The sequence below is a fragment of the Buttiauxella noackiae ATCC 51607 genome (genome assembly GCF_001654865.1).
GTDB lineage: Bacteria > Pseudomonadota > Gammaproteobacteria > Enterobacterales > Enterobacteriaceae > Buttiauxella > Buttiauxella noackiae.
Genome location: NZ_LXEO01000038.1, coordinates 1 through 57,671 on the forward strand (window position 1 = coordinate 1; position 57,671 = coordinate 57,671).

General features: G+C 48.6%; 57 protein-coding genes and 5 tRNA genes (1 of these 62 running past the window's edge). 26 read left to right on the plus strand and 36 right to left on the minus strand.

What is annotated here, in order from left to right:
* The 8 genes from M979_RS12705 to M979_RS12740 all read right to left on the minus strand — a co-directional run.
* A partial coding sequence (locus M979_RS12705; protein ID WP_157093244.1) for a glycosyltransferase family 2 protein occupies nucleotides 1-1,165 on the minus strand: 1,165 nt, incomplete at its 3' end.
* Nucleotides 1,166-1,168: 3 nt separating this feature from the next.
* On the minus strand, nucleotides 1,169-1,603 hold the full coding sequence (fliJ, locus tag M979_RS12710) for a flagellar export protein FliJ (RefSeq protein WP_064555150.1): 435 nt from the start codon (nucleotides 1,601-1,603) through the stop codon (nucleotides 1,169-1,171).
* A 23-nt stretch (nucleotides 1,604-1,626) separates the two neighbouring features.
* Nucleotides 1,627-2,943 carry a flagellar protein export ATPase FliI gene (fliI, locus tag M979_RS12715; protein ID WP_034457371.1) on the minus strand — a complete coding sequence of 439 codons (1,317 nt, stop codon included), beginning with the start codon at nucleotides 2,941-2,943 and terminating at the stop codon, nucleotides 1,627-1,629.
* The gene (gene fliH, locus M979_RS12720; RefSeq protein ID WP_064555151.1) at nucleotides 2,936-3,691 is read right to left on the minus strand and encodes a flagellar assembly protein FliH; all 756 of its coding nucleotides are present in this window, start codon (nucleotides 3,689-3,691) and stop codon (nucleotides 2,936-2,938) included. The genes fliI and fliH overlap by 8 nt, the downstream gene beginning before the upstream one ends.
* 3 nt (nucleotides 3,692-3,694) lie before the next feature.
* A complete protein-coding gene (locus M979_RS12725) occupies nucleotides 3,695-4,753 on the minus strand; it encodes a flagellar motor switch protein FliG (protein WP_034457374.1) in 1,059 nt (352 codons plus the stop codon).
* On the minus strand, nucleotides 4,710-6,404 hold the full coding sequence (gene fliF, locus M979_RS12730) for a flagellar basal-body MS-ring/collar protein FliF (protein WP_064555152.1): 1,695 nt from the start codon (nucleotides 6,402-6,404) through the stop codon (nucleotides 4,710-4,712). The genes M979_RS12725 and fliF overlap by 44 nt, the downstream gene beginning before the upstream one ends.
* A gap of 9 nt (nucleotides 6,405-6,413) precedes the next feature.
* The gene (fliE, locus tag M979_RS12735) at nucleotides 6,414-6,788 is read right to left on the minus strand and encodes a flagellar hook-basal body complex protein FliE (protein ID WP_064555153.1); all 375 of its coding nucleotides are present in this window, start codon (nucleotides 6,786-6,788) and stop codon (nucleotides 6,414-6,416) included.
* A gap of 111 nt (nucleotides 6,789-6,899) precedes the next feature.
* Entirely contained in the window at nucleotides 6,900-7,919 is a 1,020-nt protein-coding gene (locus tag M979_RS12740; RefSeq protein ID WP_064555154.1) for a sigma-54 interaction domain-containing protein, read from the minus strand.
* A 469-nt stretch (nucleotides 7,920-8,388) separates the two neighbouring features.
* On the opposite strand from M979_RS12740, the gene M979_RS12745 reads away from it, so the two are divergent.
* The 7 genes from M979_RS12745 to M979_RS12775 are packed head-to-tail and all read left to right on the plus strand — an operon-like array spanning nucleotide 8,389 to nucleotide 14,675.
* Entirely contained in the window at nucleotides 8,389-9,267 is an 879-nt protein-coding gene (locus tag M979_RS12745; RefSeq protein ID WP_064555155.1) for a FliM/FliN family flagellar motor switch protein, read from the plus strand.
* Nucleotides 9,260-9,652 (plus strand): FliM/FliN family flagellar motor switch protein, encoded by a 393-nt coding sequence (locus tag M979_RS12750; protein ID WP_034457383.1) that lies wholly within the window; start codon nucleotides 9,260-9,262, stop codon nucleotides 9,650-9,652. Before M979_RS12745 ends, M979_RS12750 begins: the two co-directional genes overlap by 8 nt.
* Nucleotides 9,649-10,410 carry a flagellar type III secretion system pore protein FliP gene (fliP, locus tag M979_RS12755; RefSeq protein ID WP_064555156.1) on the plus strand — a complete coding sequence of 254 codons (762 nt, stop codon included), beginning with the start codon at nucleotides 9,649-9,651 and terminating at the stop codon, nucleotides 10,408-10,410. The genes M979_RS12750 and fliP overlap by 4 nt, the downstream gene beginning before the upstream one ends.
* Nucleotides 10,407-10,679, plus strand: a complete 273-nt coding sequence (gene fliQ / locus M979_RS12760) for a flagellar biosynthesis protein FliQ (protein ID WP_034457387.1) — start codon at nucleotides 10,407-10,409, stop codon at nucleotides 10,677-10,679. Before fliP ends, fliQ begins: the two co-directional genes overlap by 4 nt.
* A gap of 6 nt (nucleotides 10,680-10,685) precedes the next feature.
* Nucleotides 10,686-11,459 carry a flagellar biosynthetic protein FliR gene (gene fliR / locus M979_RS12765; protein ID WP_064555157.1) on the plus strand — a complete coding sequence of 258 codons (774 nt, stop codon included), beginning with the start codon at nucleotides 10,686-10,688 and terminating at the stop codon, nucleotides 11,457-11,459.
* Complete coding sequence (flhB, locus tag M979_RS12770; protein ID WP_064555158.1) at nucleotides 11,456-12,592, plus strand: flagellar biosynthesis protein FlhB; 1,137 nt, start codon at nucleotides 11,456-11,458, stop codon at nucleotides 12,590-12,592. The genes fliR and flhB overlap by 4 nt, the downstream gene beginning before the upstream one ends.
* Complete coding sequence (locus tag M979_RS12775) at nucleotides 12,579-14,675, plus strand: flagellar biosynthesis protein FlhA (protein WP_034457393.1); 2,097 nt, start codon at nucleotides 12,579-12,581, stop codon at nucleotides 14,673-14,675. Before flhB ends, M979_RS12775 begins: the two co-directional genes overlap by 14 nt.
* Before the next feature lie 40 nt (nucleotides 14,676-14,715).
* On the opposite strand, the gene M979_RS12780 is transcribed toward M979_RS12775, so the two are convergent.
* The 3 genes from M979_RS12780 to M979_RS12790 form a co-directional block, all read right to left on the minus strand.
* Nucleotides 14,716-15,477: an EAL domain-containing protein gene (locus M979_RS12780; protein WP_064555159.1), complete on the minus strand. Its 762-nt coding sequence runs from the start codon at nucleotides 15,475-15,477 to the stop codon at nucleotides 14,716-14,718.
* 68 nt (nucleotides 15,478-15,545) lie between these two features.
* Complete coding sequence (locus tag M979_RS12785) at nucleotides 15,546-16,310, minus strand: EAL domain-containing protein (protein WP_064555160.1); 765 nt, start codon at nucleotides 16,308-16,310, stop codon at nucleotides 15,546-15,548.
* Nucleotides 16,311-16,377: 67 nt separating this feature from the next.
* Nucleotides 16,378-17,913 carry a sensor domain-containing diguanylate cyclase gene (locus M979_RS12790; protein WP_064555161.1) on the minus strand — a complete coding sequence of 512 codons (1,536 nt, stop codon included), beginning with the start codon at nucleotides 17,911-17,913 and terminating at the stop codon, nucleotides 16,378-16,380.
* A gap of 201 nt (nucleotides 17,914-18,114) precedes the next feature.
* Here M979_RS12790 and M979_RS12795 point away from each other — a divergent pair, with 201 nt between their 5' ends.
* The gene (locus tag M979_RS12795) at nucleotides 18,115-18,639 is read left to right on the plus strand and encodes a rhodanese family protein (RefSeq protein ID WP_064555162.1); all 525 of its coding nucleotides are present in this window, start codon (nucleotides 18,115-18,117) and stop codon (nucleotides 18,637-18,639) included.
* Nucleotides 18,640-18,722: 83 nt separating this feature from the next.
* Nucleotides 18,723-18,902, plus strand: coding sequence for a hypothetical protein (locus tag M979_RS12800; RefSeq protein ID WP_034457404.1), 180 nt, complete (start codon nucleotides 18,723-18,725; stop codon nucleotides 18,900-18,902).
* A 45-nt stretch (nucleotides 18,903-18,947) separates the two neighbouring features.
* On the opposite strand, the gene M979_RS12805 is transcribed toward M979_RS12800, so the two are convergent.
* Nucleotides 18,948-19,235 (minus strand): DUF2623 family protein, encoded by a 288-nt coding sequence (locus tag M979_RS12805; RefSeq protein ID WP_034457406.1) that lies wholly within the window; start codon nucleotides 19,233-19,235, stop codon nucleotides 18,948-18,950.
* 334 nt (nucleotides 19,236-19,569) lie between these two features.
* Between M979_RS12805 and alaE the strand changes: the two genes are divergently transcribed.
* Entirely contained in the window at nucleotides 19,570-20,025 is a 456-nt protein-coding gene (gene alaE / locus M979_RS12810; RefSeq protein ID WP_034457408.1) for an L-alanine exporter AlaE, read from the plus strand.
* A gap of 38 nt (nucleotides 20,026-20,063) precedes the next feature.
* On the opposite strand, the gene M979_RS12815 is transcribed toward alaE, so the two are convergent.
* Complete coding sequence (locus M979_RS12815) at nucleotides 20,064-20,405, minus strand: DUF2002 family protein (protein WP_034457410.1); 342 nt, start codon at nucleotides 20,403-20,405, stop codon at nucleotides 20,064-20,066.
* A gap of 160 nt (nucleotides 20,406-20,565) precedes the next feature.
* On the opposite strand from M979_RS12815, the gene M979_RS12820 reads away from it, so the two are divergent.
* Nucleotides 20,566-20,892: an ElaB/YgaM/YqjD family protein gene (locus tag M979_RS12820; RefSeq protein ID WP_034457412.1), complete on the plus strand. Its 327-nt coding sequence runs from the start codon at nucleotides 20,566-20,568 to the stop codon at nucleotides 20,890-20,892.
* Between the two features lie 64 nt (nucleotides 20,893-20,956).
* Here M979_RS12820 and pdxR read toward each other — a convergent pair whose 3' ends face one another.
* Entirely contained in the window at nucleotides 20,957-22,288 is a 1,332-nt protein-coding gene (gene pdxR / locus M979_RS12825) for a MocR-like pyridoxine biosynthesis transcription factor PdxR (RefSeq protein ID WP_064555200.1), read from the minus strand.
* Nucleotides 22,289-22,419: 131 nt separating this feature from the next.
* On the opposite strand from pdxR, the gene M979_RS12830 reads away from it, so the two are divergent.
* The 14 genes from M979_RS12830 (at nucleotide 22,420) to emrB (ending at nucleotide 37,224) form a co-directional block, all read left to right on the plus strand.
* Nucleotides 22,420-22,851 (plus strand): carboxymuconolactone decarboxylase family protein, encoded by a 432-nt coding sequence (locus tag M979_RS12830; RefSeq protein ID WP_064555163.1) that lies wholly within the window; start codon nucleotides 22,420-22,422, stop codon nucleotides 22,849-22,851.
* Between the two features lie 746 nt (nucleotides 22,852-23,597).
* Nucleotides 23,598-23,834: a glutaredoxin-like protein NrdH gene (gene nrdH, locus M979_RS12835; RefSeq protein ID WP_034457417.1), complete on the plus strand. Its 237-nt coding sequence runs from the start codon at nucleotides 23,598-23,600 to the stop codon at nucleotides 23,832-23,834.
* Nucleotides 23,831-24,241, plus strand: coding sequence for a class Ib ribonucleoside-diphosphate reductase assembly flavoprotein NrdI (nrdI, locus tag M979_RS12840; RefSeq protein WP_034457419.1), 411 nt, complete (start codon nucleotides 23,831-23,833; stop codon nucleotides 24,239-24,241). Before nrdH ends, nrdI begins: the two co-directional genes overlap by 4 nt.
* Nucleotides 24,214-26,361 carry a class 1b ribonucleoside-diphosphate reductase subunit alpha gene (gene nrdE, locus M979_RS12845; protein WP_064555164.1) on the plus strand — a complete coding sequence of 716 codons (2,148 nt, stop codon included), beginning with the start codon at nucleotides 24,214-24,216 and terminating at the stop codon, nucleotides 26,359-26,361. Before nrdI ends, nrdE begins: the two co-directional genes overlap by 28 nt.
* Before the next feature lie 9 nt (nucleotides 26,362-26,370).
* Nucleotides 26,371-27,333, plus strand: coding sequence for a class 1b ribonucleoside-diphosphate reductase subunit beta (gene nrdF, locus M979_RS12850; RefSeq protein WP_064555165.1), 963 nt, complete (start codon nucleotides 26,371-26,373; stop codon nucleotides 27,331-27,333).
* A gap of 330 nt (nucleotides 27,334-27,663) precedes the next feature.
* A complete protein-coding gene (gene proV / locus M979_RS12855) occupies nucleotides 27,664-28,863 on the plus strand; it encodes a glycine betaine/L-proline ABC transporter ATP-binding protein ProV (RefSeq protein ID WP_034457424.1) in 1,200 nt (399 codons plus the stop codon).
* The gene (gene proW, locus M979_RS12860) at nucleotides 28,860-29,939 is read left to right on the plus strand and encodes a glycine betaine/L-proline ABC transporter permease ProW (protein ID WP_064555166.1); all 1,080 of its coding nucleotides are present in this window, start codon (nucleotides 28,860-28,862) and stop codon (nucleotides 29,937-29,939) included. Before proV ends, proW begins: the two co-directional genes overlap by 4 nt.
* A gap of 54 nt (nucleotides 29,940-29,993) precedes the next feature.
* Complete coding sequence (gene proX, locus M979_RS12865) at nucleotides 29,994-30,986, plus strand: glycine betaine/L-proline ABC transporter substrate-binding protein ProX (RefSeq protein ID WP_064555167.1); 993 nt, start codon at nucleotides 29,994-29,996, stop codon at nucleotides 30,984-30,986.
* A 373-nt stretch (nucleotides 30,987-31,359) separates the two neighbouring features.
* A complete protein-coding gene (locus M979_RS12870; RefSeq protein ID WP_064555168.1) occupies nucleotides 31,360-32,535 on the plus strand; it encodes an MFS transporter in 1,176 nt (391 codons plus the stop codon).
* A 124-nt stretch (nucleotides 32,536-32,659) separates the two neighbouring features.
* Entirely contained in the window at nucleotides 32,660-33,400 is a 741-nt protein-coding gene (locus tag M979_RS12875; RefSeq protein ID WP_064555169.1) for an AzlC family ABC transporter permease, read from the plus strand.
* Nucleotides 33,397-33,738: an L-valine transporter subunit YgaH gene (ygaH, locus tag M979_RS12880; RefSeq protein WP_064555170.1), complete on the plus strand. Its 342-nt coding sequence runs from the start codon at nucleotides 33,397-33,399 to the stop codon at nucleotides 33,736-33,738. The genes M979_RS12875 and ygaH overlap by 4 nt, the downstream gene beginning before the upstream one ends.
* Before the next feature lie 85 nt (nucleotides 33,739-33,823).
* On the plus strand, nucleotides 33,824-34,354 hold the full coding sequence (gene mprA / locus M979_RS12885; RefSeq protein WP_034457432.1) for a transcriptional repressor MprA: 531 nt from the start codon (nucleotides 33,824-33,826) through the stop codon (nucleotides 34,352-34,354).
* A gap of 134 nt (nucleotides 34,355-34,488) precedes the next feature.
* On the plus strand, nucleotides 34,489-35,661 hold the full coding sequence (emrA, locus tag M979_RS12890; RefSeq protein ID WP_034457433.1) for a multidrug efflux MFS transporter periplasmic adaptor subunit EmrA: 1,173 nt from the start codon (nucleotides 34,489-34,491) through the stop codon (nucleotides 35,659-35,661).
* A 27-nt stretch (nucleotides 35,662-35,688) separates the two neighbouring features.
* Entirely contained in the window at nucleotides 35,689-37,224 is a 1,536-nt protein-coding gene (emrB, locus tag M979_RS12895; protein WP_064555201.1) for a multidrug efflux MFS transporter permease subunit EmrB, read from the plus strand.
* A 75-nt stretch (nucleotides 37,225-37,299) separates the two neighbouring features.
* Here emrB and luxS read toward each other — a convergent pair whose 3' ends face one another.
* The 18 genes from luxS to mltB form a co-directional block, all read right to left on the minus strand.
* A complete protein-coding gene (gene luxS, locus M979_RS12900; RefSeq protein WP_034457434.1) occupies nucleotides 37,300-37,815 on the minus strand; it encodes an S-ribosylhomocysteine lyase in 516 nt (171 codons plus the stop codon).
* Nucleotides 37,816-37,970: 155 nt separating this feature from the next.
* A complete protein-coding gene (gene gshA, locus M979_RS12905) occupies nucleotides 37,971-39,527 on the minus strand; it encodes a glutamate--cysteine ligase (protein WP_034459919.1) in 1,557 nt (518 codons plus the stop codon).
* A gap of 181 nt (nucleotides 39,528-39,708) precedes the next feature.
* Nucleotides 39,709-40,137: a YqaA family protein gene (locus M979_RS12910; RefSeq protein ID WP_034457435.1), complete on the minus strand. Its 429-nt coding sequence runs from the start codon at nucleotides 40,135-40,137 to the stop codon at nucleotides 39,709-39,711.
* Nucleotides 40,134-40,700: a fructose-1-phosphate/6-phosphogluconate phosphatase gene (gene yqaB / locus M979_RS12915; protein WP_064555171.1), complete on the minus strand. Its 567-nt coding sequence runs from the start codon at nucleotides 40,698-40,700 to the stop codon at nucleotides 40,134-40,136. The genes M979_RS12910 and yqaB overlap by 4 nt, the downstream gene beginning before the upstream one ends.
* Nucleotides 40,701-41,001: 301 nt before the next feature.
* Nucleotides 41,002-41,078 (minus strand) — tRNA-Arg (locus M979_RS12920).
* Nucleotides 41,079-41,142: 64 nt separating this feature from the next.
* Nucleotides 41,143-41,219, minus strand: a tRNA-Arg gene (locus M979_RS12925).
* A 63-nt stretch (nucleotides 41,220-41,282) separates the two neighbouring features.
* A tRNA-Arg gene (locus M979_RS12930) sits at nucleotides 41,283-41,359 on the minus strand.
* Nucleotides 41,360-41,556: 197 nt separating this feature from the next.
* Nucleotides 41,557-41,633: transfer RNA gene (locus M979_RS12935), tRNA-Arg, on the minus strand.
* A gap of 4 nt (nucleotides 41,634-41,637) precedes the next feature.
* Nucleotides 41,638-41,730 (minus strand) — tRNA-Ser (locus M979_RS12940).
* A 325-nt stretch (nucleotides 41,731-42,055) separates the two neighbouring features.
* Nucleotides 42,056-42,241, minus strand: a complete 186-nt coding sequence (gene csrA, locus M979_RS12945; RefSeq protein WP_013574027.1) for a carbon storage regulator CsrA — start codon at nucleotides 42,239-42,241, stop codon at nucleotides 42,056-42,058.
* 249 nt (nucleotides 42,242-42,490) lie between these two features.
* Complete coding sequence (gene alaS, locus M979_RS12950; protein ID WP_064555172.1) at nucleotides 42,491-45,118, minus strand: alanine--tRNA ligase; 2,628 nt, start codon at nucleotides 45,116-45,118, stop codon at nucleotides 42,491-42,493.
* Between the two features lie 159 nt (nucleotides 45,119-45,277).
* The gene (locus M979_RS12955) at nucleotides 45,278-45,778 is read right to left on the minus strand and encodes a regulatory protein RecX (protein WP_064555173.1); all 501 of its coding nucleotides are present in this window, start codon (nucleotides 45,776-45,778) and stop codon (nucleotides 45,278-45,280) included.
* A 75-nt stretch (nucleotides 45,779-45,853) separates the two neighbouring features.
* Nucleotides 45,854-46,918 carry a recombinase RecA gene (gene recA, locus M979_RS12960; RefSeq protein ID WP_034457439.1) on the minus strand — a complete coding sequence of 355 codons (1,065 nt, stop codon included), beginning with the start codon at nucleotides 46,916-46,918 and terminating at the stop codon, nucleotides 45,854-45,856.
* A gap of 83 nt (nucleotides 46,919-47,001) precedes the next feature.
* Nucleotides 47,002-47,511 carry a nicotinamide-nucleotide amidase gene (gene pncC / locus M979_RS12965; RefSeq protein WP_034457440.1) on the minus strand — a complete coding sequence of 170 codons (510 nt, stop codon included), beginning with the start codon at nucleotides 47,509-47,511 and terminating at the stop codon, nucleotides 47,002-47,004.
* 128 nt (nucleotides 47,512-47,639) lie between these two features.
* Nucleotides 47,640-48,518: a metal ABC transporter substrate-binding protein gene (locus tag M979_RS12970; protein ID WP_034457442.1), complete on the minus strand. Its 879-nt coding sequence runs from the start codon at nucleotides 48,516-48,518 to the stop codon at nucleotides 47,640-47,642.
* Nucleotides 48,515-49,399: a metal ABC transporter permease gene (locus M979_RS12975; RefSeq protein ID WP_064555174.1), complete on the minus strand. Its 885-nt coding sequence runs from the start codon at nucleotides 49,397-49,399 to the stop codon at nucleotides 48,515-48,517. Before M979_RS12975 ends, M979_RS12970 begins: the two co-directional genes overlap by 4 nt.
* Entirely contained in the window at nucleotides 49,396-50,088 is a 693-nt protein-coding gene (locus tag M979_RS12980) for a metal ABC transporter ATP-binding protein (protein WP_064555202.1), read from the minus strand. Before M979_RS12980 ends, M979_RS12975 begins: the two co-directional genes overlap by 4 nt.
* Nucleotides 50,089-50,341: 253 nt before the next feature.
* Nucleotides 50,342-51,415, minus strand: a complete 1,074-nt coding sequence (gene mltB, locus M979_RS12985) for a lytic murein transglycosylase B (protein ID WP_034457444.1) — start codon at nucleotides 51,413-51,415, stop codon at nucleotides 50,342-50,344.
* Between the two features lie 249 nt (nucleotides 51,416-51,664).
* On the opposite strand from mltB, the gene mutS reads away from it, so the two are divergent.
* Nucleotides 51,665-54,226 (plus strand): DNA mismatch repair protein MutS, encoded by a 2,562-nt coding sequence (gene mutS, locus M979_RS12990; protein WP_064555175.1) that lies wholly within the window; start codon nucleotides 51,665-51,667, stop codon nucleotides 54,224-54,226.
* A 121-nt stretch (nucleotides 54,227-54,347) separates the two neighbouring features.
* Here the strand turns inward: mutS and rpoS are convergent, their stop codons facing one another.
* The 4 genes from rpoS to surE all read right to left on the minus strand — a co-directional run.
* Nucleotides 54,348-55,340, minus strand: coding sequence for an RNA polymerase sigma factor RpoS (gene rpoS / locus M979_RS12995; protein ID WP_034457446.1), 993 nt, complete (start codon nucleotides 55,338-55,340; stop codon nucleotides 54,348-54,350).
* Nucleotides 55,341-55,460: 120 nt separating this feature from the next.
* A complete protein-coding gene (gene nlpD, locus M979_RS13000; RefSeq protein ID WP_245164749.1) occupies nucleotides 55,461-56,540 on the minus strand; it encodes a murein hydrolase activator NlpD in 1,080 nt (359 codons plus the stop codon).
* 305 nt (nucleotides 56,541-56,845) lie between these two features.
* Nucleotides 56,846-57,472: a protein-L-isoaspartate(D-aspartate) O-methyltransferase gene (locus tag M979_RS13005; protein ID WP_064555177.1), complete on the minus strand. Its 627-nt coding sequence runs from the start codon at nucleotides 57,470-57,472 to the stop codon at nucleotides 56,846-56,848.
* Nucleotides 57,466-57,671, minus strand: partial view of a 5'/3'-nucleotidase SurE gene (gene surE, locus M979_RS13010; RefSeq protein WP_034457449.1) — the 3' portion only. Its footprint extends 556 nt past the window's final position; the window shows 206 of its 762 coding nt (coding positions 557-762); its start codon lies off the right edge, out of view; it ends in the stop codon at nucleotides 57,466-57,468. The genes M979_RS13005 and surE overlap by 7 nt, the downstream gene beginning before the upstream one ends.

A 57,671-nucleotide genomic window follows, 5' to 3' on the forward strand; every position in this document is an offset into this window, starting at 1 on the left:
CCGCGCCTAAAATACGAGCCACCCCCGGTAGTGTTTGCATTGTTCGTATAGAATCATGCTGTGCCCCCAGCAAGATGACTTTCCAGTCAATTGACTCAATATTATTTAATAGGCCATTGACATTCTTAACAAAATTTTCTTTTTTTACAAATTGAATGGTGGAGTCAATAATAAGAACACTTTTCCACCTTTGTTCTTTAGCAAGTTCCAGTACCGTAAGATGAGTATCTAACTCATCTTCATTCTTATTTTGAAAAATTAATTGCTGCGGTGCCATACCAAAATCCACCAGGCTACGTGTGGTGATTTCAGTGTTCATCTCAACGCTATTTTCCAGAACAATTATCTTCTCAAATACTGGCCAGTTAACCGGTTGAGTAACAGGTGCATGACTCAAGCGGCGATAATGAGTGAGCAAATTTGAGTCAGTGACAAAATCCTCAAGCGTTAAATCGACAGATTCGCAAGTCCCGAGAACAAAGTCTTTATCGTAAGTATTCGCACTATGGGAAACACAAAGAATCGCATTTCTTGGTTCAACTTGCAGCACGGGTGCTGTAAATCCGTTCAAGAATGGCCCTTCCTCTGCCAGCATATCGGAATCACGGTAGCGATGTTTTTTTAGATAGTTCCTGTGGTAGCCAAAAGTGCCATTTAAAGCATGATTCTTACCTAAAGAGGTCGTGCGATAAATTTTATCCAAATGGCTATACCAGATATAAATTTGATCACAACCTGAAAAGACCGCTTTATGATGAATCATTTGCTCGACCTGATAGCTGACTTTATTGGCAGGATAGTAATCATCATCGTCAAAACAAATGATATATTCACCCGTAGCCAGATCGTTGAGCATATTTCTTTTTTCACCCAACTGTAAGCGGCGTGGGCTATGAATATAACGCACATTGGTGTCATTATTCATTGCAAGCATATTGACCAGATCTTCATTACTTTCAGCAGAATCATCCAGAATAATCAGTTCACGGCGGTCTGCTGGATAGTCCTGGTAATGAAATTGATAAATCAAATATGGCAAAAACTCTCTCCGGTTGAAACTTGGAGAAATAACACTTACAAATGGTTTTCGTTCCTGAGTCTGTTTTAATAATTGTTTATTCAGCAAAGACCCCATCAAATTAGGTCTATTTTTTGTCGTCTTCATTCGTTATCCCTGACGTATGCGCCGCATCCAGCTCTGAGTAGACATCGCATCGGTGGTTTTCTGATCTTTACGCGTTTCTTCACTGGCAAACTTGTCCTGCCGTTGCTCAAGCACCAGCTGATACCCGCGCTCACGGCGCGCTTCATGCAGTAAATTCTGTTGGATCTCCTGCATTTTCATATCCGCAAGCACCTGTTCTTGCTTTTGCCAGTTAATAATTCGCTGGATGTTTTTCTTATAATGCGCCTGATTAGTCATCATGGCGGCATGGGTATTTCCTGCACCCGCAGGCGAAACCGCCAGGTTATTCAACGCCTGTATATTGTTTTCATAACGCTGGCACAGCTGCTGTTGGGACGATAATTTTCCGCTGAGATCTTTCACCGTCCGGGCACGCATTTGAACCAGGTGTTCAAGCGTTCTGATGGTTCTTGGCATCCTTTACCTCTTTATCAGTCGGTTTAACGCTGAACCAACGACTGTAAGTCCTCGATGGTATTTTCAAGCGTCGCACCAAAGCCAACTTCCTGTTGTAAATAATGGTGGATAGCAGGAGCCATCCCCACCGCACGATCCACCAGCGGATCGCTACCGGCTACGTAGCCCCCAAGCGGCAGCATGGGTTTGATATTCATGTATTCGCCATACAGTTGCTTTAAAGTCCGCGCGGCGCGCTGATGGTCGGTTGTGACGATCTGCGACATGCAGCGGCTGATCGACTGAGAGATGTCGATTGCCGGGTAGTGCCCGGCTTCCGCCAGGTGCCTTGAAAGCACAATGTGCCCATCCAGTACCGCACGAGCGCAGTCGACTATCGGATCTTGTTGATCGTCACCTTCAGCCAGTACGGTATAGATTGCCGTCATCGTGCCCTGCCCCTCGCTGTTTCCGGCACTTTCCACCAGTTTTGGGATCAGGCCAAAAGCAGACGGCGGGTAGCCTTTTGTTGCCGGAGGTTCACCAAGGGAGAGCGCAATTTCACGCTGCGCCATCGCATAACGAGTCAGAGAATCGACCAGCAATAAAACATCCAGACCACGATCGCGATAGTAGGTGGCAATGGCGTGGCACAGTTCCGTTGCTTTCAGGCGCATCAGCGGGGATTCATCCGCCGGTGCGGCGACAATCACTGACTTTGCCAGCCCGGTTTCGCCTAGCGAATGTTCGATAAACTCTTTAACTTCGCGGCCACGCTCGCCAATCAACCCCACCACCACCACATCTGCGCGGGTATAGCGGGTGATCATGCCCAGCAGCACACTTTTGCCAACGCCGCTGCCAGCCATCAGGCCAACACGCTGCCCTTTACCAATGGTCAGCAGCCCGTTGATAGCGCGAACGCCCACATCCAGCGGTTCATCAACCGAGCGGCGGGTAAGCGGGTGAATTTGCGCGATATGGCGGGGTAACGGGGTTTCCCCCTGCAATTTACCTTTTTGATCCAGAGGTTCACCCAGGCCGTTGACTACGCGCCCGAGCCATTGCATCCCCACCATCACTGATTCTTCTTTTTCGGCTGGGTAAACTTTAGCGCCAGCAATCAGCCCGACCGGGTGCTTAAACGGCATCAGGTGAGTGATTTCTCGGTCAAAACCCACGACCTGAGCATCCATCATGTTGCCATCAACGCTTTCAATACGACAATGCTGACCAATAGCCAGCACACAGCCGACGCACTCCAGCAGCATGCCATTGACTCGAACAAGGCGCCCCGCTACACGGGCGAGGTTAATATTCTCGATCGATTTGAGCGCCTGTTCGAAATCAATCTTATGCATCCTGCGCCTCCGGCAGGAGGGTATCTTTTAGCACGTCCATGCATTGTTCCAGGCGATGCTCACAACCGATGTCCATTTCAGTGGTTTCGGTTACTACCCGGCATTCCCCCGGCTGCATTTGCGGATCGGCACACAGCCCCCACTCTTTCGAGCGTTCAGGTTCCGCTTCGCTAATGCGGCGATACTCTTCCGCATTCAGGCAAACTTTCAGCTGTTCCGGCGTTTTCGCGAGACTACCGATAGCTTCTTCCACCAGCGTAAGCAGTTGCGTTGGATGCAAAGTCAGTTCACAGCGGATCACTTGGCGGGTGACTTTTTCCACCAGTTGCAGCAACTCATTGCGCCGCCGGGTTTCATAATCGGCCAGATACTGCTTAAGCTGCTCGGTTACGCCATCGAGTGGTTGCGATGCATCAATAAACAGTTGGTGCCCGGCAGCTTTACCTTCGTCATGACCTTTACGCATGCCTTCGTCAAAGCCCAGACGCACACCTTCCTGGTAACCTTCACCACGCCCCTCTTCCAGACCCTGTTCAAACCCTTGCTTCATGCCTTCCTGAAAACCATCCGCAAGCTGTTGTTGTAGGCTGGCGTTATCCAGAAACGGTGCATTAAACCCGGCATCACCCATCGCGCCATCCAACAGTTGGCGGCTGCGATGCAGCGGCGGGAATTTATGCACTCTTGGCCTTGCAGTTGCCGGTTGGGCAAGAGGTTTGGCAAATCGCGATTTCGTCTCCTGGCTCATCCGTTACTCCATCGTCACTTCAGAGAAGAGACGAACCTGAATCTCGCCTTCTTCTGCCAGTTCACGTACGGTCGCCATAATCTCTTTGCGTACCTGTTCAACACGGCTTGCCGGAACCGGCCCTAAACGGGTACCGGTACTTTGTAATAGTTGAACCTGACGTTTTGGCATCGCACTATAAATCGCCTGACGCAGAACCGGCTCGGTGCCTTTGAGCGCCACAGCCCACTCTTCAATCGGGATTTCATCCATCAGGCGTTGCAGCACCGCAGGGGTCTGGCGGCTGAGAATAAAGAATTCATACATCTGATCTTTGAGCTCGTTAACCACATCCTCGTCACGTATACGCAGTTGTTCTAACAGTTCCTGCTGGTTAGATGGAATGCGATTGACGATGTCGGCCGCATGTTTAATCCCCACCAGTTTTGAACCGTGTTCAGACAACACCGCCACACCGCGTTCGATAATGCGATCCAGCTCGTCAATCACATCACGGTTTATGTCATCGAGCCGAGCAATACGATAGATAATTTCATCACGGCGCGATTCTTCAAGGCAGCTCAATACGTTAGCCGCCACATCCGGTGGCAAGAATGCGAGGAAAACGGCCTGAAGTTGTAAGTGTTCCTGATCAATAAGGCTTGCAAGCTGCGGGGTATCAACCCATTGCAACCGCGCCATGCGGTAACGCATTTCATCACCGTAGATGCCATTAATCACGCTGCGAGAAATCTCACTGCCCAGCGCTTTATCAAGAATATTCTTCAGATAGGTACGGGAAGCGCCATTAATGCCGCTCTGCTCCCGGTAATCCTGGAAGAAATTATTCATCGCATTTCGGGCATGGGTGACTTTGATGCCGTGCAAACGCGCCATTGTTTCACTCACGCGCACCACTTCTTCACGGCTCAATTTAGCCATGACTGTCGCGGCGGCTTCTTCGCCAATGCTAAGCAGCAAAATTGCTGCTTGCTCCAGTCGGCTGCGCCCATTATTGGCAGCGCTTGCCGCAGTGCGGTTAGTCTTGTTTGCTTGCGGTTGCGGCTGCGCTAGTTCGCTCATTGCTATTTATCCATTGTTTTAACACTTCAGCCACGCGCTCGGTTTCACCCTGCGCCAGCGTCTGTAAGAATTCCACTTTCGTCTCAAGCCCTGAACTTTGCGGCGGCAGATTATCCTCAACCTGGAAGGAGGACTTAGGCAAAGCCTGTACCAGTGAATCTTCTTCGCTTGAGGTTTCGCCTTCCAACAGCACACCGCTGTTTTCATCCTGCAAGTTGGCAATCTGTTGCGGCGAATTTGTCGTGAAGCGACGTGCCAGTGGGCGAACCCCAAGCAGCAGGAGCAGCAAAGCCAGGAAGCCAATACCGCCCATCTGCCCCCAATCGCGAATATCCGGGTCCTGCCACCATTTCATTGATGGGATATCCAGAGAATCCGCAGGTGTAAAGACCAGGCGATCGAGAGTCAGTGAATCTCCTCGTTGCTTGTCCACACCAGCCGCATCTTCTATCAACTTATTCAGAGCGGTGAATTGTTCCGGTGTCCACTTCTCCAGTGCCGGTGCCGACTGGTTCAACACCACGGCAATAGACATTTTTTCGAGCTTATAGAGCGGATGCTTGATATGCCGTACATCTCGGTCATAGGCATATTTACGCTGAGTCTGACTACGGCTGGAGAGCGCTTGCGGTGTGGTCGAAGGCGCTCCAGGAGTTGTGGTTGCCGCAGGAGTAGCTGCTGGTTGGGCCGGAGCCGCCGTTGGTGCGCGGTTACTCAACGAACCAGGAATGCCCATCGCTAACTCATCGGTGGAGTTTTCCTGGTTAACGCTTTCGTCGCTGACGCGCGGGTCACCCGCATAACGTTCTTGCGTCTCTTCAACAGCGCTGAAATCCACTTGCGGTACGACGCTGGTACGGAAATTACCCTGTCCAACGATAGAATTTAGCAAGTTAGCGATGTTCTTTTCGGTTTCGCTTTTGATCTGCTGGCTGATGTCGCGAACTTTGGTGATACCCGCCATCTGGCCGTTATCTGTTTCGATACCTTCAGAAAGAAGATTGCCGGTTTGATCAACAACCCGCACCTGGCCTGCATTCAAACCAGGAACGCTGCCAGCCACCAGTTGCACAATTGATGCCACCTGCTGGTCGTTGAGATGCTGCCCTGCCCGTAAGCGCACCATTACAGAAGCACTGCTTTCTGGTTGGTTAGTGAGTACAAACGAACTGGACTCCATAAGCCCCAGATGTACTCGGGCGGCTTCCACAGGATCAAGCCCCATTATGCTTTGCGCCAGTTCACCTTCGATACTGCGCTTATAACGGACATTCTGAATAAACTGGCTGCTGCCGAGCAATTCGTCTTTATCCATTAATTCGTAGCCGCCAGGCATAATGGCCGTGACACCTTGTTCCGCCAGCGCCATGCGTGCTTTCGGCAATTTACTGCTGTCGACCATGATGATGCCGCTGGCAGGATCGATACGGTAATCAATGGCCTGGCTACCCAGAACATCAACAACCTGCTTCACGGGTACATTTTCCTGGGAGCCAAACAGCGCCACATAATTGTGATTGGTCATCCACAAAGACGTGACGATAGCGCTGGCAAGTACCAGGCCTGCAGCGCCCAGCAACATATTTTTCTTGTTTCCCGTTAACCCATGCTCAAAGGTCATAGGGAATCGTTGTTTTATTTTATCAATCACATCAAAACCTTACACAGCCATATTCATGACTTCGTCGAGGGCAGAAGTGAGCTTGTTGCGCACCTGTACCATCGCCGAAAACGCGACACTGGCTTTCTGACTTTCCACCATTGCCCCCGTCAAATCATCGCTGATCCCTGTTTCCACGGCGGTCTGTTTAGCTGCCGCACTGTGCTGCATGGCATCTACGCGATGCACGGCTTCATTCATCATCTGGCTGAACGAGCCCGCGGATGAGCCTGAAAGGGAAGAGGCAGAAATTTCACCGCCGATTTGCTGTGCTGGGGCAATAATGCTTTGTGAAGAAGTGAGCATGTTTTGCTGCATCCGTTGCAGCATTGCATGCTGCGCGGAAGAGAAAGCAACCAACTGAATTTTATCCATTTATTATTTCTTCCTGTGAAACTTAGAGCCTGTTCCAGTCGGTGCTATTGAGGCAGCCAGATGGGTCACGGGCAGTGCGTACAAATCAGAACGTGAGCGTACTGAGCACTGTCAGGCGTAAATACCGTCGCCACGCATGGTTGCCAGGCGATAACGTAATGCACGCGGAGTAATACCTAGTGACTGCGCTGTTCGCGATTTATTACCGTTGTGTTGTTTAAGTAAATCAATGATGTACTGATATTCCGCCAGTCGTCCGTGGACTTTCACTCCACGAATCGCATCACACACTGGAGTGACCAGAGTCTGGATACCACTACCCCATGTGCTATTTGCACTGACGTTTTCGTGAGCAACAGGCAATGACAAATCCTGCGCCTGAATCACGTCACTGCTGCTCAGAATCAATCCACGTTGAATAACATTTTCTAATTCTCGAATATTCCCTGGCCATGAATATTTTAATAATGCAAAACGTGCATCATCACTGAGCTTTTTATTTTGTAGATGTTTCGATTGATATTTCTTTATGAAATTCAATGCTAATGGAATGATATCTTCTGGTCTTTCACGCAGAGGGGCAACATGAATAGGAACCACAGCCAGACGATAATATAAATCCTGGCGAAAGCGTCCTTCTGCAATTTCAGTAGGTAAATCTTTATTGGTAGAAGCGATAACACGAATATCGAGAGGGATTTTTTTATGGCTTCCCAGGCGCTCAACTTCCTGCTCCTGTAAAACTCGTAATAATTTAGCTTGTAAACTTAATGGCATATCACCGATTTCATCAAGCAATAAAACACCATTATTTGCCAGCTCAAATTTCCCCGGCATGCTACTAAGTGCCCCCGTAAAAGCACCTTTGACGTGACCAAATAAAATGGATTCAAGCATAGTTTCAGGAATTGCTGCACAGTTTACCGCAACATACGGAGCATTCTCACCCACACTATAATGATGGATGGTACGTGCAATACACTCTTTACCGGTTCCTGTTTCACCCGTAATAATAGTAGCGACATTAAATTCGGCTACTCTTCTGGCCAGATTGAAAGCATTCACACTAGCAGCTGCGTGAGCAATAAATCCGTGGCTGGTTGAAATGCAATCCTGAGTTAAACTATCCATATCTAAATCCACAAGTATCTCGTCGCATTAATGGGCGTCTAAATGACTAACTGACCATCCCGGTCAATAATGCTTAGGCTATCAATAAAATTGGGTTTCAAACCCTAATAGGAATTTTCCCAAGAGAAGTATACCTAAGTGATTATACTTGTCCTCTCATTAATCCCCTTTAAAGAACAATTAACAAAAAACACAATTAAAACCATATAAATCAATGAATTAACAATAAATTAATGCAGATTAATTAACCAAAAACTTAAATAATTAATACATTAATGAGCCACCAATACTTGAACTAAACATAACCAAAAGACATACTTTACGCCTGTAACATAATGCTGCATACGTAACCTGCAACACGTCAAAACAAAGTAATCATACTGTATTAGGATTACTTATTTCTCGTCAGCATAAAGTCGCATCTTAAAGAAGCGCTTACGTAAGCACACTGAATGATAATGGACACATCATGCAGAATGCATCGCATAGAATTCGTGTTTATCAGGCTTCTGATTGTCCTGAACTCACGCGACTGGATGTCAGTAAACTAGGCAGGGCTTATCACAAGATACCCAAAATAATCAGCACTAAATTTGACAGTATTGAAGCCAGGTTAGGTATTTTCTTTTTAAAGAAATACCGTCTCAATGCTCTATTGAGCAATCTGACATTTGATATTGATTATCATTGCAAGAATGCACAAATATTCTCCACACCTTATGGAAGTATTGGCTTCGATATTAATCGAAAGTTTTTACTGAGTATTTTGCATACCTATTATGGACTGAGCAAAGAAGGGAATACCGTCTCTTTAGATCTCACCCAATCGGTAACAAAAACTGAAGACCGGTTAAAAATAAAACTTGGCCAGGAGCTTTTACAGCTGACTATGGTCAAGGAAGTATTAAATGAAACGCTTGAACTGAAGAATGATTACACCTCTATTATTCATCAATGGCCTTATTCTGTTCGGTTCTGGCTCGAAGGTTATGATGAATATTGCTTTTCTATTTTGCTGGATGCGCATCATGTTGATTTGCTTCTGGCCACTTCACGTGTCGATAGCGAGAGCGACGAGCCAAAAGCTAAAAATCTCTCTTCTGAACAAATTGAGCATATGTTTAACAATATGCCGCTGACTCTCACAGGCCGTCTGGTATCCATTAATCTCACCGTCGCCCAACTATTAAATATTGGACCAGGTGACATCATTCCCGTTTCGTTGAATGAACCGTTACCGGTTTTTATTGAAAATGAACAGATTTTTAGCTCAGTCGTCGCTGAAGAACGAGGACGGTTATATCTTTCTGAATTTAATGATAAAACTCCAGAGATGAAGTATGAGTGATCAAAATGACCTGTCCATTGATTTTAATCTGGACGAAATAGACCTGCCGGAAACTGCCGGGCATGAAGCTGACATTTCCGCCGCTAAATCTGTGGAGAAGAGTGCAACTGAAAGCCGTAGTGAACAATTGCGCAAAATGGCCCTGTTTAGCCGCATTCCGGTAAACCTGACGCTGGAAGTTGCTTCGGTAAGCATTTCTTTGGCTGAGCTGATGACTATTAGCAACGACAGCGTGATTGAGCTGGACAAAATGGCGGGTGAACCGCTGGATTTAAAGGTGAATGGCATTCAGTTCGGTAAAGCTGAAGTGGTAGTGCTTAACGAAAAGTATGGCCTGCGTATCATCGAATTTAGCAACCACGATTTAGGCAAACTGACGCAATGAGTCGCAATTTTCGCAGCACTGGTCTGGGGTTATTGCTGCTAACAGGGCTGCTTATTTCGCCTCACTTGCTGGCTGCGAACGGGGATATTACCCTACTCAGCACCACCAGCAACGGCAGCGGCCAGGATTACAGCGTTAAGGTTGAGATTCTGATTCTGATGACCCTGCTCGGCATTTTGCCGATCATGGTGCTGATGATGACCTGCTTCACGCGCTTCATTATTGTGCTGGCTATTTTGCGCCAGGCACTTGGCTTACAGCAAAGTCCACCGAATAAAATCCTGACGGGAATTGCGCTCGCATTGACCATGCTGGTTATGCGCCCGGTATGGACCACGGTTTATGACCAGGCCATTGTTCCCTATCAGAATGATGCTATTTCGCTTAAGCAAGCCCTGACGACCGCTGAGCAACCGCTTAAGAAGTACATGCTGGCGCAAACCAGTAAAACCTCGATGGCGCAAATCATGTCTATCGCGGGTGAGAAAGGCGATCCGATGGAAATGGATCTGAGTATCGTGGTACCGGCTTTTGTGCTCAGTGAGCTGAAAACGGCGTTCCAGATTGGCTTTATGATTTACATCCCGTTCCTGATTATTGACCTGATTGTCGCCAGTATTTTGATGGCAATGGGGATGATGATGCTGTCACCGCTGATTGTTTCTTTGCCATTTAAGCTAATGCTGTTTGTACTTTGCGATGGCTGGAATCTGATTGTCAGTACCCTGACCACCAGCGTACAAGGGGTCTCGGGATGATGACCATGGACACCGCCGGAGAGATTATGTCCGGCGCCATCATGCTGGTTCTGATTATTTCTGTGGTCGCAATTGTTCCAAGCCTGCTCGTCGGCCTGGTGGTCAGTATCTTCCAGGCAACGACGCAAATTAACGAACAAACACTCAGCTTTTTGCCGCGCCTTGTCGTTACGTTACTGGTTCTGGTGGTGGCTGGAAAATGGATGCTGATTAAACTGTCTGATTTCACCATTGAAATTTTCCACCAGGCTGCACGGTTGGTTGGCTAAATCATTATGGGCTTTGACATCCAGACACTGATCGCCCCATTGATGGCTGCTTTTCTGCCGTTCGTGCGCATACTGTCGTTTATCCATTTCAGCCCAGTATTTGATCAACGCTCTATTTCTCGGCGCATCAAAATTGGCCTCGCCATTGCGCTCACGGCGGTCATCTCCCCGATGCTGCACCAGGCTGTGGTGCTAACAGAATTGCTGTCAATGCGCAGTATTGTGCTGATTGGCGAGCAGATCCTGTGGGGTTTTCTATTTGGTGCCATGTTGCAGTTGGTTTTTGTGGTTCTCCAGACCGCGGGACATATTCTTTCAATGAATATGGGCCTCGGTATGGCAGTCATGAATGACCCCAGTAACGGCAACTCCACCACGGTGATATCCCAGATTATCTTTGTTTACAGCGTGCTGCTTTTTTTCACCATGGACGGACATCTGCTACTTGTGACCATCATCTATAAAAGCTTTACCTATTGGCCACCGGGACAGGCAATTACTTCGCTTTCGCTACAAACCTTTGTACAAAGCCTTGGCTGGCTGATTTCGTCAGCCGTGTTAATCGCGCTACCTACCGGTTTTGTGATGTTAATGGTGCAAGGCTCGTTCGGTTTACTGAACCGTATCTCACCCACGCTGAACCTGTTTTCGTTAGGTTTTCCTATCAGCATGCTGTTTGGCCTGCTGTGCCTTGCATTGATGGTCAGTAACATTCCTGAACACTATCTCAGTCTGACGAATTACATACTGGGCAAACTTGATTCGATACGGGTTTACTGATGTCAGGCTCGGGAGATAAAAGCGAAAAGGCCACCCACGGCAAGCTTCGTAAAGCGCGCGAAAAAGGGGATATTGCGCGTTCAAAAGATCTCACTATGGCCGCAGGCCTGGTCACATCGCTGATCACTTTGATGATCTTTTTCCCGTTCTACCGCCAGTTGGTTCAGGACTCCTTTTTTTCCGTGGCGACCATGGCAGGTAAGCTAAACGACGATGCGGCCCTCGAACAGTTCCTGATGCATCATGTCTGGTTGCTGCTGAAATTCGTCCTGACGCTGGTGCCGATTCCATTTGTTTGCGTGATATCTACGCTCATCCCCGGCGGATGGATTTTTACACCTAACAAGCTGCTTCCTGACTTCAAAAAAATAAGCCCTATCAGTGGCCTGAAACGTATGTTTTCTGCAAGCCACTATGTTGACGTCCTGAAAATGCTGCTGAAATGCAGCGTGCTAATGGCCGTCTTATGGTCTTTGATTCAGGATAATTTGCCGGAATTACTCGGCTTGCAGCGCATATGGTTACGCCAGGGCATTGAGGAAGGTTTGCTGATTTTACGTCAGTCATTCTGGTGGTTACTTGGCGTGATTATCATCTTCGCCTTCATTGATGTGCCGTTATCCATTTTTATGTTTATGAAAAAGATGCGCATGACCAAGCAAGAAGTGCGCGATGAACATAAAAATAATGATGGAAACCCACAAGTAAAAGGGCGAATCCGCCAGTTGCAACGGCAAATGGCACAGGGGCAGATTAACAAAGTCGTTCCGACGGCTGACGTGATTTTAACCAACCCGACTCACTATGCCGTCGCGTTGAAATACGACCCAAATAAAGCACAAGCTCCCTATATTCTCGCCAAAGGAATGGACGATATCGCTCTGTATATTCGCGAAGTCGCCACTCAGAACCAGGTTGAAATCGTTGAGTTTCCGCCGCTCGCTCGTGCCATTTACTACAGCACGCGCGTGAATCAACAAATTCCTTCCCAGCTATTTCGCGCCATCGCACATGTACTGACTTACGTGATGCAAATTAAAGAGTGGCGCAATGGACGCAGTGATATAAAGCCGCAATTGAACAAGCATATGGATATCCCAAAAGAGGTAATGAAAACAGATGGCAAACGGTAAATTTACAGGTTACTTCAACCTGATTCGGCAAAGTAATCTGGGGATTCCTCTCCTGATACTCTGCGTGCTGGCAATGATCATGCTGCCGCTGTCGCCGTTAATCCTCGATATTTTGTTTACCTTCAATATCGTGCTGGCCGTCATTGTGTTGCTGGTTTCGGTTAACAGTAAACGCCCGCTCGATTTTGCGATTTTCCCGACCATTTTGCTGATAACCACGTTAATGCGTCTGACCCTGAACGTCGCATCGACCCGCGTGGTGTTATTGCATGGCCACGAGGGCGAAGGTGCCGCCGGTAAAGTCATTGAAGCCTTTGGCCAGGTCGTTATTGGCGGTAATTTTGTCGTCGGCTTTGTGGTGTTTGTGATCCTGATGATCATCAACTTTGTGGTGGTCACCAAAGGTGCGGAGCGTATTTCCGAAGTCTCGGCACGATTTACGCTTGATGCGCTTCCAGGCAAGCAAATGGCGATTGATGCCGACCTGAATGCGGGGTTGATTAATCAGGAACAGGCACGGCTGCGCCGTCAGGATGTCTCCGGTGAAGCAGATTTCTTCGGTGCAATGGATGGCGCATCGAAGTTTGTGCGCGGCGATGCCATTGCCGGGATTATGATCCTGATAATCAACATTATCGGCGGTATCTGTATTGGTGTATTTGCCCATAATCTCGATGTGGGTCACTCTTTCCAGCAATATGTTTTGTTGTCCATCGGTGATGGCCTGGTCGCGCAAATACCTTCTCTGCTGCTTTCTACTGCTGCGGCAATTATCGTGACCCGCGTTGGTGATGGTAACGACATCAGCACCGAAATTAATACGCAGTTACTGGCGCGCCCTTCTATCCTCTATACAGCTGCACTTGTCATGTTCGTACTGGCTATTGTGCCAGGTATGCCACACATCGCCTTCCTGAGTTTTACCGCGCTACTGATTTTTGCTGCGTGGAAACAGAGCAAGCGAGTGGCTGCACCACAGCCGGTGATAGAAATTGAAGCCATCAATGAGGCTATTTCCCACGACAATCCGCCCGTTATTGATTGGGACAGCATTCCACAGGTAGAGCCGATTGGCCTGAATCTGGGATATAAGCTGGTGACTTTGGTGGATACCACGCGGGGAAGCCCACTGTCTCAACGAATTCGCGGTGTGCGTCAGGTGATTTCTGAAACATGCGGCGTACTGTTGCCTGAAATACGGATTCGGGAAAACTTCCGCCTGAAGCCTTCTCAATACGCCGTTCATATCAACGGTATTCGCATTGCGACCGGAGAAGTCCATGCCGACAAATTAATGGCAATTCCAGGGGCTGAACTGTACGGGGAAATCGATGGGGTGCTGGATACCGATCCTGCTTATGGAATGGCGATTACCTGGATTTTACCCGAGCAAAAAGCGAAAGCGTTGAATTTAGGTTATCAGGTGGTGGATTGCGCGAGTGTCGTCGCAACTCACGTTAATAAAATTGCGCGTAATTATTTACCTGAATTGTTTAACTATGACGATATCACTCACCTGCATCATCGTTTGAGCCAGCAGGCGCCAAAACTGGCAGAGGATTTAATTACCCAACTTAACTACAGCCTGCTGCTACGCGTTTATCGCCAGTTGTTGCTGGAGCAGATTTCACTAAAAGACATTAATACGATTGCCGCTACGCTGCTTGAAAGTGCTGCATTAACGAAAGATCCAGTGCTATTAACCTCCGATGTGCGCTTCGCGCTGCGCCGCGCCATTATCCATAATATCAATGGCGATAAGCGCACCCTTCAGGCTTATACGTTGGATAATGAACTGGAAAACATTCTGCTCAACGCGCTCAACCACGCGCAGCAAAGTGGAAAAGTTGGGCTGGATAACTTCCCGGTTGACCCGAATATTCTGACGCAGTTACAAAATACGATGCCAATGATTCAGGAACATATGAAAGCGCAGGGAATGGCGCCATTGCTGCTGGTAACACCGCAATTACGCCCACTCATTTCTCGCTATGGTCGCCTGTTTGCATCCGGCCTGCATGTGTTGTCTTACAACGAAGTACCTGATGAAGCAGATCTGAATATTGTGGGGACGCTGGCCTAATGAATAGCCCAGCGCTATAGATAACAAGGCGTTGGGCTATTTATGATTTGCGAATATAAGTAGTGACAAAATCTATTTTTTTCAATGGACGGGAAAATAGATACCCCTGAGCCAGTTCAACATCATGTTTTAACAACATTGACGTTTGCGCCATTGTTTCTACCCCTTCAGCAATAATGGAGGCATTATTTTTATGTGCCTCCATAATGAGTTCAGGGGTTTTCTCACTATGACCATTCTTAAGGCAGTCGCGATCCAGTTTAATATAATCACACGCCGACTGAGCGAGCTTGTTTTGAACGTCATCAATACTGCCTACATCATCCCAGGCAAAAGCAAACCCAGCATTTTGCAATCGCTGAATATTTTCCTCGCCGCTTTCTGCTAATTCTTCTGTGGACTGCGTTATCTCAAAAATCACTGATTTTGGCGATATAGCATACTCAGCCTGTAGCGAAATAATGCTTTCAGCAAAGCCTTCATCATTGAGTTGATGCGGTGCCAGATTGATACTGAGAAAGAAATCAGGTTTCTGCGGTAAAACCGATTGTTGTAGAAACTCAAAAGCTTTACTAATGATATATTTTCCAACATTAATAATGCCGTCATTTTCTTCAAGTTGCTGTAGAAATTTTGCAGGCTGGACAATATTTTGACGGTGCATACCACGTAATAATACTTCGGCACCGACACACTGAAAAGATGATAAATTAAAAATTGGTTGGACGTAAAAATCCACCACATTAGAAAAATCACTATGGGATATTTTTTTAATAATGAAATTTGAGCCAATATCGCTCATGTTATGACCTCTTTATAATATGGAGTGGAGATACACTACGCAGGTGGACTCGCACTAACAAAATGGGTTTACGCACAGATATATTTCTGTGCAAAAACCTGAGTATTTACGGGAGGGGAATAATAGTATCCCTGGCAAGCAGTAACGCCTTGTTCAAGCAACCAGTCTCGCTGCCAGGCATATTCCACACCTTCGGCAACCAGCTGTAATTTTTTCATCTTACATAACAAGATGATTTCACGAGCTAATGGCAAACACTCTTCATTCAAAAGGCTGCGATCAAGTTTAATCACATTGCTACAAAATTCACGGCTATTTTTACTCAAATCATCGAGATGACTAATATCATCCCAGGCAATGACAAAACCTTGCTGCTGCAGCCATTTGGCATTCTGCCTTCCTTGTGGGCTGAGTGAGATATTTGTTTCGGTAATTTCAATTGTCACTTTATGGGTTGGGAAGTCTGCGGCATCCGTTATACGTTTAATTTTTTCAACAACACTACGGTCATTGATTTCAATAGGGGAAAAATTGCTGCTAAGATTAAAGTCATTCTGCCGATGAAGACCATATTCTTTGCTGAACTCAATTGCATGCTGCAGTACAAAAACACCCAGCTTACGAATATCTTTATTTTTCTCCAGCAGGCTAATGAAGCGGTCCGGGAACACAAGCTTGCTATCAACTCGTCCTCGAACTAATGCTTCAGCTCCCAGACAACGGCCATCGACCATATTAATAATCGGCTGTAAATAAACGGTGAGGGACTGCTCAGGATTTCCCTCTGAGATATTGGTAAGTATTTTTCTAATATCATCATTATCAACCGTCATATGACTTTCCTTTCACGATAAAAACAAAATAAATTGTGGTCTGCTTCAGAATAATTCACCTCATTATTTAATCATTTGCAGAGTGAATCGCATTTTTCCCTGAGTGTTTTGCCTTATATAGTGCTTTATCTGCTTTGGTTATAATATCCTGCGCACTTTCACCTGGTTTCCAGCATGCAATACCACAGCTAAAGGATACATGTAATGCCGTTTCTCGCCATTGACGTTGACATATAGTCATGCGCCAGGTTTCCATCAATTCAAAATAGAGATCATATTCACCACCATGAAATAACACGACCAACTCTTCACCACCAAAACGATAAACACCATAATCAGGTTCAATAATCGCTTTACCAACTTTACTGACATATTTCAGTACTGAGTCACCTACCGCATGACCAAACGTATCGTTGATGTTTTTAAAATTATCGAGATCCAGTATTGCCAGATAGAATGGTGTATTGCTATCAATTAGCTCAGCCATTCGGTCATCAAATTTTCGCCGGGTGCCAATTCCCGTCAATGCATCTTCACAATTAACACGGCGCACTTCTTTAAGTTCAATCTGGCTATTTTTTATTTTAGTATAAATTTTTTCCAGATCCTGCGTTTGACCATCATAGCTAATACCATTGACACCCATATAAAGACGACTAATTATCTCTCTGATATATACACGACATAAGCAAATCAAAATAATATAAATGATTAAGCAGACTACAATGATGTAGATCAGCGCTTGCGGAGCATCATTAATAAAATCATTATATTTTTCATCATCAACAATAGTAAACGCGACCCAATATGGTTCGGAAAACGAGCGATAGAAAATATGTTTTTTTGTTTCTTTGTCGTAGAAGTGCCCTTCTAAATCAACAGAGTTTTCAATCCATCTTAATGGAACCTTTTGATGGAAAATATCTTTAATATTTGCATTCATAACGACACTGCCATCGTTTGCGGCGACTAAAAATTTCCCCTCAAAAGGCACAACTATATTTTTTAAGGCCGCGCTCATGGTATCCAAATCCAGGTCAAAACCTATGTTGCCATATTTTTGCAGCTCTTCATCGAAGAGATTCATACTCACGGTAATAGTACGATCCTCAGGGTCATTATTCTCTGAAAGAAGATCTGAATAAGGTTCAGAATAATGTATTCCTTTCTGATTTTTAACATTTGGATACCAGGGGCGTTTGCTGGGTATATAATCATCTCGTCTAACTTCTGGATATGTACGATAATTATCCTCAATATTAGAAATAATCGCGGCATCAAAAAAAGATAATGTATTGACAATAGAGGCTATAATTGAATGAAGAATCCCCTTCTCTTCATTAATAAAAAAACGAGTTCCATGATATGTCATGCGGCTATTCAGAATCTGGAAAACAATATCAATCTCTTCCAACTGTCGATTTACACTTTCCATTGCAGTATTATGTGTAAATCGCGTCAGATTTTTATTAAAAGCCTGTATATTATCTTTGTGAATATTGTCAAATGACCAGATCGAAACCATCATAAAAGGAATTAGCATCACTACGAATAATACCGTCAATAAACGATTAACTGTGCCTGACTTTTTACTCACTTCCATGTCTGAAATCCATTTAACAATGTCATAACGTGATGCTGATGCCTTAACGCCAGATCTTCACACTTCATCAGAACAAAACGACTCATGAACTGAAATTCTTAAATTTACCGGAAAAAAAACCTGCCAAAAATCTCGTGCATTCCTCTTTCTTTTATCGTCTCCTTAGTTGAGTAAAAGCACGCTATTGCCAATAGGAACAACATGACTATCGAGACTATTTCCCCCGCTCAAGCCAAAATTCTGGTCGCGCAAGGCGCTGCGCTAATTGATATCCGCGAGCGTGACGAGTACGCCCGGGAAAATATTGCCGAAGCGCACTTGCTGTCACTTTCGTCCATCGAAAATGGTGATCGACTTGGCCCATTTGATCCTTTCGATACGGTGATTTTTCATTGCCAGTCAGGTATGCGTACTGCGCAAAATGCGCAAAAGTTGGCGGATGCTGTAGCACCGGCAAAAGTATTGCTGCTTGAAGGTGGATTAAATGCCTGGAAGAAAGAGGGGCTGGAAATTCTTACTGATAAATCACAACCATTACCTTTGATGCGTCAGGTACAAATTGCAGTTGGAACGCTGGTGCTTGCAGGTGTAGTGCTGGGCTACATGGTACATCCAGGGTTCTTCTTACTCTCCGGTTTTGTAGGGGCAGGATTGCTCTTTGCAGGCATAAGCGGTTTCTGTGGCATGGCGCGCCTACTCGAAAAAATGCCGTGGAATAAACCTTAGGTTAAATCGACATGTATTCTGCCGCTTTGGGCTATGGTTAACATTAGACGTTGTTGATTTATCTTCAATGAATGAGGCTAATTATGTTCAAACCAGGCGATCTGGTGCAGCCCAAAAAAGGCGGCCCAAAATATGAAGTTCTGGATGTTCAGGGGGATACTCTGTTCTGTACGCCCAGAAGCATTTTGACCGGTGAAACCGTCACCTTAAAGGCAGAAGACGTTGTGCTATATAAAGAAGATGACGATTTTGGCGTGTGCTAAGGTTTATCTCAGGCGGGTCTTGTTTTGCCCGCCAAACGATTGTTCTCAGTAACCTCTTTCATAACCCGCAAAAAAACATCTCACTGCGGTATCTGCATTCACTTCTTTGAAAAAATCAGCCACGAGTTCTTTGTCGAGGTTGTAGCGACGAGTTAATACCCCTGCTTCCCATGCTGCCCGTTGGCGGTCGCCAGTTTGTTCTGAAATACGATGACTAAACCCCAGCACAAACCCACGTTTATAGTCCGAGCAAAAGCGAGTCACCCTGGTGACACTGTCAGCTTCACGGGCTTTCAGCCCTGCCATCAATCCCTTCCCAAAATGATTATCCACGTGAATGCTCCTGTTGATTAAATCGCTATATAACAAATCATATAACGTTTTTTCCAGCACTGGGTAGCCTTAAAACTGAGGCAATGAATGAAAAAATTAACCATATGATTTTAAATAGAAAATCTATAACCGAACGACAAAATCAGGAAACTCTGCCTGATATGTCTCATTTAGCGGATTTTATTGAGGAAATGCCTTTAAATAAAAATTTATCACTAATTGTCCAATTTAACGCAGGCATATAATCTATCACTCACAAACAAGTCATCTATTAGCACTACTATTACCCCTTAAGAGTAGTGTATATCGCTAATTATCATGTGGAGTTGGAATAATGTTTTCTCCTGAGTCACGCCTGCGCCATGCAGTCGCAGATACTTTTGCGATGGTAGTGTATTGCTCGGTTGTGAACATGATGATTGAAGTTTTTCTCTCAGGCATGAGCTTTGAGCAGTCACTCTCTTCGCGCCTGGTCGCCATTCCCGTAAACATCCTGATTGCCTGGCCATACGGTTTTTACCGTGATGCGTTTATGCGGTTTACCAAACGCTACAGCCAGGCCAGTTGGGCGAAAAATCTCGCCGATATACTGGCTTACGTGACTTTCCAGTCACCTGTATACGTCGCGATTCTGTGGTCGGTTGGAGCAGACTGGAATCAAATAGTTGCTGCGGTAAGTTCAAATATCATCGTCTCGATGCTTATGGGGGCTGCGTATGGCTATTTTCTTGATTATTGCCGTCGTTTATTCCGTATCAGCGGTTATCGAAACGCAAAAGCAGAGGTGTGATAGCGTTGAGGCATTAACCTAACAACGCCTCATTCGAATTAGTGCTCGCCAAATAAGCCAGACAAGTAACGTTCCAGGGCAATGCGTGAACTAAATCCATGCGGAATACCGTAATGCTGATGAGTTTCACCAGCCAGATAAAGTGGAAATTGCTGATAATGATCGCAGGTTTTTACATCTGTCGCAGGCTCTGCCAGAGTCTGGCTTCGTTCTTTTAACGTGGGGTGAATGATCAAGGCTGTTCGCCCCATTCGCGCCTCACGATTCACATAAACGTAGTTTTCCCCACGTCGGTATCCGTAGGTTTTCGGTGTCACTATATCCATGGTAAAACCGGCTTTTTCAAGAACGCGGGCCACCTCATCAGGTCGTAAATACATATTTTTTCCTCGTCATCTTCTATTGCAGCGCAACCTTACAATAACCAGCATTAGCAACGCTTTCAGATTAGTCCATAAAGACGGTGAAAGAGAGTGAACTGACTCATTACTAAAAATTATGGTCTACACTGAGTAGTACATCGCAAAAAGGGAGAAACAAATGTTTAACCGCGTAAATCGAAATGATGTAGACGAAGGCGTTGATGATATTAACCGTGACGTGAACCAACTGGCTGACACGCTGGAAGAGGTTCTTAAATCGTTCGGTAGCGATGTTAAAGAAGAAGGGGAAGCTGCCCGCAAAAAAGCGGAATCTCTGCTTAAAGAGACAAGAGCCCGCCTTCATGGTCGCACCCGTGTAAAACAGGCCGCTTGTGATGCGGTAGGTTGTGCCGATACCTATGTGCGCGATAAACCATGGCAGAGCGTGGGTATCAGCGCTGCTGTAGGTATTTTCATCGGGGCTTTATTAGCTTCCCGTCGATAATTCCGAAGGTGTAGTGATAATAAATATGCGTCTAACCCCGGAGCCACTTCCGGGGTTTTTTATTTCAGGAAATAGCCTCCCGTAATTGTTTCACGGCCTGATGGGCCATCGCCTGGGAAGTTAAATTTGTAAAACACATCAAAATCCCCCCTTCCCCTTGTGAAACCATGCGCCAGTCACTTAATGCCTGCACGGCAAGCCCGGCATTGCGAGCCTTCGCCACCAGCGCGCGGTCATCACCACTCACGCGCATCACCAGCTGAATCCCCCCCGCCTGCGGTACAACATCAAAACCCTGCTGTTGCAACGCCTGTTCCAGCCATAACCGCCGCTCGCTATAGCACAGGCGCATCTTTTTCAGATGCCGCCAGAAATGCCCTTCGCGAAGGAAATCGGCGATGGTTTGCTGAATCAGTAACGGGGCGGTGCATGGTAAGTAATGCGTATGCTGAGCGAAATCTTTAACGTGCTGTTGTGGAACCACTAGCCAGGCAACGCGCAACGCTGGAAAGAGTGATTTACTGAATGTTCCGGCGTAGATAACGCGCTGCGGGCCATCAAGACTTTTTATCGGCGGCAGTGGTTTCCCGTGGTAGCGAAATTCGCTGTCATAATCATCTTCAATAACCCAGCTTTCATTAGTGGCCGCCCAGTCCAGCAACTGGCGGCGGCGATTGAGTGATAACGCCACGCCAAGCGGGCTTTGGTGTGCCGGAGTCAGTAGCGCAAAACGCGCGTCAGGGAAATGATTGATACCGTAATCAATTTGCATCCCCTCGTTATCGACCGGTACTGGGTGCAGCACCATTCCGGCTTCAGCAAAAACCGGGCGAACATAACGATAACCAGGGTCTTCCAGCCAGATGCCATCGCCGGATTTCGCCAGCGTGTGCGTCACCAGGCGCATCGCAGCCTGAAAACCGGCAGTGATAAAAACCTGCTCCGGCTGGCAGTCGATGCTGCGTGAAAAGCGCAGATAGTCGGCAATTGCCTGGCGCAATGTGGATTCGCCGTTGGCTTCCGGTAGCACTAAATCATAACGTGTTTGCAGACGAAGACGCCGCCCCATAATCCGCGCCCACAATGCGCGTGGGAAAGCATCCAGCGCGGGTAACCCCGCCTGAAAAGGCAACGGCACGCCTTGCGGTTGGCTACTCGAAAACGTTGGGTTATTTGCCCCGGTGGTGACTGACGGACTGACAAAAGTTCCCGCCTGCCCACGCCTCTCCAGCCAGCCCTGGGCGACCAATTCTCCATAAGCGTTTTCCACCGTCGCCCTCGCCACACCCAACTCAAGCGCCATGGTACGGCTCGATGGCAATCGGCTCCCGGCGCTTAGTTCGCCGTCGCTGATGGCTTGTTTAAGTTGCCTTGCGATTTGCTGATAACGCGGTATTGAATGGTGAGCACTTACTACGGGTTCAATTGACCTTGCCATTATGGCCTGCTTTATTAGTTAATTTATGGCTCTCTTTAGTAGTCCATCATAGTGCTAAATTGCCCTCACACCAATACGAGGATTACACCATGATCGAAATACGCCAACCTTACTTTGACCTCTCTCCAGCAGTCTTTAAACCTATGCTTCAGGCGCTAAAAGGTCTGGAGTCAAGCTCGCTCGGTTCGACACTGATTGAACTTGTTTTCCTGCGCGTTTCGCAAATTAACGGCTGCGCCTATTGCCTCGAGATGCACTCAAAAGCACTGCGCAAAGATGGCGTAGACCAGACCAAGCTTGATGCATTAGCAGGCTGGAAAGTGAGTAATCACTTCAGTGACAAAGAGCGAGCCGCGCTAGCCTGGGCTGAAGCAATAACCTTAATTACCGAAGGTGGTGCAGAAAATGCGGTCTACCAACCGTTGCTGCAATTTTTCACCGCGCAAGAGATTAGCGATCTGACGTTCACCGCAAGTCTGATGAATGCGTTCAACCGCCTGGCGATCAGTATGCGTATGTAGTTTTTCGCCGGGTAGGCTCTTATACAGATTGCTAGTCCGGAGAAGGCTCCGTTCACTAAACGTTCGGTGTTCCCTGAATTTACCGAAACTGTGAACGTGCCAAGGGTGCTACCGCAGCACCCTTGGCAATCCCGGCTCCCGGCGTTTAAATCGCCGCTTCGCGGTAAACCTCCGTTTTTCCTTTCAGTCCCAGGGTCGGTTGTGACTCGCTCCCGGCGATCACAACCTCTCGCCGTTCCCGACGGCTCGACCCGGCCTTACAGTCAAAACGGAGGCGATTTATGCCGGACTCAAAGGTCAACGTCAAAAGCTAAGGTCAAAAGCCGAACCGGTTTTGACCTTGTTCCCGGTATAAATTGCCCCGGCGTTACCCATAAGTCAGGGTTGAGCTGCCGTCCGCCGTGAAAGAGAGCGATCGTCAGGAACGAATCGCGAACGACCCTGAACATTGGGGATAAGCTGGGGTTTACCGCGCAGCGGCAATTTAATGACCGGGCGCCAGGATTACCAAGGAGAGGACGTTCTCTGCTTGGCACGTTCGCCGTTAACAGCGGTTACAGAGATAAGCAGGCATTCGGGTGAACGGAAAAACATCTCATCTTACATATATCGCCCTAATAAGATTACCTGGGCCATGGTGATCAACTCATCCCCCCCATATCGAAAAATACTATATCTTGTATGGTTGATTATTTTACTGCCCACATCTAGTATTCATATTCTCAACCACAGAGAGAATAAGAATCATGCGCATTACCATATACACTCGAAATGACTGTGTCCAATGCCACGCAACCAAACGCGCAATTGAAAGCCGCGGGTTTGCTTTCGACCTGATTAATCTTGATTCAAACCCGGAAGCCGCCGACGAATTACGCGCGCTGGGTTATCGCCAGTTGCCCGTTGTGGTTACAGAACAAGAAAGCTGGAGCGGATTCCGCCCGGATATGATTAATCGCCTGCACATACGAGCCAGTGCATGAGCAACCTCGTCTACTTCTCCAGCACCTCGGAAAATACCCTGCGTTTTGTCGAACGCCTGGCATTGCCCGCGCTGCGTATTCCACTGGATTTCAAACAGCGGATTGAAGTGACGGAACCCTACATTTTGATTGTGCCAAGCTACGGCGGTGGCGGAATTGCCGGGGCCGTTCCCGCGCAGGTGATTCGTTTTTTAAATAACCCGGTTAACCGGGGGCTGCTACGCGGCGTGATCGCCAGCGGGAATCGTAACTTCGGCGAAGGGTTTTGCCGGGCGGGCGACGTGATAGCCCAGAAATGCCAGGTGCCGTATCTCTATCGTTTTGAGTTACTCGGCACCGGGCAAGACATTGAAAACGTGCGTAAGGGAGTCAAAGAATTTTGGCAACGACAGAAGCTATCAGCGTAATGGCGACGGAAAGCGCGGATTATCACGCACTCAACGCCATGTTGAATCTTTATGATTCCGAAGGCCGTATCCAGTTTGAGAAAGATAAGCTGGCGGTAGAGCAATTCCATCAACAACATGTGCTACCCCGCTCACGCCAGTTTCCCCACCAGCAAGCCCGCCTCGACTACCTGGTGGCCGAAGGTTATTACGACAATGCCGTCCTGCAACGCTATGACAACCGTTTTGTCGTCGCATTGTTTGAAAAGGCTCTCAACAGCGGTTTCCAGTTCAAGACATTTCTCGGCGCATGGAAGTATTACACCAGCTACACGTTGAAATCTTACGACGGTAAAGAGTACCTGGAACATTTCCCGGACCGTGTGTGCATGGTGGCGTTAACGCTGGCGCAGGGTGACGAAAACCTCGCCATGCAATTGATGGATGAGATGCTCAGCGGCCGATTCCAGCCTGCCACCCCCACTTTCCTGAACTGCGGCAAAATGCAGCGCGGTGAACTGGTGTCCTGCTTCTTGCTGCGTATTGAAGACAATATGGAGTCGATTGGCCGCGCGGTAAATTCAGCGCTACAGCTTTCTAAGCGTGGCGGTGGCGTAGCTTTCCTGCTCTCCAATTTGCGTGAAGTTGGCGCACCGATTAAACGCATCGAAAACCAGTCATCTGGCGTAATACCTGTTATGAAAATGCTGGAAGATGCATTTTCTTACGCCAACCAGCTTGGCGCACGCCAGGGTGCTGGCGCGGTTTATCTGCACGCGCACCATCCCGATATTTTGCGTTTCCTCGATACCAAACGCGAAAATGCCGATGAGAAGATCCGTATTAAGTCACTTTCCCTTGGCGTGGTGATCCCGGATATCACGTTCCAGTTGGCGAAAGATAACCAGCCGATGGCGTTGTTCTCGCCTTATGATGTCGAGCGTATATACGGCAAGCCGTTTGGTGATATTGCCGTCAGCGAACTTTACGAAGAAATGCTGGCGGATGCGCGTATTCGCAAAACCTTTATTAATGCGCGTGATTTCTTTCAGACGTTGGCCGAGATCCAGTTTGAGTCCGGTTACCCGTATATCATGTTTGAAGATACGGTAAATCGCGCAAACCCAATTGCCGGGCGTATTAATATGAGCAACCTGTGTTCAGAGATCTTGCAGGTTAACAGCGCCTCGACTTATGACGAAAACCTCGATTACCAGCAAACAGGTAAAGATATTTCCTGCAATCTCGGCTCACTGAATATCGCCCATACCATGGATTCCCCCCATTTTGGCCAGACTATCGAAGTTGCAATTCGCGGTCTGACGGCAGTTTCCGATATGAGCCACATTCGCTCAGTGCCGTCGATTGAAGCAGGAAACGCCGCGTCACACGCCATCGGGCTTGGCCAGATGAATTTACATGGTTATCTGGCCCGCGAAGGCATTGCCTATGGCTCGCCAGAAGGTCTGGATTTTACCAATTTCTATTTTTATACCGTGACCTGGCATGCAATACGCACGTCAAACTTACTGGCACGAGAACGTAAACAGCGCTTCGCAGGTTTCGAGCAATCACGTTATGCGAATGGCGAATATTTCCGCCAATATCTGGAAGAAAGCTGGCAGCCAAAAACCGAGAAAGTGCGCGCGTTATTTGCCAAAGCTGGCGTCGCTATTCCCACCCGTGAACAGTGGCAACAGTTGCGTGACGACGTAATGGAATACGGGCTATATAACCAGAATTTGCAGGCTATCCCGCCGACAGGTTCAATCTCTTATATCAACCATGCAACATCAAGCATCCACCCGATTGTGTCACGTATTGAGATTCGCAAAGAAGGCAAAATCGGGCGTGTTTATTATCCGGCTCCGTTTATGACTAACGACAATCTGGAGTATTACGAGGATGCCTACGATATCGGCCCTGAAAAAATTATCGACACTTATGCGCAAGCCACTCGCCACGTTGATCAAGGTTTATCGCTGACGCTATTTTTCCGCGACACAGCCACTACTCGTGACATTAATAAAGCGCAGATTTATGCCTGGAAAAAAGGCATTAAAACTTTGTACTACATTCGCTTGCGCCAGATGGCACTGGATGGAACGGAGGTGCAGGGCTGTGTGTCCTGTGCTTTATAAGGAGAAAATATGACTCAGTTAACCCGCGTAAGTGCCATCAACTGGAACAATATCGAGGATGAGAAAGATCTCGAAGTGTGGAATCGCCTGACCAGCAACTTCTGGTTGCCCGAGAAAATCCCACTGTCGAACGATATTCCGGCCTGGCAATCGCTTAGCGACGAAGAACAGCAACTGACTATCCGCGTGTTTACCGGATTGACGCTACTGGACACCATTCAGAATACGGTGGGCGCACCGGTATTAATGAATGATGCGATTACGCCGCATGAAGAAGCCGTTTTGTCGAACGTGAGCTTTATGGAAGCGGTGCACGCCCGCTCTTATAGCTCGATTTTCTCAACGCTTTGCCAGAGCAAAGATGTGGATGCGGCCTATGCGTGGAGCGAAGAAAACCCGCCACTACAACGTAAGGCGCAAATTATCCTCGCTCATTACCACGCTAATGATCCGTTGAAGAAGAAAATCGCCAGCGTATTTCTGGAGTCTTTCCTTTTCTATTCCGGCTTTTATTTACCGATGTATTGGTCGAGCCGCGGCAAGTTAACCAATACTGCAGATCTGATTCGCCTGATTATTCGTGATGAAGCCGTTCACGGTTATTACATCGGTTACAAATTCCAGAAAGCCCTGGCCCAGCAATCCCCGGAGAAACAAAGTGAGCTGCAAAACTTTGCCTTCGATTTGCTGATGGATTTGTACGATAACGAAGTGGCTTATACCGAAGCGCTGTACGCCGGCGTTGGCTGGCAAGAAGAGGTGAAAGCCTTCCTTTGCTATAACGCGAATAAAGCGCTGATGAACCTTGGTTACAACGCGCTATTCCCGCCAGAAATGGCAGAGGTGAACCCGGCGATACTGGCCGCACTGTCGCCTAACGCGGATGAAAACCATGACTTTTTCTCGGGTTCTGGCTCATCGTATGTGATGGGGAAAGCGGTGGAAACGCAGGATGAAGATTGGGATTTCTAATCCACTATTAAACCGTAAATTAATCCAAATATTTCACCCATTTTTTTCGGTGATATTTCCCGTAAATCAGACAAAATAGCTGCTTACATTATTGCCTGAATATTACCCTGTTCAGGCAAATTTGAACTTACCTTTACAAAAATATCATCTTTCTCTGATTTGCTCTCAGCCCTTTACTCATGGGAAATTCCGGCCATCCTCACCCCACTGATATTGGATATATCGGAAATCGAGGGTTGTCTCAGATTCTGAGTATGTTAGGGTATATGCAGTGAATATTTCCATCAGGAATTGTGTATAAATATATAAACACAGGAATAACTTTATTGCATGGCAATTAAACTAGAAGTAAAGAATTTATATAAGGTATTTGGTGAGCACCCACAGCGCGCATTTAAATATATTGAAAAGGGTATTTCGAAAGCTGAATTACTGGAAAAAACAGGGCTGTCGCTTGGCGTGAAAGACGCCAGTCTGGCAATTGAAGAAGGCGAGATTTTTGTCATCATGGGGCTATCCGGTTCGGGTAAATCTACCATGGTTCGCCTTCTCAATCGCCTGATTGAACCAACCCGTGGGCAGGTACTGATTGATGGTGTTGACATCGCCAAAATATCAGACGCACAACTGCGTGAAGTGCGTAAAAATAAGATCTCAATGGTATTCCAGTCATTTGCTCTGATGCCCCATATGACGGTGTTAAATAACACTGCCTTCGGTATGGAGTTAGCAGGAATTCCATTAAAAGAACGTCAGGAGAAAGCACTTGATGCATTGCGTCAGGTTGGGCTTGAAAATTATTCTCACGCTTATCCTGATGAGCTTTCTGGTGGTATGCGTCAACGTGTTGGTTTAGCCCGCGCATTGGCAATTAATCCCGATATATTATTGATGGATGAAGCCTTCTCCGCACTCGATCCATTAATTCGTACTGAAATGCAGGACGAATTAATTAAATTGCAGGCTAAACACCAGCGCACCATTGTATTTATTTCCCACGATTTAGATGAAGCAATGCGTATTGGCGATCGAATTGCCATTATGCAAGGTGGTGAAGTAATACAGGTAGGCACACCGGACGAAATTCTCAATAATCCGGCGAATGATTATGTACGCACCTTCTTCCGCGGTGTGGACATTAGTCAGGTATTTAGCGCCAAAGATATTGCTCGCCGAAGCCCTGCTGGCCTACTGCGTAAAACCGCCGGTTTTGGCCCAAGATCCGCACTTAAGCTGCTGCAAGATGAAGACCGTGAATTTGGTTATGTCATCGAACGCGGGCAAAAATTCCTCGGTATTGTCTCGACAGACTCCCTGAAAGCAGCTCTGGCTGCAGGCGAGGGTCTGGACACCGCTTACCTCGAATCTCCAGCGGCAGTTTCCGCTGAGACGTCACTGAGCGATCTGCTCACCCATGTAGGCCAGGCACCGTGCGCGGTTCCGGTCATAGGTGAAGAGAGTCAGTACGTGGGCATCATCTCAAAAGGGGTGCTGCTTCAGGCGTTAGATCGTGAGGGGGTAAGTCAATGAGTGCATCAAATCCATGGGATACCGGCAGTGCGGCTGCCGACGCCACAACCAATCAGGCCGCAACAACTGCTGATGCCTGGGGAAGCCAGGCGGCATCCACACCAGCGTCAAGTGGCAGTGCAGACTGGCTGAATTCAGCACCTGCGCCACAGGTTGAACATTTTAATATTCTTGATCCTTTCCATAAGACACTGATCCCACTTGATAGCTGGGTAACTCACGGTATCGACTGGGTGGTGACGCACTTTCGCCCGGTGTTCCAGGGGATTCGCGTGCCGGTGGATTATATCCTCAGTGGCTTCCAGCATTTCTTGTTGGGAATGCCAGCGCCGGTTGCGATCATTTTGTTCGCACTGATTGCCTGGCAGATGTCGAGCTTCGGTATGGGCGTTGCAACGCTGATTTCACTGGTGGCGATTGGCGCGATTGGTGCCTGGTCACAAGCTATGGTGACTCTGGCACTGGTTCTGACCGCCCTGCTGTTCTGCATGATAATCGGTTTACCGCTCGGCATTTGGCTCGCCCGCAGTGAACGTGCCGCGAAGATAATTCGCCCGCTGCTCGATGCGATGCAAACCACTCCGGCGTTTGTTTACCTGGTGCCAATCGTGATGTTGTTTGGTATCGGTAACGTACCGGGGGTAGTCGTGACGATTATCTTTGCCCTGCCGCCGATTGTGCGTCTGACGATTCTGGGGATTAAGCAGGTACCGGAAGATCTGATTGAAGCATCACGGTCGTTTGGCGCAAGCCCACGTCAGATGCTGTTCAAAGTTCAACTGCCGCTGGCAATGCCGACCATTATGGCGGGCGTTAACCAGACACTGATGCTGGCGCTTTCGATGGTGGTTATCGCCTCGATGATTGCCGTTGGTGGTCTGGGCCAGATGGTTCTGCGTGGTATTGGTCGCCTCGATATGGGTCTTGCGACCGTCGGCGGCGTCGGCATTGTGATTCTTGCTATTATTCTTGACCGTTTAACTCAGTCCATTGGCCGCGATTCGCGCAGCCGTGGCAACCGCCGCTGGTTCAATACCGGCCCAATTGGTCTTTTGACCCGTCCCTTCATCAAATAAACATGATGGCGGCATTCGTGCCGCCTCACGCCCCATCACCAATAAGGAAGCATGATGCGACACACAACTATTCTCGCCGCAACTCTTGCCACACTGGTCACCACCAGCGCTTTCGCCGCTGATCTACCGGGTAAAGGCATTACCGTTCAGCCCGCGCAAAGCACCATTTCAGAAGAATCATTTCAGACATTATTAGTTGGCCGAGCCCTTGAAAAGCTGGGTTATACCGTCAGCAAGCCAAGTGAAGTGGATTACAACGTAGCGTATACCTCAATGGCCGCAGGTGACATTACGTTTATCGCCACCAACTGGAAGCCATTGCACGACGATATGTATGAAGCTGCTGGCGGTGATAAGAAATTTTACCGTGAAGGGACCTTCGTTCAGGGTGCCGCTCAGGGCTATTTGATCGATAAGAAAACTGCCGAGCAGTACAAAATTACCAATATTGAACAGTTTAAAGATCCGAAAATAGCCAGGCTGTTTGATACCAATGGCGACGGCAAAGCTGACCTGACCGGTTGTACGCCGGGCTGGGGTTGCGAAGCGGTTATCAACCACCAGATTGGTGCGTTTGGCCTGAGCAATACCGTGGAACATAACCAGGGTAACTACTCGGCGATGATTGCCGACACCATTACGCGTCACAAAGAAGGCAAACCGATTCTGTACTACACCTGGACCCCATATTGGGTAAGTGATGTTATGGTACCAGGCAAAGATGTGGTGTGGTTGCAGGTTCCATTCTCTTCCATGCCAGGTGCGCAGAAAGATGTAGATACCAAACTACCGAACGGTGCGAACTATGGTTTCCCGGTGAACACCATGCATATAGTGGCAAACAAAGCCTGGGCCGAGAAAAATCCACAAGCGGCGAAACTGTTTAGCCTGATGAAACTGCCACTGGCGGATATCAATGCCGAGAATGCAATGATGCATAACGGCAAATCGTCAGAAGCAGATATTCAGGGCCATGCTGATGGCTGGATTAAAGCCCACCAGGTCGAGTTTGATGGCTGGGTGAAAGAGGCTTTAGCAGCTAAGTAGTTGATTCTGGATGACCCCCACCCTGCTTCCCCCTTACTTGGGGGAAGAGCTAACTGCCCCCACCTCTGACACTGTCTCTTATACAGATCTCACGCTGGCAATTTTCTAGGGTGAGATCTGTAAGTTACGCTATTTTCCGTTCACCCAAGCGTTCGGCTTTCCATGTAATCACTGCTAACGGTGAACGTAACCTTCACGATACTGGCAGAGTAAATGCCACCAATCTCTGCACCCAAAGATGTGACTAAGAAACAGCCCCTAACAAGGGGATGGCAGGGGTGGGATCATTACAAACAAATCGCACAATCCGACTCCTGCTTACGTTAATTTTCGTTATTATTCCCGCACCATCATCGCAAGTTGAAGAATAAGAATGAAAAATACCGCCCCTGGACTTAGCCCCGCGCTTATCGTCCTGATGTCAATTGCCACGGGTTTGGCCGTTGCCAGTAACTACTACGCGCAACCGCTACTCGACACCATCGCGAATGCATTTTCCCTTTCGATTAACCAGGCCGGATTTATTGTCACCGCCGCACAGCTGGGTTATGCGGCCGGTTTGTTGTTGCTGGTGCCACTAGGCGATATGTTCGAGCGCCGTGGTCTGATTGTCTTTATGACGCTGCTTGCCGCAGGCGGCATGGTGATTGTCGCCTTAAGCCAGACTCTGTGGATGATGATTCTTGGCACCGCACTCACCGGCTTGTTCTCGGTCGTGGCACAGATTCTGGTGCCACTTGCGGCAACGCTTGCTGAGCCTGCAAAGCGCGGCAAAGTCGTGGGCACGATTATGAGTGGTCTGCTGCTCGGTATTTTGCTGGCGCGAACCGTTGCCGGGTTACTGGCAAGTCTCGGTGGCTGGCGCACCGTTTACTGGGTTGCCAGCGTGCTCATGGTGTTGATGGCTTTAGCTCTGTGGCGCGGCTTGCCAAAGGTGAAATCTGAAACGCATCTGAATTATCCGCAGTTACTTTCATCCGTATTTGGCTTGTTTATCAAAAACCCGCTATTGCGTACTCGCGCATTACTGGGCTGTATGACGTTTGCCAACTTCAGTATCCTCTGGACATCGATGGCATTTCTGCTGGCATCGCCACCTTTTAACTTCTCCGATGGGATGATTGGCCTGTTTGGCCTCGCGGGTGCCGCGGGTGCTCTTGGCGCACGTCCGGCAGGTGGATTTGCAGATAAAGGGAAAGCGCACCTCACCACTACAATTGGGCTGGCGCTGTTGCTACTGTCATGGATAGCGACCGCAATGGGGCAATATTCGGTCATCGCGCTAATCATTGGCATCCTGGTACTGGATTTAACGGTTCAGGGTGTGCACATCACTAACCAAACCGTTATCTATCGCATGATGCCAGATGCAAGAAATCGCCTGACCGCCGGTTACATGACCAGCTACTTTATTGGTGGGGCCGCAGGTTCCGTCATTTCTGCCAGTGCTTATCAACATGCTGGATGGAATGGTGTTTGTGCAGCAGGTGCCATCATTGCCCTACTAAATTTAGTAGTGTGGTGGCGTGGCTATCACCGTCAGCCGTGATGGCACTAATCCTTTACATTCCCCTTGAATAATTTGGGGTATTAAGGGTCGTACCAGTCTGTTAAGGTTATCCCTGTTTGTTCATTCGAGTGACATTAACGTCAGAAATAGATAAATAGTTAATATGGATAGTCCTGCAGAAGTTCCATTAAATAATAATCAAAACGATGCTACCTGGGCTGAAGGGCTGAAAGACAGTTTACCGATTGTCATCAGTTATATCCCGGTAGCATTTGCGTTTGGGTTGAATGCCACAAAGCTAGGATTTACCCCATTCGAAAGTCTATTTTTCTCATGCATTATTTATGCAGGCGCTAGCCAGTTTGTTATTACCGCATTACTGGCCGCGGGTAGCTCGCTCTGGGTTGCAGCATTAACAGTAATGGCAATGGATGTGCGCCACGTCTTATATGGCCCCTCCCTGCGCCAACGAATCACTCGCCAGTTAAGTAAACCTAAAACCGCAATTTGGGCCTTTGGCCTGACCGATGAAGTGTTTGCTGCCGCAACTGCGAAGCTTGTCCGCGATAATCGTCGCTGGAGCGAAAACTGGATGATCGGTATCGCTTTCTGCTCCTGGTTTTCATGGGTGCTGGGTACGGCGCTGGGTTCCTGGTCCGGAAATGGCTTGCTGGATAACCTCCCGGCAGTAGAGGCTGCGCTGGGTTTTATGCTGCCAGCCCTATTCCTGAGCTTCTTGCTGGCGTCATTCCAGCGTAAGCAATCCTGGACCGTTACTGCATCGCTTGCTGGCGCGCTATTGGGTGTCACGCTTGTATCGATTCCAGCAGCCATCCTCGCAGGTATTGTCTGTGGATGTCTGGCAGCACTGATTCAGGCGTTTTATCAAGGAGAGCCAGGATGAGTACACAAGTACTTTTTCTGGGTCTGCTGGTCGGGCTTGCAAACTATCTGTTTCGCTATTTGCCGCTGCGTATCAGGGCAAATTCGTCGCGCCCAGCCAAACGCGGTGCGACAGGCGTGCTGCTAGATAGTATTGGCATTGCATCAATTTGCGCCCTGCTGGTGGTCTCAAGTGTGCCTGAGATCATGCATGATGCGCAGCGTCTGGTCCCAACGCTTATGGGCTTTATCATTCTTGGACTGAGCTTTTATAAAACTCGCAGCATTATTATCCCGACGTTATTAAGTGCTCTGGGTTATGGATTAACCTGGAAACTCATGATGGTGATATTCGTCTGACGATTAAAAAACGTATCAACAATACATTTACTTTATTTGTCACCATCGTTATTATATCGACCGAAACTAATGAGGTTATGCCAAAATGGATAGTTCGTTTACGCCCATTGAACAAATGCTAAAATTTCGCGCCAAACGCTACGACGAATTCCCTTATCAGGAAGTTCTGCTGACGCGCCTGTGCATGCACATGCAGGGCAAGCTTTTGGAAAACCGCAATAAAATGCTGAAGGCTCAGGGGATTAACGAGACGCTATTTATGGCGTTAATTACTCTTGAATCTCAGGAAAGCCATAGCATTCAGCCTTCTGAACTAAGCTGTGCTTTAGGTTCTTCTCGTACCAACGCGACCCGAATTGCCGATGAACTGGAAAAACGTGGCTGGATTGAACGTCGTGAAAGCGATAACGATCGCCGCTGCCTGCATCTGCATTTGACCGAAAAAGGTCAGGAATTCTTGCGTCAGGTGTTACCACCTCAGCACCACTGCTTACATGAACTGTGGTCTGCACTGAGTGGTTCGGAAAAAGAGCAACTGGAACAAATTACCCGCAAATTGCTCACCCGCCTTGATGAAATGGATGAAAACCAGACTGTACTTGAAGCTGTGCGCTAAGTGCCGTCATCGCGTGAAATCGTAGTAACCCAAAAAAGATGAATACTGACAGGCCAGCAACTCACCTTGCTGGCCTGTTGGGTCTAACAGGTCGGCTCAGCCGATCACTATAATAAAAAAGTGTGGAGATAAGCATGAGCGCACATGCGGAGACTCAAACCCCGCAACAGCCGGGTAACAAGAAAGGCAAACGTAAAGGTGCCTTACTTGTGTTGACCCTGTTGTTTGTAATTATTGCTGTGGCATATGGGATTTATTGGTTTTTGGTGTTACGTCACTACGAAAATACGGATGATGCGTATGTGGCCGGTAATCAGGTACAGATAATGTCCCAGGTTTCCGGAAGCGTAACCAAAGTTTGGGCTGACAATACCGACTTCGTTAAACAGGGCGATGTTCTGGTGACGTTAGACCAGGCTGACGCAGAGCAAGCTTTTGAGCAGGCACAAACCGTGCTGGCTTCAAGCGTGCGCCAGACACGTCAATTAATGATTAACAGTAAGCAGTTGCAGGCCAATATTGAGCTGCAAAAGACTTCGCTTGCTCAAGCTCAAAGCGACCTGAATCGTCGCGTACCTTTGGGTAACGCAAACCTGATTGGCCGAGAAGAATTGCAACACGCCCGAGATGCCGTCGCGACGGCTCAAGCGCAGCTGGATGTTGCCATTCAACAATACAACGCCAACCAGGCCATGATCCTTGGAAGCAAACTCGAAGAGCAACCAAGTGTTAAACAAGCGGCTGCCGAGTTGCGTAACGCATGGATGGCACTGCAACGTACCAAAATTATCAGCCCAATGACCGGCTATGTTTCACGCCGCGTGGTTCAGGTTGGTGCGCAAATTAGCCCAACAACACCTCTGATGGCTATCGTGCCTGCCAGTGGTTTGTGGGTAGATGCAAACTTTAAAGAGACGCAGCTTGCGCATATACGTATTGGCCAACCTGCAACGGTTGTCAGTGATATTTACGGCGATAAAGTTGAATACACCGGCAAGGTCGTAGGCCTCGACATGGGCACCGGCAGCGCGTTTTCACTGCTACCGGCACAAAATGCTACCGGCAACTGGATCAAAGTCGTTCAGCGCCTGCCTGTACGTATTGAGCTGGATGCGAAACAACTTCAAGAACACCCGCTACGTATCGGCCTGTCTACTTTAGTTACCGTGGATACCAGCAATCGTGAAGGCAGTATTCTGGCTAACGAGACGCGTAACTCTCCGGTATATGAAAGTAACGCGCGCGAACTCAACCTGGCACCAGCTAATGAGTTGATTAATCACATCATCCAGGCCAATGCGGGTTAACAAAGCGGAGCTTGTATGAAACAGCAAATGCCGCAAAAACCGCTAGAAGGCGCTCCGCTGGTCATAATGACCATCGCTTTGTCGCTTGCGACCTTTATGCAGGTGCTGGACTCCACCATCGCCAACGTGGCTATTCCGACCATTGCCGGCAACCTTGGCTCGTCACTGAGCCAGGGGACCTGGGTTATCACTTCATTTGGGGTGGCGAACGCGATTTCCATTCCTATTACCGGGTGGCTTGCTAAGCGTCTCGGTGAAGTGAAGTTGTTCCTGTGGTCAACGATTCTGTTCGTGCTGGCGTCGTGGGCGTGCGGGGTGTCCAACAGCCTGGAGATGCTGATCTTCTTCCGCGTGATCCAGGGGATTGTTGCCGGGCCGCTTATTCCGCTGTCGCAAAGTTTGCTGCTCAATAACTATCCGCCAGCCAAGCGAAGTATCGCGCTGGCGCTGTGGTCGATGACGGTTATCGTGGCACCGATCTGCGGGCCAATTCTCGGTGGTTTTATCAGTGATAACTACCACTGGGGCTGGATCTTCTTTATCAACGTGCCTATCGGCGCGCTGGTGGTCCTGCTGACGCTGCAAACATTGCGTGGGCGTGAAACCAGAACCGAGCATCGTCGGATTGACGCCATCGGCCTTGCGCTGTTGGTGGTGGGGATTGGTAGCCTACAAATCATGCTCGACCGCGGTAAAGAGCTGGATTGGTTTAACTCAACCGAAGTGGTCGTTCTGACAATCGTCGCGGTGGTGGCGATAAGCTTCTTGATTGTCTGGGAGCTGACGGACGATAACCCGATCGTTGACCTGTCGTTGTTTAAGTCGCGAAACTTTACCATTGGCTGTTTGTGTATCAGCCTCGCCTATATGCTCTACTTCGGCGCGATTGTTTTGCTGCCGCAGCTGTTGCAGGAGGTATATGGCTACACGGCAACCTGGGCGGGTTTAGCGTCGGCACCGGTCGGGCTGCTGCCGGTATTGCTGTCGCCGATTATCGGGCGTTTCGCTCATAAGCTCGATATGCGCAAGCTGGTGACGTTCAGCTTTATTATGTATGCCGTCTGTTTCTACTGGCGCGCCTATACCTTCGAACCGGGGATGGATTTTGGCGCCTCGGCCTGGCCGCAGTTTATTCAGGGTTTCGCCGTGGCCTGCTTCTTTATGCCACTGACGACGATTACGCTTTCCGGCTTGCCGCCTGAGCGTATGGCCGCCGCATCGAGTTTGTCGAACTTTACCCGAACGCTTGCCGGTTCAATTGGTACATCGATAACCACGACGCTGTGGACTAACCGCGAGGCAATGCACCATGCGCAGTTAACGGAGTCTGTTTCGCCATTTAACCCGAATGCACAGCAGATGTATTCACAGCTGGAAAGTCTGGGTATGACGACGCAACAAGCCTCTGGCTACATTGCGCAGCAGATTACCAATCAGGGACTGATTATGTCAGCCAACGAGATTTTCTGGGTTTCGGCGGGGATATTTATTCTGTTGCTGGGTCTGATATGGTTCGCCAGACCACCATTTGGTGCCGGTGGCGGAGGCGGTGGAGCACACTAAGTTACTAAGAATGTCAGAAATACAAAAGGGGCCGATTGGCCCCTTTTTGCTATTGGCGTGTGCGCCCAATCAGAACTAGATATGCAGCTCTTTAAGTGTCTCTTTCGGCAGAGCCAACTCTTCATTGCTGTTTACGCTCACACCATGCTCAAGGATATGACGTGCGATATCCTGTGCTTCTTGCAGCGAGTGCATGTGGTAAGTGCCACATTGGTACACGTTCAGCTCAGGGATCTGGTTTTGCTCTTTCACCTTCAGCACATCTTCCATTGCCGCTTTCCATGCATCAGCAACACGAGTCTCTTCCGGCACACCAATCAGGCTCATATAGAAGCCTGTACGGCAGCCCATTGGTGAAATATCAATAATCTCAACGCCATTCCCATTCAGGTGGTCACGCATAAAACCAGCAAACAGGTGTTCAAGAGTATGAATCCCTTTTTCTGGCATCACTTCCTTGTTCGGGATGCAAAAACGCAGATCAAATACAGTGATAGTATCGCCATGAGGCGTATGCATCGTTTTCGCTACACGCACTGCTGGTGCGCCCATGCGGGTATGGTCAACTGTGAAGCTATCCAACAACGGCATCTGATCACCTCCGATAAGTGATTTTTTTTAAAAATAAAATGAACCATTCTTTCTCACACTACTCTGAGTATATGAAAGACGCGCATTTGTTATCATCATCCCTGATTCAGAGATGTATATTTTGGCCACATTGATTGTGGCCTTTTTCTTTTGTACTAAGCGTGTTTCGCAAGCCACACGTCAAACGGCTCGGTATCACTCGCTTCGATATCACGCTGGCGTTGCCATGAAGCATCATGCTCTTTCTGCAACACGTCTTCAGTCAAAATCTCCAGCGGCTCTTGTACCAAAATCTGGCGATACTGCTCAGCCAGGGCAAGACCTGTGCCGCCAATACCATTATCAATCATAGACCGCAGAATACGTGCTGAGTACGTTAATTCCGGATCGTCGAAGCATGCAACCAGTTGGTCACACACATCCTGATATTCACTATTCCCGGCGATGCCATCGAGCGTTTCGGCAACACGACGTAAATCTGTGAACAAATCTTTGCCCACTTTAGCCAGCGGATGCTGTGCAGTTTCACAACCGATCCCCAGTGTCAGGCCCGGTTTGCGTCCTTCCAGAATCACACGATTCCAGTTTGTGCGGGTGCAAAGCAATTCGTCACTGCTCATTTCCGGCGCGTCAGCCAACACACACCAAATCATGAACAAATCGAGGAAACGAACCTGCTGCTCATCAACACCAATTGGTGAGAATGGATTGATATCAAGCGAACGCACTTCAATATATTCAATCCCACCGCGCATCAATGCATCAGAAGGCGACTCACCAGGCCCTGTAACGCGTTTAGGACGAATAGGTGCATAGAGTTCATTCTCAATTTGCAGCACATTGGTGTTGATTTGAAGGCGCTTGCCATCTTTCTCAACGCCCATCTTCACGTACTCTTCCGATGGCGTTTTAATCGCGCGCTTCAACCCGGCGACATAAGTCTCCAGATCGTTGAACGTAATACCAAGGTTACTCTGGGATTTATTGGTATAGCCCAGGTCGCTCAGTCGCAATGAAGTCGCATACGGCAGGTAATTCATGCCACATTCGGTTTTTTCAAATGGCAGTGCGCTTTCTTTCCCTTGCAGGAAGGAAGAACAAATCGCCGGCGATGCCCCGAACAAATATGGAATAACCCAACCAAAACGGTAATAGTTGCGAATCAGGCGGAAGTATCCGGCGGAAATCGCTTCTTTGCCGCTTTCAGCATCTTCGACACCCAGACGCGCCTGCCAGAACTCAAGCGGCAGCGAAAAGTTGTAGTGCACGCCCGAAATAGTCTGCATCAACGCACCGTAGCGGTTCTTCAAACCCTCACGATATAACGTTTTTAAACGCCCGTTGTTGGAAGAGCCATACTGCGCCAACTCAATATTCTGACCATCGTTGATATAACACGGCATGCTCAGCGGCCACATACGCTCATCACCCAACTCACGGGCTGTGTGGCGATGTAGGTCGCGCATGAATGTCAGCATATGGTCGATATCACCATCAACTGGAGTAATAAACTCCAGTAGCGCTTCCGCAAAATCAGTCGTGATCCATTTGTGTGTCAACGCTGAACCAAGGCTTTCCGGATGACCCGTTGTTGCCAACTGACCATCTGGCGTGACTCGCAGCGTTTCACGCTCAAGACCACGACAAATACCTTTAACTGCCTGAGGATGCTGTTCCAGCCAGGCCAGCGCCTGTGATACGTTCGGGATCAAATTGACCTCCCGCCTGTCGAATTCATTTTTATTAAGCATAATTGTTTTAAATGGCGATGATAATTATACCCTTTAGATTTCAAGTTGCAGGAAGGCGGCAAGAGAGCAAATCCCCAGGGGTTTGCGAGTGCAGCCAACAAACATGCAGCTTGAAAGATAACGGGTATTTCAGGTCACCCAATTAGTGCCACCACACAATGCCCTGTACCGTTGCAGCCGCTACAACGATATAGCGAAGCGCTTTACCAAGGCATAAAAAAAAGATTACCGGTCCCCAGCTCATTCGTAATAAGCCAGCTAACAGGCACAGCAGATCGCCGACTAAAGGCATCCAACTGAGTAATAATGTTGCCGGGCCGAAACGTACCAGCCAGCCAGTTGCTTTCCCATGCCAGCGCGATTGTTCCCGCAATGGAAAAAAACGCCCCAGAATAACGTTAGTTAAGCCGCCAAGGCTATTACCCATTGTTGCTATTAAGATGAGTAACCAGGTCGGCCCGGAGCCTGCAACCAATAGCGCAACCAGCACCACTTCGGAACTACCTGGCAATAACGTAGCGCTTAGAAAGCTACTGGTAAATAATGAAAAAAGTGAGAGTGCTTCACTCACAGCAAACGGACGTCCACGCCATCCATTCCAGCCGCTCTTGCGGCTTCCAGGCCAAAATCTGCATCTTCAAACACCACACATTTATTTGGTGCGACACCCATTAATTCGGCGCACAGCAAAAAAGTATCGGGGGCGGGTTTGTGATTTTTGACATGGTCTGCGGCGACAACGGCAGAAAAATACTGCCGTAAGCCCAAATGGTTGAGCAGCGCTTCGGCGATATCGCTTTCACTGCCCGTCCCTACAGCCATTGGGCGACGCCCATGCCAGGATTTGACAACATCAATGAGGGGAAGTGGGCGCACCGTATCAAGAAGCATAGCTCTCACGGCCTGCGTCTTTTCTTGCGCCAGGCGATAAGGGTCAAGATCTGCACGATTGAGTTCGATAATTGCCTGTGCAATACGCCAGGTCGGTGAACCATTCAACGCAACCATTGCTTGTTCGTCGAACTGCATACCATAGCCTGCCAGCGTTTCACGCCACGCTTTGCGATGTGTAGGTTCGGTATCGAGGATGGTTCCGTCCATATCGAAAATTAGACCTTCGTAACGTTCGTACATCTCATCCCTCACATCACTCAATATTGAGGCGTTACTTTATCGTAAACCAATAATATTGTCGCTTATTTGTAATTGAGATAGTTCAGAAGGTAACTAATGGGTAAATATGGGGTTACTGGGGATTTTATTTTTAAAATTCAGGAGGTAAAACTTGAAGGGGAAAATATGGTGCACCCAGGAAGATTACTCGCCGTGGGCTCGCCCTAAAGGGCCGTTGCTAAAGCAACGTTATCTTCCTCGGTGCTTGCTGAGAAATCGAATTTCTCTGAAGCGTTATCATTACTGATAGTTGAGGAAAATATGGTGCACCCAGGAAGATTCGAACTTCCGACCGCTCGGTTCGTAGCCGAGTACTCTATCCAGCTGAGCTATGGGTGCATCGGGTTACTGCTTTTGACTTCTGACTCAATATTACTGAACTTACCGTAATATCGAAGAAGAATGGTGCACCCAGGAAGATTCGAACTTCCGACCGCTCGGTTCGTAGCCGAGTACTCTATCCAGCTGAGCTATGGGTGCATCGGGTTACTGCTTTTACTGCTGACTAAATATTACTGAACTTGCCGTAATATTGAAGAAGAATGGTGCACCCAGGAAGATTCGAACTTCCGACCGCTCGGTTCGTAGCCGAGTACTCTATCCAGCTGAGCTATGGGTGCACAGGATTACTTCTTTTACTGCTGACTTAATGCTGTTTGTTGTTCTAAACAACATCAAACTAGATGGTGCATCCGGAGAGTTACTCGCGGTGCTTGCCCTAACGGGCCGTTACTAAAGCAACGTTTTTCTCCCTGTTGCTCGCAAAGAAATTAACTTTCTTTGGAACACTACCGGCGCAAAGTGGTAGTAGGAAGAATGGTGCACCCAGGAAGATTCGAACTTCCGACCGCTCGGTTCGTAGCCGAGTACTCTATCCAGCTGAGCTATGGGTGCAAAATGGCGGTGAGGCGGGGATTCGAACCCCGGATGCAGCTTTTGACCGCATACTCCCTTAGCAGGGGAGCGCCTTCAGCCTCTCGGCCACCTCACCACACGCCTCTTTCGAGGTGTACCGCTGAACTTGTTTCTGCTCATCGGCACTGCGTGGCGCACATATTACTTTCCTGCACTTATAAGTCAAACAATTTTTCCCAACTAATAATCAATTGCACACTTCACACACAATCAGGCCGAATTGACAGCAAAAAGAGTGTTTTATCAACAGACAGGATAAGGGTAATAGCTAAAAGAAAGCGTTCGGGATGAATAAGAAATTATGGTGATAACGAGAAATGAAGGAAGTATTGCGAGATAAAGCGAAGAAAATAGTACGCTAAAGGAAGCGTCTCGCTAGTGATTAGCGAGACGCAGTAACTTTAGTAACTCGTTTGTTGCGATTTTTCAGCCTGGATACGTTGGTAGATCTCTTCACGGTGAACAGAAACTTCCTTAGGGGCATTAACACCAATACGAACCTGGTTACCTTTTACCCCAAGCACTGTCACGGTTACCTCATCCCCAATCATGAGGGTCTCACCAACTCGACGAGTTAGAATCAGCATTCTTTGCTCCTTGAAAGATTAAAAGAGTCGGGTCTCTCTGTATCCCGGCATTCTCCATCATATACGCCAAAAAGTAAGTGGTGACAAACACATAAACTGTCAATGACCACGAGATTACCTTCTGTTATGACTAAGTCTAGCCGATATACGCAACTTTAACCTGACTTTATCATTATTGAGTGTGTGCAGATTAAGAAGACGCCATAACCTGAATGAGTTATGGCGTCTGTCTGCACTTTATTTTTTTACTTAGAGCTTAGCCGCAACCCAGGCTTCAACACCGGCCAGAGCACCAGGCAATGCTGCCGTGTCTGTACCACCTGCCTGAGCCATATCTGGACGACCGCCCCCTTTGCCTCCGACTTGCTGAGCGATAACTCCAATCAGCTCCCCCGCTTTCACACGGTCGGTCACATCTTTAGAGACACCCACAATCAGAGAAACTTTACCTTCTGATACTGTCGCCAGAACGATGATTGCCGAACCCAGCTGATTTTTCAGATCATCAACCATAGTACGCAACATCTTCGGTTCAACGTTGGCGAGCTCACTCACGAGGAGTTTCACGCCTTTTACATCGACAGCTTTGCTGGAAAGGTTTGCACTCTCCTGCACAGCCTGCTGTTCTTTCAACTGCTGCAACTCTTTCTCAAGCTGACGGGTACGCTCCAGTACCGAACGCACTTTCTCGTTCAGGTTCTGGCTGTCACCTTTAAGCAGTTGAGCAATATCCTGTAGTTGTTCGCTTTGCGCATGCAGGTTTGCCAGCGCACCTTCACCTGTGACAGCTTCGATACGACGTACGCCCGCAGCAGTACCGGATTCCGCAACAATACGGAACAGGCCAATATCACCAGTGCGATTTGCGTGAATACCACCACACAATTCAGTTGAGAAATCACCCATGCTCAGCACGCGCACATGGTCATCATATTTCTCACCAAACAGCGCCATTGCACCTTTAGCCTTAGCAGCTTCCAGATCCATGACGTTGGTTTCTATTGGCAGGTTGCGACGAATCTGCGCATTGACGATATCTTCTACCGCACGCACTTCTGCAGGTTTCATGCCCTCAAAATGAGAGAAGTCAAAACGCAGACCTTTATCGTTAACCAAAGAACCTTTCTGCGCGACATGCGTACCAAGTACCTGACGCAGTGCAGCGTGCAGCAAGTGAGTCGCAGAGTGGTTCAGACGAATACGCGAACGGCGCTCTTCATCAACTTCAGCTTTTACGCTATCGCCAACTTTCACAACACCAGATACGAGCTTGCCCAGATGACCGATCGCCTGACCATATTTCTGCGTATCGTTAACAGCAAAGTCTATGCCGTTACCCTTAATCGCGCCTTTATCACCGACCTGGCCGCCAGACTCGGCATAGAATGGAGTCTCATTGAGCACCACAACAGCGTCTTGCCCGGCAGTAATTTGTTCAACAGGTTTACCATCAACAAATAGCGCGGTGACTTTAGCAGTTAAATCAGTGTGATCGTAACCTTTAAACGCTGTGGCTGAATCAACGCGGATCATACTATTGTAGTCAGCACCAAAACCGCTGGACTCACGCGCACGACGGCGTTGTTCTTCCATCGCAGCTTCAAAACCTGCTTCATCAACTTTCAGGTTACGCTCACGGCAAACATCCGCCGTCAGATCAACCGGGAAACCGTAGGTGTCATACAGACGGAAAGCCGTTTCGCCATCCAGAGTATCACCCTTCAGATTAGCCAGTTCTTCATCCAGCAATGCCAGGCCACGCTCAAGCGTGCGAGCAAACTGCTCTTCTTCGGTTTTCAGAACTTGTTCAACCAGCGCTTGCTGACGATGCAGTTCTTCACCCGCAGCACCCATGACTTCAACTAATGGGCCAACCAGCTTGTAGAAGAAGGTTTCTTTCGCGCCCAGCATGTTGCCATGGCGGATTGCACGACGAATGATACGGCGCAGCACGTAGCCACGGCCTTCGTTCGACGGAGTCACGCCATCAGAAACAAGGAATGCGCAAGAGCGAATATGGTCAGCGATAACACGCAGCGATTTGCTAGTCAGATCGGTTGCACCTGTCACTTTAGCAACAGACTGGATCAGCTTACTGAACAGATCGATTTCATAGTTAGAATTAACGTGTTGCAGGACTGCTGCAATACGTTCCAGCCCCATACCAGTATCAACAGACGGCTTAGGCAGTGGCAGCATAGTGCCATCCTGCTGACGGTTGAACTGCATGAACACGATGTTCCAGATTTCGATATAGCGGTCACCATCTTCTTCAGCGCTGCCCGGAGGGCCGCCCCAAATATGGTCACCGTGGTCAAAGAAGATTTCGGTACATGGGCCGCATGGGCCGGTATCACCCATTTGCCAGAAGTTGTCAGATGCATATGCAGCACCTTTATTATCGCCAATACGAATAATACGCTCGCGCGGCACGCCAACTTCTTTTTCCCAGATTTCAAACGCTTCGTCGTCAGTCTCGTAAACCGTGACCCACAGACGATCTTTTGGCAGATTAAACCACTGTTCGCCTGTCAATAATTCCCATGCGAAGTTAATGGCATCATGTTTGAAGTAATCACCGAAGCTGAAGTTACCCAGCATTTCAAAGAAAGTATGGTGACGGGCAGTGTAACCGACGTTTTCCAGATCATTGTGCTTACCACCAGCGCGGACACAACGCTGAGACGTTGTGGCACGGGAATAATTACGTTTGTCGAGACCAAGGAATACATCCTTGAACTGATTCATCCCGGCATTGGTAAACAGCAAAGTAGGATCGTTATTCGGAACCAGGGAGCTACTCGCTACAACCTGGTGACCTTTACTATGGAAAAAATCGAGAAACGCCTGACGGATCTCAGCGGTGCTCTTGCTCATAATTATCCTGAAATCAAGCTAACGAGGAGTTGTAAACCGGACATAGCCCATTATTATGCTTGGCCGTGACCTGTTTACCTGGAAAAAGTGGGAATAAGATAAGTTTTCTTATCAGGGAAGTAAAATCTCTCTTGCGGCTATTCGGCAAAATTTCGCTATTTATGCCGAATAGAGGCTCTGGATATCTTCCATATAGAAGCCGCGATACTGAAGATAACGCTGCACTTTAGCTCGCTCTTTCCATTCTGTCGGAAGCTGCTCGCCAAATTTTCGCTCGGCAATGTCTCGAGCCATCTCTTGCCAGTCTATTTCACAATTTTCCATTGCGGCGTCGCTCAGATCACGCGCGATACCTTTGCCCTGCAATTCCTGGCGGATACGTTGTGGGCCATAACCTTTGCGGCTGCGGCTTGCGATAAAACGTGAAGCAAAGTGAGCATCGTCCAACCAGCGGTGTTCATAACACCAGGCGATGACTTTTTCGATATCTTCAGGCGTGAATGGATCTTCTTCAGCTCGTGGTTTTCCGGGAAACGTGGGCTGTGCTGCAAGTTTACGGCGAAGTTCTTGTTCACTGTGATCGCGCATCGCCAGGATGCGAGTGGCTTTGTCTAGTAAGCGAGAATAAGGGCTGCGGCGGGAAGTCGATTCGGCAGGCATAGCGGATAACCTGTTTAAAAGAAAATGTAGTAAGACAGAAACAAATAAGGGCTGCCGTAGCAGCCCTTATGGGATTTAGAAGTCTTCTTTGGATTCAGCAACATCGTTGTCATGGTCATCAGCAACAAAGTCTGGTGTACCATCTGGATTATTCAGCAGCATATCACGCAGTTTCTTCTCGATTTCAGCAGCCATTGGCTTGTTTTCTTTCAGGAAGTTACTGGAGTTTGATTTGCCCTGGCCAATCTTCTCACCGTTGTAGCTATACCAGGCACCTGCTTTTTCAATCAGCTTGTGCTTCACGCCTAAATCAACCAGTTCGCCGTAGAAGTTGATACCTTCACCGTACATGATCTGGAATTCAGCTTGTTTAAATGGTGCGGCAATTTTGTTTTTCACCACTTTAACGCGAGTCTCACTACCCACCACGTTATCGCCATCTTTCACCGCACCAATGCGACGAATATCCAGACGCACAGAAGCGTAGAACTTCAGTGCGTTACCACCAGTTGTGGTTTCTGGGTTACCGAACATCACACCAATTTTCATACGAATCTGGTTGATGAAGATAAGGAGCGTATTGGACTGCTTCAGGTTACCCGCTAATTTACGCATTGCCTGGCTCATCATACGTGCCGCAAGGCCCATATGAGAGTCACCGATTTCGCCTTCAATTTCAGCTTTCGGCGTCAGCGCGGCAACGGAGTCAACAACCAGTACGTCTACTGCACCGGAACGTGCCAGCGCATCGCAGATTTCCAATGCTTGTTCGCCAGTATCTGGCTGTGAACAAAGCAGGTTGTCGATATCTACGCCCAGTTTCTTAGCGTAAATCGGGTCCAGAGCGTGCTCGGCATCGATAAACGCACACGTTTTACCTTCACGTTGAGCGGCGGCGATAACCTGCAAAGTCAGCGTCGTTTTACCAGAAGATTCTGGCCCGTAAATTTCAACGATACGGCCCATTGGTAAGCCACCGGCCCCAAGCGCAATATCAAGTGAAAGTGAACCGGTAGAGATCGTTTCCACATCCATGGTACGGTCTTCACCCAGACGCATGATGGAGCCTTTACCAAATTGTTTTTCAATTTGGCCAAGTGCTGCCGCTAACGCCTTCTGTTTGTTTTCGTCGATAGCCATTTTTACTCCTGTCATGCAGGGTGATACACGAATGCGCCACGCTGCTTACTATGCTGTTTTGTTGTGCCAATTATACTGTATGGTCATACAGTATCAAGCTTATTTTTGAGAAATTCTTCCCACAGGGTTTGCAGCGCGTATTCAGTAGCCTGGCGTCGAACGGCATCACGGTCACCCGCAAAAAGCTGGCAGTGGGCAATGGTGCCATCAACTTTTGAAGCGAAGCCAAACCACACCGTTCCGACAGGTTTTTCTTCACTACCGCCATTTGGCCCGGCAATACCACTGACAGCAACCGCGTAATCCGCAGCGGCCGCATAAAGCGCACCTTGTGCCATTTCACGCACTACGGCTTCACTAACTGCACCATGAGTTTCCAGCGTTCCGCTATCAACACCAATCATTTGGTGTTTAGCCTCATTACTGTAGGTAACAAAACCGCGTTCAAACCAGGCCGAACTGCCTGAAACATCAGTAATCACTTTAGCAATCCAGCCACCGGTGCAGGACTCTGCCGTGGTAACGGTCGCACCGAGTTGCCCGAGTGCTTCGCCAACCTGGTGGCTTAATTGACGCAATGTTTTATCTGTCATGGTGGCTCCGATTGTAGACATAACGCAGGGCTACACGATAGCACTTAACCACTCTTGCAGAGGATTACATTAGAGAACTCGAGGCACTTCCAGAAAAAAGAACGGCCAGCGAATGCTGGCCGATTAAATCACTTCATGCTGTTAGCGATGGTATCCACATTGTGCTTGAACGCCATTTCGTAAGTGCTGGCAGGTCCGTTTGCGGCTGACAGCGCTTCTGGATAAAGTTCACCACCCGGCTGGGCATCACTGGCAGCGGCAATTTGTTTTACCAACCGTGGGTCAGTCTGGTTTTCTATAAAGTAAGTTTTGATGTGTTGATCTTTGAGCTGTTTGATAAGCCCAGCCACGTCACTGGCGTTGGCTTCCGCTTCGGTCGAGAAGCCTACTGGCGCCAGGAAGGTCACACCATATTCCTGGCCAAAATACCCAAATGCATCATGGCTGGTAAGTACTTTACGCTTTGATTTCGCAATAGCTTCAAAGCGCGTTTTCGCCCAACTATCGAGCAGCTTCAGGCGGGTGACATACTCGGAGCCACGGTCATTGATTGCCGCCGCGTCTTGCGGGTCCGCAGCCACCAGCGCCTTCGTAATATTTTGTGCGTAGATTGCGCCATTTTCAGCGCTATTCCAGGCGTGAGGATCGGTAATTTGTTTTCCGTCATCGATCATCTTGCGCGTAGAAATACCTTCGGAGGCAACAATGACTTTGCCTTTATAACCAGATGCGCTGACCAGGCGGTCCATCCACCCTTCCATTCCCAGCCCGCTCACGATAACCACATCGGCTTTGCTTAACGCCACGCTGTCTTGCGGTGATGGTTCAAAGCTATGTGGGTCGCCATCTGGCCCCACCAGACTTTTCACCGTGACATGCTCACCACCGACTTGTTTTGCCATATCCGCCAACACGGTAAAACTGGCAACTACATTGAGGTTTTTCGCCAATGCAGCCTGGCTTGAGCATACCAACACCAATGACATCATCATCCCAAAACGTTTCATTTAACCCCCTTGCTTGTTGTTATCAATCCTCGACAAAGGCTACGAACCAGCCCGCTGCGCGAACCAAAAAGAATCGAGATAAAAAAGCCGACGCTCGCCGTCAGAACAATGGCTGGGCCAGCCGGCAATGCGGCAGCAAAAGACCATGCAAGTCCAATCCAGGCCGACAGCAAACCGCAGACAATAGCGATAAACATCGCCCCAGGCAGGGTTTTCGCCCAGCAGCGAGCCGAAACAGCGGGAAGCATCATCAGGCCGACAGACATTAGGGTCCCGAGAATTTGAAACCCGGCGACTAAATTGAGGACTAACAACGCGAGAAATACACCATGAATAAGATGAGGAGCCAGGCGGTTATTGACCTGTAAGAAGCTGCGGTCGAAAGTTTCCATCACCAGCCCACGATATAAACCGGCCAGAATAAGCAACGTCACGCTGGCAATCACGCCAACAAAGATTGTTGACTGGCTATCCACCGCCAGAATGGAACCAAACAGAAGATGAAGTAGATCAACACTGGAACCACGTAATGAAATCAGCGTGACCCCCAACGCCAGCGAGCCAAGATAAAAACCGGCAAAACTGGCATCCTCTTTAAGATTGGTACGTGAACTCACCAGCCCCGAAATTAGCGCCACCAGCACGCCTGCAACAAAGCCGCCAACTCCCATCGCAACCAACGACATACCGGCCAGTAAATACCCCACAGCAACGCCGGGCAAAATGGCGTGAGACAGCGCATCCCCCACCAGACTCATGCGTCGCAAGAGTAAAAAAATCCCTAATGGGGCTGTGCTTATCGATAGTGCAAGGCAGGCGACAAGCGCGCGTCGCATAAAACCGTAAGCAATAAACGGTTCAAAGAAAAAGTGATAAATCATGCCGATAACGCCAGATTGATGCTTGATTTGCAGTAATGGGGCAATACTTCAGCGGTATCGCCCCAATGGAAATGGTCTTGCGTGAGTAACAGAACATGCGGGAAGTGACTGCTAACAAGCTCGTTATCGTGCAGCACCGCCATAACTGTCTGGCCCGCCTGATGCATCTGGCAGATAAGCGTCATCAAAAAATCACTGGTTTGCGAATCAACGCCGGTAAAAGGTTCATCAAGTAATACTAATGGCGCGTTTTGTACCAACAGGCGTGCAAACAGCATTCTTTGAAACTGGCCGCCGGAAAGCGTTTCGATGGGTTGCTTGCTTAATGTAGTAAGACCCACACGCTCAATGGCATCAGCTACTCGCAGACGGATTTGGCGATTCAGCGAGGAAAACAGACCTCTGGCGGGCCATGCTCCCATGCAGACCACATCATAAACCGTGGTAGGAAACTGCCTTTCCATTTCAGCAAGTTGTGGCAGCCATGCAATACGTGGACGCCCCTCATTAAAGGACAATTGCCCAGATACTGGTGACTGTAACTTCAGGATCGTCTTGAGAAGGGTCGATTTTCCTGTGCCATTGGCACCGATGATGGCCGTCATACTGCCTTTCACAATATGGCCGGTTAATGGCGGTGTCACAGCCCTTCCCTGATAACCCAGTACTAACTGATTTAGCGAGATCATGGCAGTGCTATCGCCCAGCGAATAGCCAGCCATAACCCAGCCAGCAGAATTAAGACAGCGCAAAACCGGACAGGCGCGGCCATTGTGAATAGTGTCCGTATAGGAAGCATTGCAGGAAAACCACTTAACTTGATTTGTTATAACATAACATAAACCAAATTAAATGCATTGTAAATTCCTGATCGACGATCAGGAAAAACCTTCATAACAAACGGGAAGTAAACCCCGCCTCAGAATAAGGCGGGGGTAAAGATTACTGGACGCGAGCCAGCGCGACTGCCTGCCCGAGCTGCCAGACCGCCATCGCATAATGCGTGCTGTGGTTATAACGGGTAATTGTGTAGAAGTTCGGCAAACCGTACCAGTACTGGTAGCTATCACCCATATCCAGGCGAAGCAAGCTGGCTTCCTGATGGTTGCCCAGAGAAGCGGTTGGGCTTAAACCAGATTGCGCCAGTGCGGAAACGGAATATTTAGTTTTAAAACCGTTCGCAAGCCCCGGCACCTGGCCGTTGGCGGGAACCGCCACCAAATCACCTTTTACCCAACCATGGCCTTTGAAGTAGTTCGCCACACTGCCGATAGCATCTTCCGGGTCCCACAGGTTTATATGCCCGTCACCGTTGAAGTCCACCGCGTACTCTTTAAATGCCGAAGGCATAAACTGGCCGTAACCCATCGCACCAGCGAATGAACCTTTCAATGCAAGCGGGTCATCGCCTTCGTTACGCGCCATCAACAGGAAGGTTTCCAGTTCACCAGAGAAGTATTGTGCACGGCGAGGGTAGGCAAACGAGAGCGTAGCAAGCGCGTCGACAATCCGTGTTTTACCCATTACACGGCCCCAGCGCGTTTCAACACCAATAATGCCAACAATAATTTCTGGCGGCACACCATAAACCTGGAAGGCGCGTTTTAAAGTGTCGTCATATTGATTCCAGAACGCGACGCCATTTTGCACATTATCTGGGGTAATAAATTTGCCGCGATAGCGTAACCATGCACCGTTTGGACCTGCTGGTGGTGCAGTAGTCGGTGCCTGCTGGTCCATTAAGCGCAAGACGTAATCCAGCCGTTTGGCCTGAGAAAGCACTTCGTGCAATTGCTGGCGGTCAAAACCATGCTTATTCACCATTTTATCGATGAATTTCTCAGCTTCTGGATTGTTAGCAAAATCCCCCGTCTGCATAAACACATCATGCTGCGGTTGCAGCAAGAACCCCCCGCCAGGCGTGCCGGTTTGTTGAGGCTGAGTTTCAGTTTTCGGTTTGCTGCTACAGGCGGCGAGCAAAACAATAAGCGGAAGTAACGCAACGGAGTAACGCATGTGTTGGGATATCCATATAGCTAACGACGAATGTGTATTACTTATGGTAAATCAAAATCAGAGCGGTAGTAACAGACTCTGCGAGACGGCGCGAAGTTTTCCTGCCTTTTGGCAATGTGTGATCGCATAGTTATGTGGTGTAATAGCGAAGCTTTTCACGACTAATCAGCTTCATGAGATAATGTGAACACTAACAATAAGAAAAAATCACAATTAACTTTTAATTCAATGGATTAAAAAAGAAAAATTATGAGTACAACGGAAAATTTAGACGCCCACACTCCCATGATGCAGCAGTATCTGCGGCTGAAAGCCCAGCATCCTGAGATCCTGTTGTTCTATCGCATGGGCGACTTTTATGAGTTGTTTTATGACGATGCAAAACGTGCGTCGCAACTGCTCGATATCTCGCTGACTAAACGTGGTGCATCCGCGGGCGAACCCATTCCAATGGCGGGTGTTCCACATCACGCCATCGAAAACTATTTAGCCAAGCTTGTGAATCTGGGTGAATCCGCCGCCATTTGCGAACAGATTGGTGACCCTGCCACCAGTAAAGGTCCAGTCGAGCGCAAAGTGGTGCGTATCGTTACGCCTGGCACCATCAGCGATGAAGCGTTACTACAGGAACGCCAGGACAACCTGCTGGCGGCAATCTGGCAAGACGGTAAGGGTTTTGGCTATGCCACTCTCGATATCAGCTCCGGACGTTTTCGTCTCTCCGAGCCTGAAGATATCGAAACGATGGCCGCCGAACTTCAGCGTACCAATCCTGCTGAACTATTGTATGCGGAAGATTTTGCTGAGACGCGTTTGATTGAAGGTCGCCGTGGTTTGCGTCGTCGCCCGTTATGGGAGTTTGAAATCTCCACCGCACGCCAACAGTTGAATATGCAATTTGGTACCCGCGACCTGATTGGTTTTGGCGTTGAAAATGCCCATCACGCATTGTGTGCCGCGGGCTGCTTGCTGCAATACGTTAAAGATACACAGCGCACTTCCCTGCCGCATATTCGCTCCGTCACCATGGACCGCCAGCAAGACAGCATCATTATGGATGCAGCAACGCGCCGGAATCTGGAAATAACCCAAAACCTGTCTGGCGGTTTTGAGAACACGCTAGCTTCTGTGCTCGATTGTACCGTCACGCCGATGGGCAGCCGCATGCTTAAACGCTGGCTGCATATGCCGATTCGCAATATCGACGTGCTGCAAAAACGCCAGCAGACCATTGCAGCCTTACAAGAGCGTACCGCTGAAATCCAGCCGGTGCTGCGTCAAGTTGGCGATCTGGAACGTATTCTGGCACGCCTGGCATTACGCACTGCGCGTCCACGCGATTTAGCGCGTATGCGCCACGCTTTCCAACAACTGCCTGAGTTACGTGAAATGCTGGCCGACGTGCCAACAGAGTATGTGCAGACGTTGCGTGAAAATATGGGTGAGTTCACTGAGCTACGTGAATTACTTGAACGCGCTGTTGTGGAAACACCACCGGTGCTGGTGCGCGATGGTGGCGTGATTGCTCCGGGATATCACGAAGAGCTTGATGAGTGGCGTGCGCTGGCTGACGGCGCAACGGATTATCTTGATAGGCTGGAAATCCGTGAGCGTGAAAAACTGGGGCTGGATACGCTGAAAGTCGGTTTTAACGGCGTGCATGGTTATTACATCCAGATTAGCCGCAGCCAGAGTCATCACGCGCCAATTCATTACGTGCGCCGTCAGACGCTGAAAAATGCCGAACGCTATATTATTCCTGAGCTTAAAGAGTACGAAGACAAAGTTCTCACGTCGAAAGGCAAAGCTCTTGCACTGGAAAAACAGCTCTACGATCAGTTGTTCGATGCGCTGTTGCCGCATCTTGAAGCGTTGCAGCAAAGCGCTACTGCACTGGCAGAACTGGATGTTCTGGTTAACCTTGCGGAGCGTGCTTACAGCCTGAATTACACCTGTCCGCAACTGACCGATAAACCGGGGATTAAAGTTGTTGATGGTCGTCATCCCGTCGTTGAGCAGGTTCTTAGTGAGCCGTTTATTGCCAACCCGCTAAGTCTCGCACCTCAACGCCGAATGCTAATTATTACTGGCCCAAATATGGGTGGTAAAAGTACCTATATGCGCCAGTCCGCGTTGATTGTGCTGCTTGCCTACATCGGCAGTTTTGTTCCAGCACAGCAGGCAGAAATCGGGCCAATCGACCGAATTTTCACACGCGTCGGCGCGGCTGACGATCTGGCTTCCGGGCGTTCAACCTTTATGGTCGAGATGACCGAGACGGCTAATATTCTGCATAACGCCACCGAGAACAGCCTGGTGCTTATGGATGAAATTGGTCGTGGGACTTCCACATACGATGGTTTGTCATTGGCCTGGGCGTGTGCCGAAAGCTTGGCTAATCGCATCAAAGCGCTGACCCTGTTTGCAACGCACTATTTTGAGCTGACTACGCTGCCAGAAAAAATGGAAGGTGTGGCAAACGTGCATCTTGATGCTATCGAACACGGAGACACCATCGCCTTTATGCACAGCGTACAAGACGGTGCGGCGAGTAAAAGTTATGGTCTGGCCGTTGCGGCGCTGGCAGGTGTGCCAAAAGATGTGATTAAACGTGCACGCCAAAAACTACGTGAACTGGAGACGATATCTAACAATACCGCAGCCACCCAGGTTGATGGTACGCAGATGTCATTGCTGTCAGTTACCGAGGAAACCTCACCTGCGGTAGAAGCACTTGAAGCGTTAGACCCTGATTCGCTGTCGCCAAGACAGGCACTGGAGTGGATTTATCGTTTGAAGAGTTTGGTGTAGAAGTGTCGGATCGACCGACGAGATAGCGGTTATAGGGCGGATAAGCGTGACGTCATCCGCCCTGAAAAAGGCATAAAAAAAAGCGGCGACCTTAGTCACCGCTTTTTATTTGAAGAGTCGATTATTCGCGGAACAACGCTTCGATATTCAGCCCTTGAGTCTGCAAAATCTCACGCAGACGACGCAGACCTTCTACCTGAATCTGGCGAACACGCTCACGAGTCAGACCAATTTCGCGGCCAACATCTTCGAGTGTTGCAGCTTCATAGCCTAACAGGCCAAAACGACGAGCCAGTACTTCACGCTGTTTAGCGTTCAGTTCAAACAACCACTTCACGATGCTCTGTTTCATATCATCGTCTTGCGTGGTGTCTTCCGGGCCGTTGTCTTTCTCGTCAGCCAGAATGTCCAGCAGCGCTTTTTCAGAGTCACCACCCAGCGGGGTGTCTACTGAAGTAATACGCTCGTTGAGACGCAGCATACGGCTGACATCATCAACAGGTTTATCCAGTTGCTCAGCAATCTCTTCCGCACTCGGCTCATGGTCGAGTTTGTGAGAAAGCTCACGAGCAGTACGCAGATAAACGTTCAGCTCTTTCACGATATGAATCGGCAAACGAATCGTACGGGTTTGGTTCATGATTGCCCGTTCGATGGTCTGACGAATCCACCATGTTGCGTATGTTGAGAAACGGAACCCACGCTCTGGGTCAAACTTCTCAACAGCACGGATCAGCCCCAGATTCCCCTCTTCAATCAGGTCCAGCAAAGCCAGACCACGATTGCTGTAACGACGGGCAATCTTAACCACCAGACGCAAGTTACTTTCGATCATGCGTCGACGAGAAGAGATATCACCACGCAGTGCGCGGCGGGCAAAATACACCTCTTCTTCGGCTGTTAATAATGGGGAATAACCAATCTCCCCAAGATAAAGCTGAGTTGCGTCAAGCACACGCTGAGTGGCACCTTGTGACAACAACTCCTCTTCGGCTATGTCGTTATCACTGGGTTCCTCTTCTACGAGGGCTTTTTCGTCAAAGACCTCAACTCCATTCTCATCATATTCCGCGTCTTCATTTAACTCGTTAACTTTCAGCGTATTCTGACTCATAAGGTGGCTCCTACCCGTGATCCCTGGGCAAAGCACCTGGCACTTCATTCTTTAAGTCACATCTGCGTTACCGCCTTGATGCCACTTAAATTACTCTGTGCAGCTAAGTACTTTGCCGGCTTATCGCTGCGGTAAATAACGCAGCGGGTTGACGGATTTCCCCTTGTAACGAATTTCAAAATGTAAACGTGTTGAACTGGTTCCGGTGCTACCCATGGTAGCTATCTTCTGCCCCGCCGTGATTTCTTGTTGTTCCCGGACCAGCATTGTATCGTTATGGGCGTAGGCACTCAGGTAATCATCATTGTGTTTAATGATGATCAGATTACCGTAACCACGCAGCGCGTTACCTGCATACACTACTCGCCCGGAGGCGGTAGCAACAACAGCCTGGCCTTTGCTGCCTGCGATATCGATCCCTTTATTGCCACCTTCGGTAGCAGAGAAGTTCTCAATAATCTTGCCTTCAGTCGGCCAGCGCCAGGTTGAAATTGGCGCGCTATCGGACGTGCTGCTGGCAGTTGGTACGGTAGTCGTAGAGCTAACCACAGGTGCCGTAACCGGTGCTGTGACGACAGTCGCAGTACCTTTATTATTCGGCAACATTTTGTTAGCACTTTGTTCACCTGAATCCTCAGAATACGTAATTACCGGCTTGGAAGCAACCACCGTGGTGGTATTTTGCGCAGCGATAGGCGCAACGCCTTGTGCGCTAGCATCTGCTGTAGTCACAGCATTTCCACCGGTAATTGGCGTTCCAGTAGAACTGCCAACTTGCAGATTCTGACCCACTTCTAAGCCATACGGGGCGGGGACATTGTTACGTTGCGCAAGATCACGAAAATCGTTGCCGGTGATCCATGCAATATAGAAGAGAGTATCACCGCGTTTCACGGTATAAGTGCTGCCGCCGGTATAGCTACCTTTAGGAATGTTCCCATACTGGCGGTTATAAACGATGTGGCCATTTTCAGTCTGTACTGGCGTTGAAACTACCGGCTGCGTTTGCATCGGTTGAATCATTGGTTGCTGTTGTACAGGCTGAATTTGCGAAGTCTGGCTTTGGGTGGACATTTTCGGTGGCTGGGTAATCAGCATTCCACCGGATGAACTGCTACCGGCATTGCTGCTACCACCTACAGAACTGATAGGCGCCTGGCTGTTATTGCTGGTACAGCCAGCTAACCAAAGGCTAACCAGCGACAACGCTGCAATACGGCGTAAAGTAAAAGTTGGGCTTCCCGCGCTCATTTATCCCCCAAGAAAAACAATCATATGCTTATGAAAATACGGCAGAACTGACACTTATACCCATCATCCTTCAAGCTGCAGGGGTGGTTGGCTGTAGACGCTCACCCCAGTGACTTACTCAAGTAAGCTCCTGGGACTCTCATCCTGACCGCCTACCTGCAACTCGAATACTAATGGGTATACAACCAGATACCAAAATTCGCTGCGCGTTACGTTACGCCAAAACCCTTAGAAAAAAACAAGATATTTCCGGGTTATGCCAGCTCGCCCTTCACTAAGGGCACAAAACGAACGGCTTCTACCGTATCAATGACAAATTCCCCACTCTGGCGACGAATACGCTTCAGAAATTGCCGATCTTCGCCTACGGGGAGAACTAAAATTCCGCCTTCATCCAGCTGTGCTAAAAGTTCACTGGGAATCTCCGGCGGTGCTGCCGTAACAATAATAGCGTCAAATGGGCTGCGCGCATGCCAGCCCTGCCAGCCATCACCGTGACGGGTTGAGATATTGTGTAGATCGAGTTGCTTCAAGCGTCGTCTTGCATGCCATTGCAAACCTTTAATGCGTTCAACTGAACAAACATGATGTACCAGATGCGCCAGAATGGCAGTTTGATACCCTGAACCCGTACCAATTTCCAGCACACGACAATCAGGAGTCAGTTCAAGTAACTCGGTCATTCTTGCAACCATGTAAGGCTGCGAGATGGTTTGGCCTGAGCCAATGGGCAATGCCGTGTTTTCCCAGGCTTTGTGCTCAAACGCTTCATCGACAAATTTTTCCCGCGGCACCTGTGCAATGGCCTCAAGCACTTTTTCGTCCTTGATACCTTGATTGCGTAGCTGTTCGAGAAGGGTTTGTACGCGTTTGCTTACCATTGCTCGTCCACTCCTGATTTGCTCAACCAGTGGCTAACCACCTCACGAGCGCTGTGAGCGGTTAAGTCGACATGCAACGGCGTGACAGACACATAGCCTTCATCAACCGCAGCGAAATCGGTATCCGGCCCTGCATCAAATTTGTCACCCGGAGGCCCGATCCAATACAGGGTGTTGCCGCGTGGATCTTCTTGCGGAA

Excerpts from the sequence above, each read along its gene's own strand:
- fliJ (WP_064555150.1), bottom strand. The coding sequence starts at position 1,603 with ATGCCAAGAACCATCAGAACGCTTGAACACCTGGTTCAAATGCGTGCC.
- fliI (WP_034457371.1), bottom strand. The coding sequence starts at position 2,943 with ATGCATAAGATTGATTTCGAACAGGCGCTCAAATCGATCGAGAATATT.
- fliH (WP_064555151.1), bottom strand. The coding sequence starts at position 3,691 with ATGAGCCAGGAGACGAAATCGCGATTTGCCAAACCTCTTGCCCAACCG.
- M979_RS12725 (WP_034457374.1), bottom strand. The coding sequence starts at position 4,753 with ATGAGCGAACTAGCGCAGCCGCAACCGCAAGCAAACAAGACTAACCGC.
- fliE (WP_064555153.1), bottom strand. The coding sequence starts at position 6,788 with ATGGATAAAATTCAGTTGGTTGCTTTCTCTTCCGCGCAGCATGCAATG.
- M979_RS12740 (WP_064555154.1), bottom strand. The coding sequence starts at position 7,919 with ATGGATAGTTTAACTCAGGATTGCATTTCAACCAGCCACGGATTTATT.
- M979_RS12745 (WP_064555155.1), top strand. The coding sequence starts at position 8,389 with ATGCAGAATGCATCGCATAGAATTCGTGTTTATCAGGCTTCTGATTGT.
- M979_RS12750 (WP_034457383.1), top strand. The coding sequence starts at position 9,260 with ATGAGTGATCAAAATGACCTGTCCATTGATTTTAATCTGGACGAAATA.
- fliP (WP_064555156.1), top strand. The coding sequence starts at position 9,649 with ATGAGTCGCAATTTTCGCAGCACTGGTCTGGGGTTATTGCTGCTAACA.
- fliQ (WP_034457387.1), top strand. The coding sequence starts at position 10,407 with ATGATGACCATGGACACCGCCGGAGAGATTATGTCCGGCGCCATCATG.
- fliR (WP_064555157.1), top strand. The coding sequence starts at position 10,686 with ATGGGCTTTGACATCCAGACACTGATCGCCCCATTGATGGCTGCTTTT.
- M979_RS12775 (WP_034457393.1), top strand. The coding sequence starts at position 12,579 with ATGGCAAACGGTAAATTTACAGGTTACTTCAACCTGATTCGGCAAAGT.
- M979_RS12780 (WP_064555159.1), bottom strand. The coding sequence starts at position 15,477 with ATGAGCGATATTGGCTCAAATTTCATTATTAAAAAAATATCCCATAGT.
- M979_RS12785 (WP_064555160.1), bottom strand. The coding sequence starts at position 16,310 with ATGACGGTTGATAATGATGATATTAGAAAAATACTTACCAATATCTCA.
- M979_RS12790 (WP_064555161.1), bottom strand. The coding sequence starts at position 17,913 with ATGGAAGTGAGTAAAAAGTCAGGCACAGTTAATCGTTTATTGACGGTA.
- M979_RS12795 (WP_064555162.1), top strand. The coding sequence starts at position 18,115 with ATGACTATCGAGACTATTTCCCCCGCTCAAGCCAAAATTCTGGTCGCG.
- M979_RS12800 (WP_034457404.1), top strand. The coding sequence starts at position 18,723 with ATGTTCAAACCAGGCGATCTGGTGCAGCCCAAAAAAGGCGGCCCAAAA.
- alaE (WP_034457408.1), top strand. The coding sequence starts at position 19,570 with ATGTTTTCTCCTGAGTCACGCCTGCGCCATGCAGTCGCAGATACTTTT.
- M979_RS12815 (WP_034457410.1), bottom strand. The coding sequence starts at position 20,405 with ATGTATTTACGACCTGATGAGGTGGCCCGCGTTCTTGAAAAAGCCGGT.
- M979_RS12820 (WP_034457412.1), top strand. The coding sequence starts at position 20,566 with ATGTTTAACCGCGTAAATCGAAATGATGTAGACGAAGGCGTTGATGAT.
- M979_RS12830 (WP_064555163.1), top strand. The coding sequence starts at position 22,420 with ATGATCGAAATACGCCAACCTTACTTTGACCTCTCTCCAGCAGTCTTT.
- nrdH (WP_034457417.1), top strand. The coding sequence starts at position 23,598 with ATGCGCATTACCATATACACTCGAAATGACTGTGTCCAATGCCACGCA.
- nrdI (WP_034457419.1), top strand. The coding sequence starts at position 23,831 with ATGAGCAACCTCGTCTACTTCTCCAGCACCTCGGAAAATACCCTGCGT.
- nrdF (WP_064555165.1), top strand. The coding sequence starts at position 26,371 with ATGACTCAGTTAACCCGCGTAAGTGCCATCAACTGGAACAATATCGAG.
- proV (WP_034457424.1), top strand. The coding sequence starts at position 27,664 with ATGGCAATTAAACTAGAAGTAAAGAATTTATATAAGGTATTTGGTGAG.
- proW (WP_064555166.1), top strand. The coding sequence starts at position 28,860 with ATGAGTGCATCAAATCCATGGGATACCGGCAGTGCGGCTGCCGACGCC.
- proX (WP_064555167.1), top strand. The coding sequence starts at position 29,994 with ATGCGACACACAACTATTCTCGCCGCAACTCTTGCCACACTGGTCACC.
- M979_RS12870 (WP_064555168.1), top strand. The coding sequence starts at position 31,360 with ATGAAAAATACCGCCCCTGGACTTAGCCCCGCGCTTATCGTCCTGATG.
- M979_RS12875 (WP_064555169.1), top strand. The coding sequence starts at position 32,660 with ATGGATAGTCCTGCAGAAGTTCCATTAAATAATAATCAAAACGATGCT.
- ygaH (WP_064555170.1), top strand. The coding sequence starts at position 33,397 with ATGAGTACACAAGTACTTTTTCTGGGTCTGCTGGTCGGGCTTGCAAAC.
- mprA (WP_034457432.1), top strand. The coding sequence starts at position 33,824 with ATGGATAGTTCGTTTACGCCCATTGAACAAATGCTAAAATTTCGCGCC.
- emrA (WP_034457433.1), top strand. The coding sequence starts at position 34,489 with ATGAGCGCACATGCGGAGACTCAAACCCCGCAACAGCCGGGTAACAAG.
- emrB (WP_064555201.1), top strand. The coding sequence starts at position 35,689 with ATGCCGCAAAAACCGCTAGAAGGCGCTCCGCTGGTCATAATGACCATC.
- luxS (WP_034457434.1), bottom strand. The coding sequence starts at position 37,815 with ATGCCGTTGTTGGATAGCTTCACAGTTGACCATACCCGCATGGGCGCA.
- yqaB (WP_064555171.1), bottom strand. The coding sequence starts at position 40,700 with ATGTACGAACGTTACGAAGGTCTAATTTTCGATATGGACGGAACCATC.
- csrA (WP_013574027.1), bottom strand. The coding sequence starts at position 42,241 with ATGCTGATTCTAACTCGTCGAGTTGGTGAGACCCTCATGATTGGGGAT.
- alaS (WP_064555172.1), bottom strand. The coding sequence starts at position 45,118 with ATGAGCAAGAGCACCGCTGAGATCCGTCAGGCGTTTCTCGATTTTTTC.
- M979_RS12955 (WP_064555173.1), bottom strand. The coding sequence starts at position 45,778 with ATGCCTGCCGAATCGACTTCCCGCCGCAGCCCTTATTCTCGCTTACTA.
- recA (WP_034457439.1), bottom strand. The coding sequence starts at position 46,918 with ATGGCTATCGACGAAAACAAACAGAAGGCGTTAGCGGCAGCACTTGGC.
- pncC (WP_034457440.1), bottom strand. The coding sequence starts at position 47,511 with ATGACAGATAAAACATTGCGTCAATTAAGCCACCAGGTTGGCGAAGCA.
- M979_RS12970 (WP_034457442.1), bottom strand. The coding sequence starts at position 48,518 with ATGAAACGTTTTGGGATGATGATGTCATTGGTGTTGGTATGCTCAAGC.
- M979_RS12975 (WP_064555174.1), bottom strand. The coding sequence starts at position 49,399 with ATGATTTATCACTTTTTCTTTGAACCGTTTATTGCTTACGGTTTTATG.
- M979_RS12980 (WP_064555202.1), bottom strand. The coding sequence starts at position 50,088 with ATGATCTCGCTAAATCAGTTAGTACTGGGTTATCAGGGAAGGGCTGTG.
- mltB (WP_034457444.1), bottom strand. The coding sequence starts at position 51,415 with ATGCGTTACTCCGTTGCGTTACTTCCGCTTATTGTTTTGCTCGCCGCC.
- mutS (WP_064555175.1), top strand. The coding sequence starts at position 51,665 with ATGAGTACAACGGAAAATTTAGACGCCCACACTCCCATGATGCAGCAG.
- rpoS (WP_034457446.1), bottom strand. The coding sequence starts at position 55,340 with ATGAGTCAGAATACGCTGAAAGTTAACGAGTTAAATGAAGACGCGGAA.
- M979_RS13005 (WP_064555177.1), bottom strand. The coding sequence starts at position 57,472 with ATGGTAAGCAAACGCGTACAAACCCTTCTCGAACAGCTACGCAATCAA.